This is a genomic window from Brevibacterium sp. 239c (assembly GCF_900169365.1).
GTDB lineage: Bacteria > Actinomycetota > Actinomycetes > Actinomycetales > Brevibacteriaceae > Brevibacterium.
This window is the reverse complement of sequence record NZ_FXZH01000013.1, coordinates 57,672-115,342: the sequence shown is the minus strand read 5'-3', so window position 1 is coordinate 115,342 and position 57,671 is coordinate 57,672. Positions and strand designations below refer to the sequence as shown.

General features: G+C 61.6%; 52 protein-coding genes (2 of these 52 cut by a window edge). 33 read left to right on the top strand and 19 right to left on the bottom strand.

Features of this window, described 5'->3' with window-relative positions; all coding sequences use genetic code 11:
• A protein-coding gene (locus BSP239C_RS21290; RefSeq protein WP_308298069.1) for a VOC family protein crosses the window boundary here: on the top strand, positions 1-648 show its 3' portion. It extends 153 nt beyond the left edge of the window; 648 of the gene's 801 nt are visible here — the last part of the coding sequence; its start codon lies beyond the left edge, outside the window; the stop codon is at positions 646-648.
• A 17-nt stretch (positions 649-665) separates the two neighbouring features.
• Here the strand turns inward: BSP239C_RS21290 and BSP239C_RS20765 are convergent, their stop codons facing one another.
• Positions 666-836: a hypothetical protein gene (locus BSP239C_RS20765; RefSeq protein ID WP_180959021.1), complete on the bottom strand. Its 171-nt coding sequence runs from the start codon at positions 834-836 to the stop codon at positions 666-668.
• A gap of 57 nt (positions 837-893) precedes the next feature.
• Positions 894-1,616 carry a haloacid dehalogenase type II gene (locus BSP239C_RS12980; protein ID WP_101573526.1) on the bottom strand — a complete coding sequence of 241 codons (723 nt, stop codon included), beginning with the start codon at positions 1,614-1,616 and terminating at the stop codon, positions 894-896.
• Between the two features lie 108 nt (positions 1,617-1,724).
• Here BSP239C_RS12980 and BSP239C_RS12975 point away from each other — a divergent pair, with 108 nt between their 5' ends.
• From BSP239C_RS12975 to BSP239C_RS12945, 7 genes are all read left to right on the top strand, one after another.
• Complete coding sequence (locus BSP239C_RS12975) at positions 1,725-2,546, top strand: MerR family transcriptional regulator (protein WP_180959020.1); 822 nt, start codon at positions 1,725-1,727, stop codon at positions 2,544-2,546.
• 126 nt (positions 2,547-2,672) lie between these two features.
• On the top strand, positions 2,673-3,320 hold the full coding sequence (locus BSP239C_RS12970; protein ID WP_101573522.1) for a small multidrug efflux protein: 648 nt from the start codon (positions 2,673-2,675) through the stop codon (positions 3,318-3,320).
• A gap of 47 nt (positions 3,321-3,367) precedes the next feature.
• Positions 3,368-3,790, top strand: a complete 423-nt coding sequence (locus BSP239C_RS12965) for a hypothetical protein (RefSeq protein ID WP_101573520.1) — start codon at positions 3,368-3,370, stop codon at positions 3,788-3,790.
• A gap of 10 nt (positions 3,791-3,800) precedes the next feature.
• On the top strand, positions 3,801-4,439 hold the full coding sequence (locus tag BSP239C_RS12960; RefSeq protein ID WP_257930202.1) for a homing endonuclease associated repeat-containing protein: 639 nt from the start codon (positions 3,801-3,803) through the stop codon (positions 4,437-4,439).
• Between the two features lie 230 nt (positions 4,440-4,669).
• Positions 4,670-6,109, top strand: coding sequence for an MFS transporter (locus tag BSP239C_RS12955; RefSeq protein ID WP_257930201.1), 1,440 nt, complete (start codon positions 4,670-4,672; stop codon positions 6,107-6,109).
• Positions 6,106-6,507 (top strand): RidA family protein, encoded by a 402-nt coding sequence (locus BSP239C_RS12950; RefSeq protein ID WP_101573516.1) that lies wholly within the window; start codon positions 6,106-6,108, stop codon positions 6,505-6,507. The genes BSP239C_RS12955 and BSP239C_RS12950 overlap by 4 nt, the downstream gene beginning before the upstream one ends.
• Entirely contained in the window at positions 6,504-7,133 is a 630-nt protein-coding gene (locus tag BSP239C_RS12945; RefSeq protein WP_101573512.1) for an RraA family protein, read from the top strand. The genes BSP239C_RS12950 and BSP239C_RS12945 overlap by 4 nt, the downstream gene beginning before the upstream one ends.
• 4 nt (positions 7,134-7,137) lie before the next feature.
• On the opposite strand, the gene BSP239C_RS12940 is transcribed toward BSP239C_RS12945, so the two are convergent.
• Entirely contained in the window at positions 7,138-7,986 is an 849-nt protein-coding gene (locus BSP239C_RS12940) for a MurR/RpiR family transcriptional regulator (RefSeq protein ID WP_101573510.1), read from the bottom strand.
• 78 nt (positions 7,987-8,064) lie between these two features.
• On the opposite strand from BSP239C_RS12940, the gene BSP239C_RS12935 reads away from it, so the two are divergent.
• The 4 genes from BSP239C_RS12935 (at position 8,065) to BSP239C_RS12920 (ending at position 11,847) form a co-directional block, all read left to right on the top strand.
• Positions 8,065-8,982 (top strand): ABC transporter substrate-binding protein, encoded by a 918-nt coding sequence (locus tag BSP239C_RS12935; RefSeq protein WP_180959019.1) that lies wholly within the window; start codon positions 8,065-8,067, stop codon positions 8,980-8,982.
• A gap of 6 nt (positions 8,983-8,988) precedes the next feature.
• Entirely contained in the window at positions 8,989-9,840 is an 852-nt protein-coding gene (locus tag BSP239C_RS12930; RefSeq protein WP_101573506.1) for an amino acid ABC transporter permease, read from the top strand.
• Entirely contained in the window at positions 9,833-10,624 is a 792-nt protein-coding gene (locus tag BSP239C_RS12925; RefSeq protein WP_101573504.1) for an amino acid ABC transporter ATP-binding protein, read from the top strand. Before BSP239C_RS12930 ends, BSP239C_RS12925 begins: the two co-directional genes overlap by 8 nt.
• Positions 10,625-10,710: 86 nt before the next feature.
• Positions 10,711-11,847: an FAD-binding oxidoreductase gene (locus BSP239C_RS12920; RefSeq protein ID WP_101573502.1), complete on the top strand. Its 1,137-nt coding sequence runs from the start codon at positions 10,711-10,713 to the stop codon at positions 11,845-11,847.
• A 38-nt stretch (positions 11,848-11,885) separates the two neighbouring features.
• Here the strand turns inward: BSP239C_RS12920 and BSP239C_RS12915 are convergent, their stop codons facing one another.
• The 10 genes from BSP239C_RS12915 to BSP239C_RS12870 form a co-directional block, all read right to left on the bottom strand.
• On the bottom strand, positions 11,886-13,031 hold the full coding sequence (locus BSP239C_RS12915) for an FAD-binding oxidoreductase (protein ID WP_101573500.1): 1,146 nt from the start codon (positions 13,029-13,031) through the stop codon (positions 11,886-11,888).
• Positions 13,028-14,461, bottom strand: a complete 1,434-nt coding sequence (locus tag BSP239C_RS12910) for a sodium:solute symporter (RefSeq protein ID WP_101573498.1) — start codon at positions 14,459-14,461, stop codon at positions 13,028-13,030. Before BSP239C_RS12910 ends, BSP239C_RS12915 begins: the two co-directional genes overlap by 4 nt.
• Positions 14,458-15,609, bottom strand: a complete 1,152-nt coding sequence (solA, locus tag BSP239C_RS12905) for an N-methyl-L-tryptophan oxidase (protein ID WP_257930200.1) — start codon at positions 15,607-15,609, stop codon at positions 14,458-14,460. The genes BSP239C_RS12910 and solA overlap by 4 nt, the downstream gene beginning before the upstream one ends.
• Entirely contained in the window at positions 15,596-16,306 is a 711-nt protein-coding gene (locus BSP239C_RS12900) for a GntR family transcriptional regulator (protein ID WP_101573496.1), read from the bottom strand. The genes solA and BSP239C_RS12900 overlap by 14 nt, the downstream gene beginning before the upstream one ends.
• 206 nt (positions 16,307-16,512) lie before the next feature.
• Positions 16,513-17,196, bottom strand: coding sequence for an SDR family oxidoreductase (locus tag BSP239C_RS12895; RefSeq protein ID WP_101573494.1), 684 nt, complete (start codon positions 17,194-17,196; stop codon positions 16,513-16,515).
• A 141-nt stretch (positions 17,197-17,337) separates the two neighbouring features.
• Positions 17,338-18,870, bottom strand: coding sequence for an AbgT family transporter (locus tag BSP239C_RS12890; protein WP_219618900.1), 1,533 nt, complete (start codon positions 18,868-18,870; stop codon positions 17,338-17,340).
• 102 nt (positions 18,871-18,972) lie between these two features.
• Positions 18,973-20,040 (bottom strand): DUF5937 family protein, encoded by a 1,068-nt coding sequence (locus BSP239C_RS12885; RefSeq protein ID WP_101573490.1) that lies wholly within the window; start codon positions 20,038-20,040, stop codon positions 18,973-18,975.
• Positions 20,041-20,052: 12 nt separating this feature from the next.
• Positions 20,053-21,906, bottom strand: a complete 1,854-nt coding sequence (locus tag BSP239C_RS12880; RefSeq protein WP_101573488.1) for a CocE/NonD family hydrolase — start codon at positions 21,904-21,906, stop codon at positions 20,053-20,055.
• A 191-nt stretch (positions 21,907-22,097) separates the two neighbouring features.
• Positions 22,098-23,267 (bottom strand): pyridoxal phosphate-dependent aminotransferase, encoded by a 1,170-nt coding sequence (locus BSP239C_RS12875; RefSeq protein ID WP_101573486.1) that lies wholly within the window; start codon positions 23,265-23,267, stop codon positions 22,098-22,100.
• Positions 23,264-24,262 carry a LysR family transcriptional regulator gene (locus BSP239C_RS12870; protein WP_101573485.1) on the bottom strand — a complete coding sequence of 333 codons (999 nt, stop codon included), beginning with the start codon at positions 24,260-24,262 and terminating at the stop codon, positions 23,264-23,266. The genes BSP239C_RS12875 and BSP239C_RS12870 overlap by 4 nt, the downstream gene beginning before the upstream one ends.
• Positions 24,263-24,420: 158 nt before the next feature.
• Here BSP239C_RS12870 and BSP239C_RS12865 point away from each other — a divergent pair, with 158 nt between their 5' ends.
• Complete coding sequence (locus tag BSP239C_RS12865; RefSeq protein ID WP_101573483.1) at positions 24,421-25,743, top strand: MFS transporter; 1,323 nt, start codon at positions 24,421-24,423, stop codon at positions 25,741-25,743.
• 51 nt (positions 25,744-25,794) lie between these two features.
• The gene (locus tag BSP239C_RS12860) at positions 25,795-27,420 is read left to right on the top strand and encodes an amidohydrolase (RefSeq protein ID WP_101573481.1); all 1,626 of its coding nucleotides are present in this window, start codon (positions 25,795-25,797) and stop codon (positions 27,418-27,420) included.
• 5 nt (positions 27,421-27,425) lie between these two features.
• On the opposite strand, the gene BSP239C_RS12855 is transcribed toward BSP239C_RS12860, so the two are convergent.
• Complete coding sequence (locus BSP239C_RS12855; RefSeq protein WP_101573478.1) at positions 27,426-28,880, bottom strand: FAD-binding oxidoreductase; 1,455 nt, start codon at positions 28,878-28,880, stop codon at positions 27,426-27,428.
• A 631-nt stretch (positions 28,881-29,511) separates the two neighbouring features.
• On the opposite strand from BSP239C_RS12855, the gene BSP239C_RS12850 reads away from it, so the two are divergent.
• The 10 genes from BSP239C_RS12850 (at position 29,512) to BSP239C_RS12805 (ending at position 43,335) form a co-directional block, all read left to right on the top strand.
• Positions 29,512-30,462, top strand: coding sequence for an ABC transporter permease (locus BSP239C_RS12850; RefSeq protein WP_101573476.1), 951 nt, complete (start codon positions 29,512-29,514; stop codon positions 30,460-30,462).
• Entirely contained in the window at positions 30,459-31,475 is a 1,017-nt protein-coding gene (locus BSP239C_RS12845; protein ID WP_101573474.1) for an ABC transporter permease, read from the top strand. Before BSP239C_RS12850 ends, BSP239C_RS12845 begins: the two co-directional genes overlap by 4 nt.
• Positions 31,472-33,049 carry an ABC transporter substrate-binding protein gene (locus tag BSP239C_RS12840; protein ID WP_101573472.1) on the top strand — a complete coding sequence of 526 codons (1,578 nt, stop codon included), beginning with the start codon at positions 31,472-31,474 and terminating at the stop codon, positions 33,047-33,049. Before BSP239C_RS12845 ends, BSP239C_RS12840 begins: the two co-directional genes overlap by 4 nt.
• Complete coding sequence (locus BSP239C_RS12835; RefSeq protein ID WP_101573470.1) at positions 33,046-33,918, top strand: ABC transporter ATP-binding protein; 873 nt, start codon at positions 33,046-33,048, stop codon at positions 33,916-33,918. Before BSP239C_RS12840 ends, BSP239C_RS12835 begins: the two co-directional genes overlap by 4 nt.
• Entirely contained in the window at positions 33,915-34,694 is a 780-nt protein-coding gene (locus tag BSP239C_RS12830; protein WP_101573468.1) for a dipeptide/oligopeptide/nickel ABC transporter ATP-binding protein, read from the top strand. The genes BSP239C_RS12835 and BSP239C_RS12830 overlap by 4 nt, the downstream gene beginning before the upstream one ends.
• A gap of 271 nt (positions 34,695-34,965) precedes the next feature.
• The gene (locus tag BSP239C_RS12825; RefSeq protein ID WP_101573466.1) at positions 34,966-37,053 is read left to right on the top strand and encodes a hydantoinase/oxoprolinase family protein; all 2,088 of its coding nucleotides are present in this window, start codon (positions 34,966-34,968) and stop codon (positions 37,051-37,053) included.
• Positions 37,050-39,245, top strand: coding sequence for a hydantoinase B/oxoprolinase family protein (locus BSP239C_RS12820; RefSeq protein ID WP_219618899.1), 2,196 nt, complete (start codon positions 37,050-37,052; stop codon positions 39,243-39,245). The genes BSP239C_RS12825 and BSP239C_RS12820 overlap by 4 nt, the downstream gene beginning before the upstream one ends.
• A complete protein-coding gene (locus tag BSP239C_RS12815) occupies positions 39,242-40,504 on the top strand; it encodes a CaiB/BaiF CoA-transferase family protein (RefSeq protein WP_101573464.1) in 1,263 nt (420 codons plus the stop codon). The genes BSP239C_RS12820 and BSP239C_RS12815 overlap by 4 nt, the downstream gene beginning before the upstream one ends.
• Positions 40,501-41,316 (top strand): enoyl-CoA hydratase/isomerase family protein, encoded by an 816-nt coding sequence (locus BSP239C_RS12810; RefSeq protein ID WP_101573462.1) that lies wholly within the window; start codon positions 40,501-40,503, stop codon positions 41,314-41,316. Before BSP239C_RS12815 ends, BSP239C_RS12810 begins: the two co-directional genes overlap by 4 nt.
• Before the next feature lie 54 nt (positions 41,317-41,370).
• Positions 41,371-43,335: a helix-turn-helix domain-containing protein gene (locus tag BSP239C_RS12805; RefSeq protein ID WP_180959018.1), complete on the top strand. Its 1,965-nt coding sequence runs from the start codon at positions 41,371-41,373 to the stop codon at positions 43,333-43,335.
• A gap of 2 nt (positions 43,336-43,337) precedes the next feature.
• Here BSP239C_RS12805 and BSP239C_RS12800 read toward each other — a convergent pair whose 3' ends face one another.
• Positions 43,338-44,666, bottom strand: coding sequence for an MFS transporter (locus tag BSP239C_RS12800; RefSeq protein WP_180959017.1), 1,329 nt, complete (start codon positions 44,664-44,666; stop codon positions 43,338-43,340).
• A 186-nt stretch (positions 44,667-44,852) separates the two neighbouring features.
• Between BSP239C_RS12800 and BSP239C_RS12795 the strand changes: the two genes are divergently transcribed.
• Positions 44,853-46,130, top strand: a complete 1,278-nt coding sequence (locus tag BSP239C_RS12795) for a hydroxymethylglutaryl-CoA reductase, degradative (RefSeq protein ID WP_101573456.1) — start codon at positions 44,853-44,855, stop codon at positions 46,128-46,130.
• Positions 46,127-47,053, top strand: coding sequence for a hydroxymethylglutaryl-CoA lyase (locus BSP239C_RS12790; protein WP_101573454.1), 927 nt, complete (start codon positions 46,127-46,129; stop codon positions 47,051-47,053). Before BSP239C_RS12795 ends, BSP239C_RS12790 begins: the two co-directional genes overlap by 4 nt.
• A 1-nt stretch (position 47,054) precedes the next feature.
• On the opposite strand, the gene BSP239C_RS12785 is transcribed toward BSP239C_RS12790, so the two are convergent.
• The gene (locus tag BSP239C_RS12785; RefSeq protein WP_101573452.1) at positions 47,055-48,395 is read right to left on the bottom strand and encodes an aminotransferase class I/II-fold pyridoxal phosphate-dependent enzyme; all 1,341 of its coding nucleotides are present in this window, start codon (positions 48,393-48,395) and stop codon (positions 47,055-47,057) included.
• 83 nt (positions 48,396-48,478) lie between these two features.
• Between BSP239C_RS12785 and BSP239C_RS12780 the strand changes: the two genes are divergently transcribed.
• From BSP239C_RS12780 to BSP239C_RS12765, 4 genes are read left to right on the top strand one after another with little or no spacing between them, the layout of a single operon-like run.
• Positions 48,479-49,162: an FMN-binding negative transcriptional regulator gene (locus tag BSP239C_RS12780; RefSeq protein ID WP_101573450.1), complete on the top strand. Its 684-nt coding sequence runs from the start codon at positions 48,479-48,481 to the stop codon at positions 49,160-49,162.
• Positions 49,162-50,760, top strand: coding sequence for an amidohydrolase (locus BSP239C_RS12775; protein ID WP_180959016.1), 1,599 nt, complete (start codon positions 49,162-49,164; stop codon positions 50,758-50,760). Before BSP239C_RS12780 ends, BSP239C_RS12775 begins: the two co-directional genes overlap by 1 nt.
• The gene (locus BSP239C_RS12770; RefSeq protein WP_101573446.1) at positions 50,757-52,409 is read left to right on the top strand and encodes a thiamine pyrophosphate-binding protein; all 1,653 of its coding nucleotides are present in this window, start codon (positions 50,757-50,759) and stop codon (positions 52,407-52,409) included. The genes BSP239C_RS12775 and BSP239C_RS12770 overlap by 4 nt, the downstream gene beginning before the upstream one ends.
• Positions 52,410-52,439: 30 nt before the next feature.
• Complete coding sequence (locus BSP239C_RS12765; protein WP_101573444.1) at positions 52,440-52,829, top strand: cupin domain-containing protein; 390 nt, start codon at positions 52,440-52,442, stop codon at positions 52,827-52,829.
• A 6-nt stretch (positions 52,830-52,835) separates the two neighbouring features.
• Here BSP239C_RS12765 and BSP239C_RS12760 read toward each other — a convergent pair whose 3' ends face one another.
• A complete protein-coding gene (locus BSP239C_RS12760; protein WP_101573442.1) occupies positions 52,836-53,576 on the bottom strand; it encodes an N-acetyltransferase in 741 nt (246 codons plus the stop codon).
• Positions 53,577-53,818: 242 nt separating this feature from the next.
• Here BSP239C_RS12760 and BSP239C_RS12755 point away from each other — a divergent pair, with 242 nt between their 5' ends.
• Together BSP239C_RS12755 and BSP239C_RS12750 are read left to right on the top strand one after the other, a co-directional pair.
• Positions 53,819-54,214 carry a hypothetical protein gene (locus tag BSP239C_RS12755; protein ID WP_101573440.1) on the top strand — a complete coding sequence of 132 codons (396 nt, stop codon included), beginning with the start codon at positions 53,819-53,821 and terminating at the stop codon, positions 54,212-54,214.
• A gap of 123 nt (positions 54,215-54,337) precedes the next feature.
• On the top strand, positions 54,338-55,534 hold the full coding sequence (locus BSP239C_RS12750) for a pyridoxal phosphate-dependent aminotransferase (RefSeq protein ID WP_101573438.1): 1,197 nt from the start codon (positions 54,338-54,340) through the stop codon (positions 55,532-55,534).
• Between the two features lie 58 nt (positions 55,535-55,592).
• Here the strand turns inward: BSP239C_RS12750 and BSP239C_RS12745 are convergent, their stop codons facing one another.
• Positions 55,593-56,135 (bottom strand): acyl-CoA thioesterase, encoded by a 543-nt coding sequence (locus BSP239C_RS12745; protein ID WP_101573436.1) that lies wholly within the window; start codon positions 56,133-56,135, stop codon positions 55,593-55,595.
• 79 nt (positions 56,136-56,214) lie between these two features.
• Entirely contained in the window at positions 56,215-57,138 is a 924-nt protein-coding gene (gene lgt / locus BSP239C_RS12740; protein WP_101573434.1) for a prolipoprotein diacylglyceryl transferase, read from the bottom strand.
• 78 nt (positions 57,139-57,216) lie between these two features.
• Between lgt and BSP239C_RS12735 the strand changes: the two genes are divergently transcribed.
• Positions 57,217-57,671, top strand: the 5' portion of a protein-coding gene (locus tag BSP239C_RS12735; RefSeq protein ID WP_101573432.1) for a LysR family transcriptional regulator. 466 nt of this gene lie beyond the right edge of the window; the window shows 455 of its 921 coding nt (coding positions 1-455); it begins with the start codon at positions 57,217-57,219; its stop codon lies beyond the right edge, outside the window.

The window sequence follows — 57,671 nt, the reverse complement described above, 5'->3', positions numbered from 1 at the left end:
ACCGAAGAGTTCTTCGCAGGGGCCTTCAGCCAGTACGCGGATGTCACCGAGGCTGAGGTCGCCGTCGAGGTGGTCGCCGAGGCTGGTCACAGTATCTGGGCCGACGTCGCCTGGCGGTATCACGGCGGTGCGCCGGACGAGCGGAACATGTACCAACTCGTGCGAGTCGGTGACGACTGGAAGATCGGTGTACTCACTCCGCTGAAGCTCGACGAGCAGGGGGAGAAGTCAGGCACCGGCGACCATCCTCAACTGCTGCACACCGTCATCGATTCCGCCGAACCACGCGAGCTCGCCGAGTTCTATCGGCAGCTGTTCGGCTATGTCTACCGCCTCGGTGACGAACCGCCTGAGGGCACTGACCCCGATGATGACGTCTGGTTGGTCCTCACAGACCAGGCGGGTCGGCGGATGATCACCTTCCAGAAGACCGAGAGACTCGAACGGAGTACGTGGCCTGATCCCACTGTGCCCATGCAGCTCCATCTTGATTTCACGGTCACGGATCGAAAAGCTCTCGAAAAGCAGCGAGAACGCGCCGAAAGGCTCGGCGCTCGACTGATCCTGGACCGAGTCGACGACGAAGAGGAGCCTCTCTACGTCTTCGCCGACCTCGCTGGGCACCCGTTCTGCATCTTCGTCGCCTGACGAAGGATTGCGCGGACTCAGGGGTTGAAGAGCTCGATTTCGTCGGGCGCGTAGTAGTCCTGCATCGAAGCACCGACGCGCACGAGGTACTTGCCCTGCTTCTCGTAGAAGTAGACAACGGTGCCGACGCTGTGCTCCATCGGACCTGTGGTGATCTGGACAGTGTCGCCGATGCTGAAGTCATTCATGCTTCAGTCTAAACACGGTCCCGGCCAGCCGCCGATCTGCGCGTCGCCGGTCACCTCTCACACGATCTGATCGGCGAGATCCTCGAAGTCATCGGCGACTGCGTCCCAGTCGCTCTCCGCTGCGAGGTCGGTCGTCTGGGCAGGCCCGTGTTCGGTGGGGCGGTGGACGAATGCTGTGCGCAGGCCCACCGCCCGAGCCGCCGAGAGATCACTGTTGTGGGCGGCGACCATGGCCACCTGGTGAGGCTCAAGGCCGAGGATCCCCACGGTGCGCAGGTACGCCGCGGGTTCGGGTTTGTAGGCGCCGGCAACCTCCGCGCCGAGGACGGCATCCCAAGGCAGGCGCGCCCGTTTGGCTACGTCGAGGGCCAAACGGACATTCGCGTTCGACAGCGGTGCGATGATGAACCGCTCCTTCAGCCGGCTCAGCCCTGCGACGGCATCGGGCCACGGATCCAGGCGGTGCCACGCGAGGTTGAGCTCATCGAGCTCCGCTTTCGGGATCGTCTCTGCGCCCACTCCAAGGCGCTCGAGAACGGTGTCGAGATTCTCCCGATGAAGCACGTCGAGTCGTTCGAAGCTCCGACTGCCGTTGCGGATGAGCTCCATCGACGGCTGATACTCGGCCCGCCACAGGTCGGCGAAGTCGTGCGCATCGACATGGGGCAGATGCGCACTCAGGCGGTCGGCCACCTCGGCGGCAATGCTTTCGCGCCAGTCAACGACGGTGCCGAACATGTCGAAGACCAAAGCCTGAACCTCACCGAAACCTGTACTCATGACTTCACACTAGTTCGCCTGAAGTCACCGACAAATACCCGATCCGCTGCCGAGCAATACACTGGTGAGTGTCCGATTCCGGCGCAGCAGCGACGAGGGGAATGTCCGGTGGGGTGGAGCACGAGCGAACTGGCGCGTCTGACCGGTACCACGGTCAACACGATCCGGCACTATCACAAGCTCGATCTGCTCGCCGAGCCCGAACGCATGAGCAACGGCTACAAACAGTACGGGGCGGCCCACCTGCTCAGACTCCTCCAGATTCGACGGATGCGTGATCTCGGGGTTCCCCTGACTGACATCGACTCCGTCGCCAGCGATCACGAACAGCAGCAGCTCGCGCTCAAGCAGCTCGACCGCGACCTCGGCGAACGCATCGCTGAGCTGAAGAAGGCGCGAACGGAGATCGCCGAGATGGTGACCTATGGCGCCCCGATCGACACGGCCTCGGGATTCATCGACATCGCCACACGAATGTCGGCCGCAGACCGCAGCCTGATGAGCCTGTATTCGAACCTCTACGACGAATCGGCGATGGCCGAGATGAAGTCGATCATGTCCGATTCCACGCCCTACGATCAGGAGGTCGACGAACTGCCCGAGGACGCCGACGAGGCCACCCGGGTACGGCTGGCCGAGCAGATCGTGCCGAGCATGAAGGCCAACCTGGAAGCCAAACCGTGGATGCTCGCGCCGACGCACCGGATGCACGGGGACGCGAAGATGGGGCAGGCGGCGATCATCGGCTCGATCACTGAGCTCTACAATCCGGCTCAGATCGACGTCATCCAGCGGGCCTTCCTCCAGGTCTTCCCGACGCTCGACATCCCCGACGAGGACCGAGCGCGGTTCATTGCCTTCATCACGGAGATGGCGCGTGACGAAGGAGTGGAAATCGACGGCAGCAGCGAGATTCCGGACGGTACCTGAAGATTTCCTGAGTTCGCCGACCACCGCTTGACCCTGTTCCGAGAACACAGTCTGTACTGAACGTAGACAGCAACCGGAGTCGACTCAACCGAGTCGGCGTCTGAGAATCTTCGTTCAAAGGACATCATGAATACGCTCATCGCATTCTTTCAGGACATGGCCTCCCACGTCCCCGACCTCCTCCAGCCCTTCATCATCGCGGCAGCCGGTGCCATTCCCTTCATCGAAGGTGAAGTCTCCTCGGTCATCGGCGTCTGGGCCGGCATGAACCCCGTCGTCGCGGGCATCGCCGGAGCCATCGGCAACTTCATCTGCGTGAGCGTCATCGTCCTCCTCGGAGCCAGGGCCCGACGGGCCGTCGTGGCTCGCCGGGCGCAGAAGCGTGAGACAGTACGCGTGGCCGTGGATTCCAATGGAACAGAGATCGCCGAGGCGGGAGTGACCGAGACCCACACCGACGAGAACGGCGTGGACCGGGGAGACATCGACCCCCACCTCGGCGAGGGGATGACGGCCGGAACAGGAACAGCCGCAGGCGGGAAGCCGGAGTCGAAGGGCCGGATCAAGTTCAAGCGGTTCCTCACGCGCTTCGGTGTTCCCGGCGCCAGCCTGCTGGGTCCCCTTGCCATCCCGACGCAGATCACATCCTCCATTCTCGTCGGAGCCGGAGTGAAGACCTCGTGGATCCTGCTGTGGCAGGGCATCGCCATCGCGGCATGGACAACACTGACCACACTCATCGCCACCGGAGCGCTCACGCTGTTCGCCGGCTGAGCACCCCGACTCTCTGAGCCGACTGCAGCGAACGGAAAGGAAGAACCATGAACACCTCATATCGACACAGAGCCGTCCTCACCTATTCGGCACTCACCGTGGTTGCCCTCCTGCTTCCGTTCCTCATTCCGTTCTCGGCCACGCTCATCGGCTGGGCACTGGAGCTGCCGATGCGATTAGCCATGTCCGAGTCGCTGCTGGCCACACTCGGTGTCTTCTTCGCCTGGTTCGTCGTCTCCCGCCTCATCGACGTCATCCTCGATGGCAGTGACATCGGCGGCACCCTCACCGGACGTTTGGTCTCGACCGGTGCCTCAATGGTGCTTTTGGGCGGCGGCTATTTCCTCATCGTCGACTCGTTCGTGGTGTCGCTGGTCATGTCGGTTGCGGTCTGCGGACTGCTGTTCGTGCTGGGTTCGCTGACGGAGCATCGGGACTGGTCGAGGACACTCCCCGAACATCCCGCGTAAGATGAAGCGGATGACTGACTCCGGCACCGAGAAATCCCATACCGCGTCCCCCGCGCTCATCGGGGCGCTGCTCCATCTGGCCGCCCGAGGTGCTGAACTCACTCCCGGCGCTTCGTCTGCAGCCGCGCTTCGCCCCGCTGACCAGGAGATCCTCGCCGAGGTTGAGGTCGCACTCCGTACGCAGATGCAGGCCGAGCGACAGGTGAAGAAGGCCCTCGCCGAGGTGGCCTCCTCCCTGGCGGGCGTGCGCACCTGCGCCGATGTGCCCTCCCTGACCGCGGCGAAATACGAGAAGCAGCGCACCGCAGTTCTTGCAGAACTCGGTGTCGCCTCGACCAAGGGAGCCAGCGTGTGGCCGCCGACCAGCCAGACCGCAGTACAGCGCTTCGGCTCCTGGAACGAGGCGCTCAAGGCCGCCGGGCTGGCCACGAGCACAGTCGGCCGCGCAAAGGGTCAGCTGCGCTTCGACGCCGCTGCCTATGAGAAGGCGATCGCCGAGTTCGCGAGCGACTGCGAATCCCGAGGCGTCGGCGCCACCTACAAGGCCTACGGCGAATACGCCGCCGAGCACAAGAACGAGGTGCCCTCGGCCGCGGCGGTACGGAAGTTCTACGGCAGTTGGAACAAGGCGCTCGCCGCCATCAGCTGAGCAGCCGGTCGCCATCGGCTACCCGAACCTGCAAAAGCGCGGTGCAGGTGGAGTGGTCCTGCAGGTTCGAGTAGCCGATGGCACAAGGGCGGCCCAACACCGCAAATGTGCAAATACACAATTTCGGCAACGACACTGGTGTGAAATTTCATTGTCGCCGAAGTGCGCACAGGGAAGAGTGATGACAGTCACTTTCAACCCTCTTCATCTGCACTTCTGGAGGCACCACCATGAGTTCGCCAACTCGCACCGACGACGGATCCGTCGACAGCCCGGGCGTCGGCACAGCCGCCAGCGCTCGCCTCGATCGCGCGAAGATGCGCAAGATCGCGACCGCCAGCGTCATCGGCACCACCGTGGAATGGTACGACCTGTTCCTCTTCGGCACCGCCTCGGCGCTGGTGTTCAATCAGGTGTTCTTTCCTGAGCTCTCACCGGCTTTGGGTACGATCCTCGCGTTCCTCACCTTCGCCGCAGCCTACCTGGCGCGCACGGTGGGAGCGGTCCTGTTCGGACACTTCGGCGACCGCCTCGGGCGCAAGTCGATGCTGCTCGTCTCCCTCCTCGTCATGGGTGGTGCGACCCTGGCCATCGGCTTGGTGCCCGACTTCAACACGATCGGCATCGCCGCACCCTTCATCCTGCTCACCCTGCGCATCATCCAAGGACTGGCACTCGGCGGCGAATGGGGCGGAGCGGTTCTCATGACCGTCGAACACGCACCCGAGGAGCGTCGAGGCTGGTACGGGTCGATGGTCCAGGTGGGAGTCCCCGTGGGGACGCTGCTGGCCAACCTCGCCTTCCTCATCGTCACCGGTCTCGTGTCCGAGGAAGCGCTCGTCTCCTGGGGCTGGAGGGTTCCGTTCATCGCCTCCGTCCTGCTAGTCGCCGTCGGCATCTACATCCGCCTCAACATCGAAGAGACCCCGAGCTTCCAGCAGGTCCGCGAACAGGGAGCGAAGGCCAAACTGCCTTTTGCTCACCTCATGCGCCACTACTGGAAGCCCGTTATCCTCGGCGGCATCGCCACCCTGTCGACCGGGTCGACCTTCACGCTCATGGTCGCCTCCGGCGTCAACTACGGCACCCAGGAGAAGGGGCTGTCGAGCAACTTCATGCTCTGGGTCGTCCTCGTCGCCTGCATCGTCGGACTCATCTTCATCCCGGTCTTCGGCCGTCTCTCCGACAAGGTCGGACGGCGCCCCATCATCGCCGCAGGAATCGCCGGCGAAGTGATCCTCGCCTTTCCGTTCTTCTGGCTCATCAACACCGGAAGCGCCGCCGCAGTCTTCCTCGCCTACGGGCTGATGATGATCGCATTCTGCGCGAACTACGGCCCGATCGCGACCTTCCTCGCCGAGCTCTTCGGCGCAAAGATCCGCTACTCCGGGCTGTCCGTGTCCTACATGCTCTCGGGCCTGCTGGGCTCGGCCATCACCCCCGCGATCACCGTGTGGCTGCTCGACGTCACCGGTCAGTCCGACTCGATGGCCTGGTACATCGCCGGCTCCGCCGTCCTGTCCCTCATCGCCCTGTTCCTGCTCACCGAAAACCGTCTGCAGAGCATCGACCAGGCGGATACCGCCGAGGCGAGAGTCGATAGCGGCACGTCCGTCGAGGTGGGGGCCAAGCCTGAGGCCGTCACCGAGGTGGGGGTGGAGAACAGATGATCCGTCGCATCGAGACCGCGCCAGGTCTGGCCCCGAGCATCGGTCCGTACTCACAGGCTGTGGTCGCCAATGGGTTCGTCTTCACCACAGGTCAGGTGCCCTTCGGCGCCGACGGTGTCACCCCAGAAGCGTTCGAAGACCAGGTGAGAACGTGTTTGAGCAACCTGCGATCGGTCCTGGAAACCGCTGGGAGCGGGATCGAGCAGGTCGTCAAGGTCAACGCATACCTGACCGCGCCTGAACAGCGGGAGCCATTCAACCGTGTCTATGCCGACTTCTTCGGAGAGGCGAAGCCGGCGCGGACAACTGTGTGCGTCTCCATCTGGGACATCTCCCTCGAGGTCGAATGCGTGGCGGTTGTGGGAGACATGTCCGAAGCCAAGGGTGGGGCTGCATGAGTGCTGCGATCCCAGCTGAATTGATCGAGGCGCTCCGGGAGGTCGAGTTGCCGACGCTCGGTCACTTCCTCGAGGAAGGGTTCTGCACGCCGCGCATGGTCCCGATCAACGCGGGAGCGCAGGTGGTCGGTCCGGCTCGAACTCTTGACCTGCGCGAACCCGATGCGCTCGCCGTCAATCGGGCACTGCACGGACTGAACCCAGGTGACGTCCTCGTCATTCGGGTCGCAAGCGGTATCCACGCCCCGGTCGGGGCGGTCACTGCGGCTGCAGCGATCGCGCAGGGTGCCGCAGGCATCGTCGTCGATGGTCCCGTCACCGACGTGTGTGCACTGCACGACGTGCAGGACCGGTTGCCGGTCTTCGCCACGGGGCTGATCGCACGGACGACGAAACGCACCGGTCGCCTCGGCGATGACGCCCTCGATTGTGTGGTCGAGATCGACGGCGTCATGGTCAGCCCAGGTGATCTGGTGCTCGGCGATCGTCAGGGTGTGCTGGTTCTTCCGCCGGCAGGGCCAGGGGACGAAATCCTTCAGGCGGCGTTGGCCTCCGATCGTGGCGAGTCGGCGCTGTTGGCGAGGATCGCGGCGGGCGAGGATCTGCGGGAGCTGCTGCCGGGATAGGCGTTCAGAGACGTTCGCGGCGTTCGACCATCTCGTTGTAGGCATCCATCGAGCTTGAGGAACTGCGGTTGGCGACATCGTGGGCAAGCGAATACGCAACGACCAGCGGTGCCATGATGTTCTCCGTGTCGGTGAGAACGGTGCTCGGTGTTGCCAGCACGAGCGAATCGTCGTTTGCGAACGAGGTGTCGACGATCTCCGTGACAAGGATCGTTCGAATGCTGCGGTCCTTCGCATAGGCGAAGATCTCCTTGATCTCCGGGAAGACACGCAGCGGCGCGAAGAGCACAATACAGTCGTCGGCCCCAAGAGAAGTCACGAACGGTGCCAAAGAGCGGCCCGTGTGCCGGTTGGCCTGAGCCTTGAAGCCGAATGTTCGCATGTGATGAGCGAAGATCTCGGCGAGATGTCCTGCTTCCTCGACGCCGTAGGTGAAGGTTTCGGACGCCCCTGCCAGCGCTCCCACCGCCTCATCCCAGACGGTCCGGTCGATCGTCGTGGTCGCTTCTTCCAGGGTGGTGATCGAATCCTCAATCACCGACATCAGACTGTTGCGTCCCGCTTGGCGAGCGCTGACCCGGCGCCCGATGAGCTTGCGAGGTTCCGTGCCGGTGTCGCTGAGCTCGTCGGCGAGGGCCTGCTTGAGCTCGGGAAAACCTGCATACCCCAAAGACTGGGCGGTTCGAATCACCGAGGCGGTGCTGACCCCGACCTTGCTCGCTATGAGACTCGTCGAGGAAGTAAGCGTCATAGTGGCGTTCTGCCGAAAATATCGGGCTGCCTTGAGCTGATTTGGCGTCAGCGCTCCGGCGAGCCGGGTGACCCGGGTCGAAAAGGATTCCGATGTAACCATTGATACACGCGCCGTTCTTGATGTATGTTCTACTACATTACCCGGTGAGCAACGGTGCCCACCAGCCGAGGAGGTACCTTGAAACTACCGTCGATTACCCTCAAGCGTCAGCTTTCGGTGGGATCGATCATTGTCCTCTCCGGTATTCTGCTCAGTTCCTGCGGCATCGGCGTGGAAGACAATCCGGTGCCGAAACAGACCTTCGACGTCAGTGCTGACAAAGAGCTCGTCCGAGACCTCCCTGATTCGATCGAGGACAAGGGGACACTGAACATTGCCGTTGCAGTGGGAAGCGCACCCGACGTATTTCAAGATGAATTCGGCAACCTGGTGGGATGGGAGGTCGATGTGGCCAAAGCTGCGACGGACAAGCTCGACCTGAACCCGGAATTCTCCGAGATCAGCTTCGATTCGATCATCCCTGGACTGCAGGCTCAGCGTTACGACATTGCCTTCGGCCAGATCGGTGTCACGAGCGAACGTATGAAGAAGATCGATCAGGTCGCGACGGGGCTGGGTAATCAGGCCTTCGCAGCTCCCAGCGATACCGACACGGTAGTTCCGGACATCAGTGCACTCTGCGGAATGAAGATCGGCATCACACGTGGCTCTCGGCAACAGGAATTCGCCGAAGAGCAGACGAAGAAATGCACCACCGAAGGCAAGGAGCCCATAGCAATCCAGGTCTACGACGATGGGACGAAGGCCAATCTCGCGATGCTCAGTGGCCGTGCCGACGTCAGCTGGAGCGGTTCGACGTCGATGAACTACTTCGTCAAGGTCAGCAAGGGCAAAGCCGACATCGTGGGCCACCATCTTCAGCCGTACCCATTGGGCGGGGCGCTGTCGAAGGACTCCGAATTCTCCCAGTCCTATGCTGACGCCGTGAACGCCCTCATCGAGGACGGAACCTACGAAAAGATCATGAACAAGTGGGGAATCCCCGACAGCATCATCGATGAGGCTGTCGTCAATCCCGAGGTAAAGGACCAATAGGCGGCCATGACTTCAGTTCAGACTCCACAGAAGACACTCCCGGAACCGCTGGCCATCCATCGTCGAAAAACACGACTGTCGTGGGTATTCGCCGGCCTCCTCGTGGTGATCGCGATGTTCGCTGCCGTTTCCGTATTCGGAAACGAAAACTTCGGATGGCCCGTCGTCGCACAGTACTTCTTCAACATTCAGATCTTGGAAGGACTGGGGAGGACGGTGCTGTTGACCGCGGTGGCTATGTCCATCGGCATCATCCTCGGTGTCGTTCTGGCAGTGATGAGGCTCTCCGACAACGTGGTCCTGCAGTCGGTGAGTTGGCTCTATACCTGGTTCTTCCGCAGCATTCCACAGCTCGTACAGCTGATCTTCTGGTTCAACTTCGCGGCGCTGTATCGCTCGATCGTCGTCGGCATTCCCTTCGGCCCGGAGCTCTTCGCTTGGAATACCAACGACATCATCACACCGTGGAGCGCAGCGATCTTGGGGTTCGGTCTCAGCCAGGCGGCCTACACCGGCGAGGTCATGCGAGCCGGAATCAACTCAGTGCCTGATGGCCAGCGGCGTGCGGCCAAGGCACAGGGCATGACCCCGATGCTCTCATTCTTCAGGATCATCTTCCCGCAGGCCATGCGCGTGATCATTCCACCGGTCGGCAATGAGCTGATTTCGATGGTGAAGAACACGGCATTGGTGTCAACGATCGCGCTGGCAGATCTCCTGTACTCGGCCCAACTCATCTACTCGCGAAACTTCGAGACCATTCCACTGCTCATAGTCGCAACCCTGTGGTACCTGGTCATTGTTTCATTACTCTCGATTGGACAGCATTACATTGAAAAACACTACAACCGTGGATGACGTCGGATCGAGCAGGAACGCCCACACTCCCCTCGTTGACATCAGCCGGGTATCGAAGTCATTCGGCTCAAACGAAGTGCTCAAGGATGTCTCACTTCAGGTCGAGAAGGGACAGGTTGTGTGCATCATCGGACCCTCGGGATCAGGCAAGAGCACACTGCTCAACTGTGTGAACCATCTTGAGCCCATCGATTCCGGCTCAATCAAAACGGCGGGACAGTACATCGGCTACCGGCGTGAGAAGGACGGACTCCATAAGCTATCCGAGTATGCGGCTGCGAAGCAGCGGCGTGCGGTGGGTATGGTCTTCCAGCAGTTCAACCTCTTTCCGCATATGACGGTGAGAGAGAACGTGACCTTCTCCCAGACTCACGTCCTCAAGCGCTCGCGCACCGAGGCCACGACTACCGCTGATGACCTCCTGGCCCGTGTCGGGTTGGGGGAGAAGGGCGATGCCTATCCGTCGTCGCTGTCCGGGGGCCAACAGCAGAGAGTGGCGATCGCCCGAGCGTTGGCGCTGGATCCACAAGTCATGCTCTTTGATGAGCCCACCTCGGCGCTCGACCCTGAGCTGGTCGATGACGTTCTTGTCGTCATGAAGAAACTCGCTGCATCAGGAATGACGATGCTGGTGGTCACCCACGAACTCAGCTTCGCACGAGAGGTCGCCGATGTCGTTGTATTCATGGCCGACGGAAAGATCGTCGAGACCGGCGACCCGACATCCGTGCTTGAGAACCCTGTCGAAGCACGCACCCGGCAGTTCATCTCGCGTATCCACTGATCCCAGCGGTCGTACGCAGTTCTCCGCGGCAGAGGGGCATAGTCGCAGCTCCTCACCAGCCAACCTTCAAAGAAAGAGAAACGAATATGGAATTCGACCACATTGTCATCGGTGCCGGCGTCCACGGAAGTGCGGCCAGCTACTACCTGGCCAAAACGGGTGCACGCGTCCTTCTTCTCGAACGGAAGCAGATCGCTTCCGGCGCCTCGGGCGGAGTCGGATTCCGAGGAGTACGCGCCAACAACCGCGATATTCGCGAACTCCCACTCATGGCCCTGGCATATGACCTGTGGCCGGATATCAATACTGAACTCTCGATCGACCCCGGTTACCAGCGCCTCGGCGGCCTCGAATTGTTGGATGAAGATGATCTGGGCGACCAGAGTCTGCGCGAGGAGATCGAAACCAGGATCGCAGTCCAGTCCTCGTTTGGAATCCCCACTGAACTCCTCGACCGGGCAGGCTTGGACGAACTTGAGCCGGGAGCCGCGTCCTCCGTGGCCGGGGCCATCCATTGCCCCAAAGATGGGGTGGGTGACCACACCCAGGTGACTCGCGGCTATGCTGCCGCAGCTGCGCGCCTCGGTGCAGCTGTGCGTGAGAACGAAGAAGTCGTCGCCATCGCCGCCGACGGTGACCGGTATGCGGTGACCATGGCGGGTGGGGACGTGCACCATGGTGCTCACGTCTTGGTCACTGCCAACAGCTACTCACGCACGCTGTTGCGCGAATCGTTCGGACTCGATCTGCCGGTCACCCGGTTCAATCCCCAGATGACTCCAGTGCGGACCAAGTCAGGGTTCACGTTCTCCCACCTTCTCTCCCACCATTCTCTGCCATTCGCTGCGAAGACGATCGGCGACGGTCAGGTCATGCTCTCCGGAGGGCGCACCGGGGAATGGGACTACGCCGCGGACGAAGGGCATCCCCGCGATGAGACAGCCCAGATGTCGGTTGACGATGCAGCGGATCTGTTCTCAGAATTCGCCGATGCACAGATCGTCATGACAGATGCGTCGCGGGCCGATTCGCTTTGTGTCGATGGAATACCAATCATCGACACCGTGCCCGGCAACCCCGGTGTCCTTTTCAGCACGGGATGGAGCGGCCACGGTTTCGCAATTTCGCCGGCAGTGGGAACTCTTGTAGCCCGGTGGCTGACCACCGGCGAGAAGCCAAGGGAGCTGGAACCGTTCTCGCTTCGACGATTCGAGCGTCCCTGACGTCAACGCCGCGCCGGAGGCGCTCTGCTGCTTCCTGACTACTGTTTCCCGATGAAGTCGTCTCTGTCCTCGTGAACGACCCCGTCGCGGAACCGGGACGGGCGGAACTCATCGAGCAGCTCTTCCTGCCCGCCGTTGAGCTCATTGGCGACCAACCGTCCCAGCAGTGGGCCCAAGGTCATGCCGCTGTGAGTGACCAGCGAATAGACCCGGTGAGCGTCATCGAGGTAGCCGACGATGCTCAGTCCATCCTCTGGGAAGCTGCGACCGCTGAAGATCACTTCATCCACGGGGACAGCGGTTCCGAAGAGCTCGTGCAGGGACGTCTCCATCACCGTGCGGATCTCGTCGAGCAGTTCCGGACTTTCGCCCTCCTGTGTCCGGTGCTCGACCGGAGGGATCTGGACGAACATGCTGCCGTCGCTTCGGGGACGAACATTGATGCGGTCGGAGATGACGACGCGACCGAGCTCCACCTCGGTGGGGGTGGTGATTCCGAGGAGACTGTGCGTGCGCGGCCCGGGGGAATCCAACGGAGCGACCGGCAGGGTCATGCCCGAACGCTGCGCGATGGGTCCGGACTCTGCACCTGCGGCTATGACCACTTGATCGAACGAATCGGTGCTTCCATCGACGAATGCCACCTGCGCGGCCGACGAAGTCGTGCCGACGCTTTCCACCTCACGAACGAGGATGTCGATGCCGGCCTGCGCAAGCAGATTGTGAATCACATCGCCGAATGTGAAGTTGTCCAAGTGCCCGTCTTTAGGGAAGAAGAGTGCCGAGCCCACCGGCCAATCGATCTTCGGCTCGAGCTCCTGGAGGCGGATACGATCGACGGTCTCGACCGGGTACCCGAACTCTTGTGATTCCTGAGCTCGGGCGGCGTAGTTCTCACCCGCGTCTTGCGTGGAATCGGACAGAATGCATCCGAGCTGGTGGAACCACGAGCCATGTTCCGCCAGCTCCTCCTGGAGTCGCTCGTGCGCCTCGACGCCTGCAGCGTTGAGGCGGTGATAGGACTCCGGGAGCTTGTGGTTCGCATTTATCCAAGCAAATGATCGATGGCTGGCTCCCGCGTACTTTCCGACCTTGTCGACGATGGTCACATCGTGACCGTCCTTCTGCAGGTTCCATGCAGTGACGAGCCCCAGGACTCCTGCACCGATGACGAGTGTTCTCATGAGGTGACTCCTTGAATATTGGCGGTTCTGGGTTGTGGTCTCCTGATGGCGAGCATGACGAGGTAGGCAACGAAGCTTCCCACGATGCCGAAGACGGCGTAGGGAATCGTGGTGGCTGCGATCTGCGAGATCGCACAGGCCAGGAGGCCGACGAGCATCGAGATATAGCCGACCGACACGTGGACAATCCAGCGACGGGCCAACACCATTCCGAAGAGGAATGGAACAGCCAACATGGCGGCGGAATACGCGTAGGTGGCGACAAGCCAGTTCAACGCGGTCGGATAAGCGATGGATAGGGCCGCGGCCAGGGCGGACACCGCCACTGTTGCCCACCGCGATACTTTCACGAGGTCTGATGCAGTGTCCTTCTTCTTCACAAATGCGGGCCTCAGATCGCTGACCAGATTGACGACGACGGAATGCAGCGCCGAACCAGTCGTCGACACGATCGTCGCCATGAGGAATGCACCATAGATCGCGATCAGCCACAGGGGAAGTTCGGACAGGAACCAGCCTGCAGCCTGCTCTCTGCCGTCGACGCCGAATTGGTCGGTCATGCTGCGCACCGACAGGCCGATGATGAGGGCATAGACGCCGGAGACTGCGATGAGAGCACTGCTGAGATAGATTCCCTGGCGCGCCTGCTTCACACTGTTCGCCGCGAAGATCCGCTGATAGTAGAGCTGATTCGTCAGCGTGCCGGGAAGAATAGCGAAAAGCCAGAGAAGAATCGTCATTCCGCCTGCCGCGGTCAGACCCGTGGGCATGGTGATCAGATCGGAAGGCAGGTTCTCCACAATGGTCGTGGGACCCCCGGCGCGGACGATGGCGTAGATACCGACCACAATCGAGGCGATGACCATGAACACGCCGAAGAAGAAGTCCGACCAGGCCACCGAGGTCAGTCCTCCAGGAAGGACGAAGGCGATGCTGACGATGGCCATGATGATGATCAGCGGCGTCATTCCGATGCCGGTCACCGCGTTGAAGAGGTTCGCGAACGCGATGAACTGGGTGGCGAGCCAACCGAACGGCACCACGATCACTGCGAGTGCGACGAGGGTGAGCATGAGTCGATGTTCGCCGTAGAGCTTGGTGAACACCTCGGGGATGGTGGAGAAGGTGCGACGGCGCAGCCATCCTGCAAACAGCGAAATGATGAGCATGCCCACGACGACGAACAATTCGTACCAGAAGACGGAGAAGCCCCAAGCGTAGGCGATTCCAACGTGGGCGACGAGGACACCGCCACCGACTGCCGTGGCATATTGCGTGAAAGCGATGACGTAGAGCGGGAGGTTCCGGCCTCCGACGACCCAGGAGTCATTGGACTTCGCCTTCTTCGCGACGCTGAAGGAGATGAACGCGCCGATGCCGATGACAAGGGCAGCGGTGAGAGAGATGAGGAGGGTAGTACCCAGGTTCATGATCGGCTCCCCTCGAATCGGTTCGCGTCCATGGCCGCGAGAGTGTCGGCCGATCTGCCCGATTCCACCATGTCGGTGACGATGGATCCCATCATGGGAGAGAACTTGAATCCCTGGCCGGACATGCCGACGGCAAGGATGATGCGGGGATCGGCATCGATCGGGCCGAGGATCGGTGTCTCATCGACGGTGAAGCCTTCGGTCCACGTCGAGACACGGATCGGAATCGGTTCGAGTCCCGGCATCAGGCGGGCCACAGCGTGTTCTGCGGCCCTGACGAAATCGGGTTCGATGAACCGGGGCAGATCCTCGACGGTGTCGAGTTCCGTCCAGGCCAGGTGATGGGGCAAGATTTTCACGGATAATCCGTCGAGGGTCGGGAAGCAGGAGAATCCGCCTTCGGCGTGGCGTCGGATGGAGACCGGCATGTTCTCGGGAGCGTGCAGCGGAACGTCCCTGGCCGGGAACCAGAGTGCGACCAAGCGTTGAGGTGTGAGGACCTTATGGTCAAAGCCCGTCAGTTCATTTGCCCATGGTCCTGTCGACACCACGACCTTGTCGAAGGCCTGGGCGCCGTTCTGAGTGTCGATCATGACAGCGGTGCTGTGGCTGCGAATGTTGAGCGCGCGAGTATACGGATGGAAAACGGCGCCGAGGCGTTCGGCTTCCTTGCGGGCGGACAGGACGGCGGCCTCTGGACGAAAGACACCTGAGGCTGGATCGAAGACCCCGACCTCATCGTCGTCGAGTCGGTACTGTGGGAACTCTGCTGACATTTCGGTGGCATTGAGGACCCGATGGTCGAGATCGGCTGCCTGTGCACATGAGATCACGGCGGCCACATCTGCCTGATCAGGGTGACCGACCATCAGCCCGCCGCACATCTGCAGCACCTGCGAGGACTGGTTGTGTTCCAACTCCTGCCACATGTCGCGTGACTTCTTGAGGATCGGAACGTACTGGGGTCCCTCTTTGTAGATGGTTCGGAAGATGCGGGATTCACCGGCGGAGGCTCCGCGGTCATTGGGAGAGTTCCATTGTTCGAACACGGTGACATCGAATCCCCGTTTGGCCAGTTGCCATGCCGACATCGTGCCAATGATCCCGGCTCCGATGACGGCGATCTTCTGCTTCTCAGCTGTTGTCAATTTGGCTGACCTCCAGTGTCATGTTGTGTGGATGGATGAGGAATTCGGCAACTTCGACGACGGACTCATCATTCAGATGCGTCGTTCGCTCCTGCCGAATCACTGGTTCCTTCATCGAAACGTCCAAGGACCCGGCATCAGCCGCATTCAGGTGGACAGCTGTGAGTACGGTGTTGGCGCGGCGCACCCGCAGACCCAGTGAGTTGTAATAGGCGATGGTCGTCAGCGCCTCAAGATTCTGTGAGAGCAGTTCGGGAACCTGCACCAAATCGATGACGCATCTCTCGAGGGCCAGAGGACGCCCATCGTTGCTCAACTTCAAACGAGTCAATAAAGCTGTGGGTTGTCCGTGATCGAACACGGACCGGCTCAGATCGAAGGACTCGGCAGAAGAGACCTGCACGTTGAGGACGCGATGATCGCCGTCCACTTCTGGGCTTGTGAGTGTGGGGTCCATCATTCGGAGCAGATTGCTCCTCAGGCCCGCGGAGGCGACGACCGTGCCTGCACCCCGGCGTCTGGTCACCAAGCCAGCTTCGACGAGCGCGCTCATTGCTTTCTGCACCGGGTTTCGACTGACGCCGAAGCGGTCCATGATCTCGCGTTCGGTGGGAAGCTTCTGACCGACTTCATAGATTCCGCGATGGATGTCGGATTCAATGCTCTCGCGGATTTCCACGTGCTTCGCTGCGGCCATACTGTGACCCTAATCACCGATCTATGTCATTGCAATAGATCGAATGTAATTACTTTAAAAGCAGGCGAGGATTCCTGGCTGTTGGTACTGGGGTGGGCCAAACGTGGGGATCGCGGCAATGGAGGAGGGACTCGATCGGACGTCGTCACACCGCTTGCCCTGTCACTGTGCGCTGATGTGGCAGGTGACCGGAGTGCTGTCAGAGCTCAGACTCCCTGAGTGACCGCCTCGGCGACCGGAGTGTCACCGTCGTGGAAATTGAGCGTCTTGCCGAAGCTCGCGGGCTCGGCAATGGCCGCGTCGATGACATAGGCGACGTTCTCCCGAGACGTCGAGGGCACTTCCAGATCGCGGGTTTCCTCGGAGCTGTCCACAGTGATCGTCTGCGTCGCGGGTTCCAGGGTCAGGACCGAGGGGCCGAGGACCGTCCAGTCGAGGTCGGTCTTCGTGCGCAGGTGCTCGTCTGCCTGCGACTTCGCGTTGTAGTAGGCATACATTCCATCGTCCTTCTCAACACCGGGAACCTCGCCGTCGACGAGGCGGGAATTGAAGTAGGACACCATCACGAATCGGCGGGTGCCTGATTTCTGGGCGGCGTCCATCACACGAATGGCAGCGTCGCGATCCATCGCCCAGGTGCGGTCCTCACCGCTTCCGCCCGCGCCCGCAGACCAGACGACAGCGTCACTGCCGGCCAGCACCTCGGCGATGGCATCGGTGTCGAGCTCTTCGACATCGGCGACGATCGGCGTCGCGTTCGCGGCCTCGATATCGGCCGACTGTTCGTCCTTGCGGATGACCGAACGAACCGTGTGGCCGGCCTTGCTGAGCAGCGGTGCCGCAAGGAACGCGATTTTTCCGTGGCCGCCGATGATGGTGATTGTCGACATGTCTGCCTCTCGAACAGTTGGGTGCGTGTCTGTGATCTCGAATATGCAGCCAGCCTATCGCCAGTGCACTTTCGCAACACCCATCACGGGAACAAGTGCGGCACGGCAAATATTCGTCCTCGGCACAACGACCTGATCGCGTCATCGCACCGGAGCGCCCGGCCCCAAGGGAATGCCGATCAGGTACCAGGCAATGAACAGCGCGAACCAGACAATCATCATCACAGTGGCGATGGGCAGGGTGAATGACACGAGGGTTCCGATGCCGGCCTTCTTATTCAGCGTCTGCAGGTAGCCGACGCAGAGGACGAACGAGCTGGACATCGGTGTGATCGAGTTCGTGACTGAATCGGAGATTCGATACAGGGCCATCGTCGTCTGTGGTTCGATCGCGACCAACATGAGCATCGGCACCAAGATCGGAGCGACGAGCGACCACAGTGCCTGCCCCGACGTGATGACCAGGTTCATCACCGCCACCAGCAGCAAGATGATCGGGAACAGTGCGATCGGGGGCAGACCGAGACGTCCGATGCCTTCGGCTCCCGACACCGCCGCAATCGTCGACATGTTCGTGTATTCGAAGACTGCGATGAATTGCGAGACAGCGAAGAAGAGAACGATGAGCGGTGTGATCGACCCCAGCCCTTCGGCCATGAAGCCGGGTATCGAAGCCGAGTCCTTGATCCGTCCGACGGAACGAGCATAGACGAAGCCGACGAGCAGGAAGAACACCAGAAAGACGAAAGCAATGCCGTTCATGAATGGCGAATCAAGGAACTCGCCTTCGGGTCCGCGCAACGGCGAACCGGACCAGACGAGCAAAGACACGAGGACAAGCGCGAAACCTAGCGCGGCAAGACCCGTGCGGCGCAAAGCTGTCGTCTCAACAGTCTCAGTGACACCAGTGGATACCTGAAGACTCTCCAGCGAGGAATCCGCATCGACCTCCAGCGTCGACTCCCGGCGGCGCAGCAGGAGCTCGACCACAAGCGTGATTGTGATGGCAAGGACGAATGCCGACACGGTGGTGAAGAACATGTTGTCCGTGGGGCGGACCGTCACGTTCGGGTCGATCAACTGTGCGGCTTCGGTCGCCAAGCGTGCGAAGACGATATCACCTGGAGCGATGAGCGGATTGGCGTCACCGGCTGCGTTGATGGAAACGAAGGCGACGATCATTCCCATGAGTGGTGAGCGGCCCACCGCTCTGAAGGCGATCGCACCGAGCGGAATGAGGACGACATAGGCCGAGTCCGATAGGAATTTGCCGAGCACACCACCAAGAGCGACCACGAGTGTGACGTACCTCGGGGACACGTTTGCCAGAGAACGTCGTGCGATCGCTTCGAACAGCCCCGACCGTTCCGAGACCGCAACGCCGAGCATCACGATCACGACGGTCGCGAACGGTCCGAATGACATGAACGAATCCTCGGCGCCGAGGAACATGTCGCGCAGAGAATTGATCGTGAGCGCGTTGCGGACGCCGACTGACTCGCCCGTGGCCGGGTCGACAACCTCGACACCCAGTTCCGACAGAACCGCTGAGAGCACCGCGACGATGACCAGTAGAATCCAGAACAGCCAGAACGGGTGCGGCAGCGCATTGCCTGCACGTTCGACGCCGGTCAGGAACCGATCGAGTTGTGTTGTGTGTTCGGGTCGTTTCACCGATTGTGTCACCATGAGTCTTTGAGTCCCTCCGTTGCGATCTGCGCACGATTCTTCACCATGCGATGCCGCTATCGGAGGTCATTGGCTCAAATGTGTCAATCAGCGCATGATCGTCGCAAGTACGTCGAGACCAAGGCGGCGGATGGCCTCAACATCTGCGTGATGGCTGATCACCCCACCAGTTCGCTCGGAGACGATTATGCCGCTCGATCTCAGTCGCGAAAGCGCGCGTGAGACCTGAGTGGCTTCGATGCCCAATCTCAGGGAAAGCTCGCTGCTCGAGAGCGGCTCGCCCAACAGGTGCCGCAGAATTCCCATGCGCAACGGTGACCCGAAGCACTGCAGGCGTTGGCGCAGCTGATCAAGGGAGAGCTCATCTTGGCCGGCTCCGCCGGGGAAGATGATGGCCAACTCGCCTTTGGGTGCGCGCTTGATCGTCAGATGCGGCGCGTGCATCACCGAAGGCACAAGTACCAGTGGCGCGTCGTGTACCGAGAAATTGATCGTGTCGAGCTTGTCGAACCGAATGCGCGAACTGTTGCCGATGACAGCGGCGGTCGGGCTGAGCCGGGCCACTGTCTGGATGACGTCATCATCAAGCTGGAGGCGAATGCGTTCGGCCGTCGCCGCCAAGGTCGGAGCCGAACGCGTCCACACATTGCGCACCGCCGCGTCCCATGCACGTTCGAGGAAGAGTAGCAGCTGCTCGCGGAAATCGGCGACATCCTCGACGAGGCGCTCGGCAAGTTCGGCACGAGCCGAGGACCGCCTGCGACAGGTGTTGACGAAGGCCTCGGGCTCAGCCAGCAGCTCCACGTGATCGACGGTGCGTCCCATGCCGAGGATGCCTTCGGCGGCAAGCTCGGCAAAGCCTTGATCGGACATTGCCCTGACGTCGGCGACCTGTGCTTCGAATGAGGCCAATCCAATACCTCGCACGAAGAACAACCGGCAGCGAAACCGAGACCACAGCGGCGAATAGTAGTGCGCTCGCTCGACCAATTCGTCACCAAGACCTGTCTGCAGCTGCGCGGCGACCGATTGATGTTCGGGGTGATGGTCGTGTTCAGTGAACGCATGCATGGCCGCCATGAACTCGAGCAGCGGCGATGGCTGCACGACGATGTCAGCTGGCGTCGTGTCCGTCAGATCGAGGGTGATGGGCATGGGCCTACGCTACTATGAGGCGCTTGTCTCGACGTCGACTGCAGACGATGCAGCATCGAGCGGGTATCCAACCGGCAACCCGTCAGAGCAGGGCACGGTGTCGATTTCGAGCCGGGTACGACCGTCGAGGACGACCGTGGATCGAGCGAACAGATGAGGCAGCTCCCACGGGGGTCCCCCGTGATTGGGGTTGATATCGAAATGTGGGAAGTTGCTGCCGGCGATGTCGACCCGGATTCTGTGGCCGGCGGCGAAGAGGTTGGCAGTATCGGGCAGATCGACGACGAGTTCCGTCTCCTCGCCGATATCAAGCGGCACCTTCTCCTCGTATCCTCTTCGATAGCGTGCGCGTAGGATGCCGTCACACACGTTGAGTGCGAAACCATGCGGCCATTCCTGGCTGGGGGGATGTTCGTCGATGAGCTTGACCGAAACGTCGAGGTCAGGTGTGGAGGCGACGAGGACGATGTGCAGTCTCACTCGACCGGCAACCGTGACGGCTTCATCGAGAGGCGTGCTGCGATACACCAGCACATCCTCGCGTTCGCCGATCTCGGACTGGTCGAATCCGCCACCAGTCATCACCGGAGCCCCCGAGGTGACCTGACCGCCGAGGGTCGGAACTGGGGCCACGGGGTCAGCCACCAGCTCGACCGAGCCCTTTGCCCTGGTCTCACGCGTGAGCGTTCCGTCGGCACCGAGCATCAGCGAGATCCGTTGAGCCGTGGCCGGCGGCCAGGCTGTCCACCGATGCCACTGCCCGCCGTGGAGGAGGCGTCCTTCTGCGTTTCTGCCTCCAGATCCGCCACCCATCACGAACGCCGTGACGGCGGGCTTATCATTTCGAGTGCCCTTGGCAGCTGCATGCATCCACGCGATCCGCGAGTGAGTGTAATCCTGGTTGAAAGCTTGATCCCAGGCGGCCACAGGACCAAACTCGACATCGCCAGATCGGGTCTGTGTGCGCATTCCGTGCAGCCATGGACCCATGATGAGGCGGGCATCGGCGCCCCGAGTGGACTGCTGCTGAAACAGCTCGATCATCGAGCGCACATATGGGTCATACCAGCTGCCGATGGCCATCGTTGGCACGGTTGGGAAACGGTCACCAGAATCGCGGGTATAGACGGCCTCACTGCGCCAACCGTCGTCGAGGACGTCACGACGCCACTGGTCGAACAAAGCGGACTCGTACTCCGGTGCGGCAGCGACCGGAGAATGACCTGGCCGCCACGGGTCGTTCGGCATGCGATCGAACCAGGCGCGAACATCGACGGCTTCAAGCTCCGCGCGTTGCTGCTCCGAACGTCGTTCGACGCTCTTGAGCGCATGACGAACCGCCCACGTAGCCTGTTTCAGCTCGAACGCTCCGCCGTAGCGAATGCCTGCTTCGAACGCACTCGTGAAACCGCCTGAGTCGAGAATCATCGCCATGAGCGCTTCGGGCCCACGCGCCGCAACCGCGGTCTGCACGTGCGCCGAGTAGGAGACTCCCATCATTCCCACACGTCCGTCGCACCACGGCTGAGAGGAAAGCCACCCGAGAGTGTCCTCACCATCATCCGACTCGTTGACGTACTTCTCGAATACGCCACCCGAATCGCCGCGCCCACGGGTGTCCTGACGCACAAGGATGAATCCGGATGCGACGAATCGGGCCGCGGTGGCCTCGGGCAGGGGCACCGGAGTGTTCAGGGCGATGGCATCGGAGGTCCGAATGGAGCGCCTCCCGTAAGGGGTGCGCTCGAGCACTACCGGCAGCGCGCGATCGTCGTCCGGGATACCGTACACGTCTGTTGCCAGAGTGATGCCGTCGCGCATCTGAACCTGGAACGCAATACATGGCACGGGAAGATCTTCAGTCATGCTCACATCGTAGAAATATCAGAGCGCCTGGCAGACAGCATTGACAACCTTCTGCCAACCAGAACCGGTGAAGATAGCTGGGAACCGACGACGGCAGGGACAGTGTGAGTGCCGGAGGAGACCCGCTCCAAGGCGAAGCGAACTGATCCTCACCGGCACCGTAGATCTGCAACCGCACCATACGGTCGAGATCACCGGGACGCGGCGAACTCCGCCAGCCGGTCGCATGCAATCTCAATGGTTTCCGGAGACACGGAGAACGTCAGCCGCAGGTACCCCTCGCCCTGCTCGCCGAACGCCGAACCGGGAATGGTCGCCAGCCCATGGTTCTCGAGCAGTGCGGTGGCCGCCTCCCACGAGGTCAGTCCCCAGTCCTTGATGTTGGCGAAGGCGTAGAACGTGGCCTCGGGGCGGAGCATGCTGATTCCGTCGATGGCCGCAATGCGTTCGGTGATCAGGTCGCGGCGCCGCGCATAGGACTGCACCATCATGTCGACGTCGGTCTGTGGACCTTCGATCGCAGCGAGTGCCGCCTCCTGCACGAATCCGGGCAGGCTCGAGGTGATTCCCTCCTGGAGAAAGGCCATCGGTGCGATGAGATCGACCGACCCGATGACGAAACCGCAGCGCCACCCGGTCATTGCATAGGTCTTCGAGAAGCTGTTGACGACGAGGAACCGATCGAAGCCGGGTCGCACCTCGGCGATGGAGGTGAACTGGGCATCGTCGAAGGTGATCTGGTCATAGACCTCGTCGGAGATGACCGTGAAGCCGAACTCCTCGGCCAGATCGGCGATGGTCTCCAACTCAGCCCGGTCCATGACCGACCCCAGGGGATTCGACGGGCTGTTGATGATGATCGCCGCGGTCTTATCGCTGATCGCGCCACGGATATCGTCGGCGCGAAGTTTGAACCCCGCGTCCTCACGAACCGGCACCGGGACCGCAGCTCCGCCGAGGCGGTGGATCTGTCCCACGTAGTTCGGAAAGCTGGGATCTGGGATAATCACCTCCTCACCAGGGGAGACGGCGACGTCGAGGGCGAAGATCAGCGCCTCCATCGCACCGAAGGAGACCATGACGTTGTCGGCGGTCACTTCACGATTCCACCGGCCCGCGTACTTCGCCGCGATCGCTGTGCGCAGCGGTGGGATCCCGGCGTTGGCCACGTACCGAGTCTGATTGTGCTCGATCCCGCGGATGCCGGCGGCTTTGATGTGGTCGGGAGTATTGAAGTCGGGCTCGCCGACCGTCAGCTTCACAGCATCGGGGTAGTCCAGTGCCAGATTGAACATCTTGCGGATATTCGAGGCCGGGTAGTTCGCGGCCATCGGGGCGATGCGGCGGTAGTCGTTGATCATTGGGTCACTCTTCCTTCTGCAGGCTTCGGTGCTTGCAACGGTATCTTGACCTCCGGGCGCTGGTCTCCCGCGTCCGATTCCTCACGATCCGGCTCGGCCCGGGCAGAAGGTGAGAAGTCCAAGTTGTCGAACAGCGGCCTGGTCTGCATCCAGTCAAGGAGCGCATCGATGAAATGGTTGATGGAGTCTTCCGCATAATGTTCAGACGGCCAAGCGGCCCACTCTTCCATCGACAGCGGGGAATCGCCGTCGGTGAGCGTGAGTGCGACAAGACCGTATTTGGGCGGATCGACCGTGATGACGACCCCTTTCCCGGCTTTGACCATAGCCTGGCCAATGTGAGCACGAGAGACATCCTGCAGCGGACGGTAGTTGACGTGTGCGCGAGACAGCTGTCGGTCGAGGTCGATCCGTGTGCCATTGGACTTGTCCGGCACGATCACCGGCAGAGAGTCGAGTTCGCGGATATCGAGCGAATCACGCTCGGCCAGCTGCGAGGACTCTGGGACCTGGACTGTGAAGGGGATCCGGTAGATCATTCGTGACGTGAATTCCGGAGGCGGGACTGCTGGGGCAAGAGCGAGATCGGCCTCGCGCCGAGCCAGAGCGTCGAAGATCGTGTTGGTGGAACGTTCGACGATATTGGCCACCTCGGTTCTCGAATCGGCGACAAAGGGAAGGATCACACCTTCGGCGACCATGGTCGGGCACACGATCGAGAGGGGAACCCGCTCCTGGCTGAAGGTCGAGATCGCCGACTCAGCTGTTCGCACCTCCTCGATAAGTCGTCGGAAGACCGGCTCGAGTTGGCGTGCCGCGTGGGTGGGTTTCATTCCGGTCTTCGAGCGGATGAACAAAGCGGTGCGACAGCGGTTCTCCAGCGCGTGGATCTGGCGGGAGAGCGCCGGTTGGGAAATGAACCGTTGCGTCGCGGCTGCGGTGGCGGTGCCGGTGTCGAAGACCGCGAGGAAACTGTCGCATGCAGCAATATCCATGCACGGAAGTTATCACAATCCTCAGTAATTAGTATTGGAGTGTATGGAAGGGTTGACCCTAGAGTGGGGCTGTCCAACGTGCATTGACTTAGCCATTCGCATGTTCACTCAGCCATTCGCATGTTCACTCAGCCATTCGTCAACGGAGACCACCACCCATGTCAGCGACAGCTCAGACTGCCCAGAGTGCCCAGCAGCGTCAGAAACGGTCGATCGCCGGCGCCTTCGTCGGCACCGCCATCGAATGGTATGACTTCTTTGCCTTCGGCACGGCCGCCGCCCTCGTCTTCAGCACCGTGTTCTACCCTGACCTGGCGCAAGGATCGGGGCTGCTCGCCTCCTTCGCCACCTTCTGGGTCGGGTTCCTCGCTCGCCCCATCGGCGGTCTGATCTTCAGCCACTTCGGTGACCGAATCGGACGCAAGAACACTCTCATCGTCACCTTGCTCATGATGGGCATCGCTACGACCTGCATAGGTCTCCTGCCCACCTACGGGCAGATCGGACTCGCCGCGCCCATCCTCCTCGTTGTCCTCCGCGCCGTCCAGGGACTCGCGGTGGGCGGCGAATGGGGAGGCGCGGTCGTCCTGGCGACCGAGAACTCGAGCTCGGACAAACGAGGATTCGCCGGAGCCTGGGTGCAGCAGGGCTCACCAGCCGGGTCGATCCTCTCGACGGTTGCGTTCATGCTCGTGGGTCTGCTCCCAGACGAGCAGTTCATGACCTGGGGATGGCGAATCCCGTTCCTGTTCTCCGCAGTTCTCGTCATCGTGGCCCTCCTGATCCGGTCTCGGGTCGAGGAATCTCAGGAATTCGCCGAGGTGAAGGCTGCCGGCGTGACCCCGAAGGTCCCCGTGGTCGAGGCCTTCAGCGTTGCCGGCCTCTTCATATTCTTCGGCGTCCTCGCCTCGATCGTGGGAATCGCTTCGGCGTACTTCAACAACACGTTCATGCTCTCGTGGACGACTGGGATCCTCGGCATGGATCGCACGGTCATCCTCAATCTCATCCTGCTCGCTGCAGTCGTTCAGTTCCTCTGGCAACCCGTGGCCGCGAAACTGTCGGAGAAGTATGGGATTCAGACGATTCTCATCTGTGGCCTCGTCCTCACCCTGATCGTCACCCCACCGTTCTTCATGGCGATCCAGTCGAAGAACGAACTGTTCCTGGCGATCACCCTTGTCATCAACACGATCGGTGCGACCGCGTACTATGCGATGCTTGCCACCGCCCTATCCGATGCCTTCCCGGCACGGATTCGCTATACGGGAGTCTCTTTGGCCTATCAGCTCTGCGCGACGATCTTCGGTGGGTCCACGCCGATCGTCGCGCAATGGCTTCTCAACTCGACCGGAAACAGTCCTTGGTCGGTGATGGCCTTCTACATCATCCAGGTTGTGCTCTCGATTGTCGGGGTCATCGGGCTGTATCGAACGAAGTCCCGGCAGCAGTCGACGACTGCACAGACCTCATCGGTCTGACTCACTCGAAATCTGCGCCATCAGTGCGTCAAGCGAAGAAAGCAGGCAGGAATGAAGATCGACAGCATCTGGCACGGACGTTTTTGGACTGGTGATCCCCAACGGCCAGAAGCGAAGACCGTCGCCGTCCACAACGGTCGAATCATCGCCATCGACGAGGTGGACGGTCTGAGCGCGAGGGAGGAGTTCAGCTTCGGAGACGCACGTGTCATCCCTGGTCTCCATGACGCCCACCACCACACGATGGGCACGGGTGAACAGCTCGCCAACATCGACCTGCGCTACCCAGCGGTCACGAACCTCGACGAACTCTATGCGGCATTGGCGAAGCAGGCGCAGTCACTGCCCGCCGGCGCCTGGGTGCGGGGCAGCGGCTACGATCAGAACCGCCTTGGCGGACATCCCACTGCCGAGGGTCTGGACAAGGTCACCGGTGGGCGCCCGGCGATCATCGAACATGTCTCGCATCACATGATCGTCGCGAACACAGCGGCGTTCGAACGCGTCGGCGCCACGGAGCGACGGAACTACGCGGACATCCCCGGCGGACGGGTCGTTCGCGACAGTGAGGGACGTGCCGAAGGTCTGCTGCAGGAGACCGCCGGTGAGCCGATCCAATTCGAAGCGGCAAAGGTCACCGAGGCGGAATCGCTCAATGCCCTGCGCCTGGCTTCCCAACAGTCGCTCGAGTACGGACTGACCAGTCTCACCGAGCCCGGGATCCTTGTCGGTGGAGCGACAGGCATCAATTCCCCGGTCCTCAACATCTACCAGAAGGCCATTGCCGAGAACGTGCTGCGACCGCGCATGACGGTCATGCCCTTCCACCAGGTCCTTCACGAACTCGAGCTCAATGCCGATGGCATGAAGACACTCGACCTGGGTATTCGTACCGGCTTCGGCGACGAACGACTGCGGTTCGGCCCGGTCAAGATCGTCTCCGACGGGTCACTCATCGGCCGGTCCGCTGCCGTGCACGAATGCTACTGCGGGGAGAACGCGAACCGAGGACTCATGGTCGTCGAACCCGAAGAGCTGCTGACGATCATCCCGGCCTACCACCGGGCCGGTTGGACTGTGGCCACTCATGCCATCGGTGACCGGGCGATCGACCATGCTCTCGACGGAATCGCCGCCGCGGTCGAGGACTCACCGAGGACGGTCAGACACCGCATCGAGCACTTTGCGATCGCCACCGATAAGCAGGTCGAACGCGCCGCCGATCTGGGTGTCATTCCCGTCCCGCAGGGCGTCTTCATCTCCGAATTCGGCGATGGGATCCTCTCCGCCATCGGTGCCGAACGCTCCCAGGGCACCTATCGCATGAGGTCCCTGCTCGATGCCGGAATCGTCGTGCCGGGTTCGACCGATTCGCCGGTCTCCGATGCGAACCCCTTCGCGTCCATGCACGACCTCGTCAACCGGAAGACCTCCTCGGGAGCGGACTTCGCACCCAGCGAGAAGGTGACGATTGCCGAGGCGCTTCGGGCCTACACCTATGGATCCGCCTATGCCGTCGATCGGGAGAACGAGGTCGGGGCTCTGCAGGTCGGACAGCTCGCCGACTTCGTCTCCCTGAGCCAGGACATCCTTTCCGTTGACTCTCCTGAGATCTCTACGATCACCTCCTCGGCGACCGTCATCGGCGGTGAACTGCTCCACGGCGAGGCTCAATGATGTCGCTATTCGTGAAGTCCGGCCAGCCTTGAGCCGAACTGTGCGAGCAGGCTCGTCTTCTTTGCGCCGGTGATGCGTTCCCAGTCGTCGGCGAAGTTGAGGATCTTGTACATCGAGCGAATTCCCAGCCATCGGATCGGCTCCGGTTCCCACTGCCCCGAATAGTGGTCGTTCCACGGCAGAGATGTCAGTGGAGTCGAGATGCCGGCGGCCCGGTCGATCAGGGTCTTCGCCGCCAGATGTGTCGCCGTGACACCGTGGCCGGCGTAGCCGCGAGCGACACCGATGCGCTGACTGTTGTCGAAGAAGATCCCGGCACACCAGTCCCGGGTGACTCCTAGCGCGCCCCGCCACGCATGGGACACCTCGAAGTCGAGCTCGGGGAACAGCGAACCCAAGCGGGTGCGCAGCAGTTCGACCACCTCGGTGGGAACCTGACCCTGACCGGGCAGGCCGGAGCCGAATTCGTACGGTGCTCCGCGCCCGCCCAGGGCAATTCGGTCGTCCTCAGTGCGCTGAGCGTAGATGAAGGTGTGCGCGGTATCGCCCAAACATTCCCTGCCGTGCCAACCGATGTCCTCCCACGCCGAGGCGGGGAGCGGGTTGGTCGCGATCATCGACGAGAACACGGGAATGACCTGGCGTCCCTGCAACCCCGGCAGGTCGCCGCGGACGGTGTCCGAGTAGCCCTCGAGGCACACGAAGATCGTGTGCCCGGTGACCGGGCCGCGATTCGTCGACACGACGCCTTTGCCGATGTGGCCGGCGGTCGTGTCTTCGCAGATCGTCACTCCCTGAGCACGGAGCACGCGGGCGAGTCCCTGGGCCAGAAGAGCCGGGTCAATGCGGGCCGTGCCCGGGACGAACACACTGCCCTGGGCGCCATCGACCCTGATGCGTGTCCGTGTCTCCTCCGCACCGAGGAGCTGCATGTCCTGCGGGCCATAGCCGTATTGCCGGTTGGCGGCGAAGAGTTCGTGGACTCTGGCCATTCCCGCTTCGGTCTGCGCGATGTCGATGTGGCCGCCGCGTATCTGGTGGGCGTCGATGGTCTCCCGGTCGAGCACCTCGAGGACTTCGTCGATCGAGTCGAACAGAGCCGACTGGAACGACTTCACCGATTCCACCCCGTCCTGGTCTGCCGAGCCAACCGGACCCGTGGAGTCTGTGGCTCGGGCACGGTCGACCGCCTCGGCGTACTTGGCCCGGTTGCCGGGTAACAGAGTCGAGAGCCACCCACCGTTGCGACCCGAGGCGCCGAAGCCGATGTGCTTGGCTTCGATGATGGTGATCTGCCAGTCGGGGTGGGCTTGCCGGGCATAGTAGGCGGACCACAGCCCGGTCATACCGCCGCCGACGATGACAAGATCCTGCTTCTCGGTGGGAAGCGGGGAGGAAGTATGAGGCTCGGCGGGTGACTGCGCGAGCCAGTGCGAGGCTTCGCCGTTGAAGTAGGACATGGACCAGTTCTATCCCACTCCGATGACGTGTGTAAATGGTGTGCACGCCGATGCCACCCCGAGTTTTCCACTGTGGCGCTGCTGACGGCGAGTGGTCGTCTTCCTATGAGCGGGCAGGCGTGTCTGTGGCTATTCCACATACCCATCGGTGTTCATTCGTCTTACGGTCGATCTTGCCGCATGACGATTCGCGTGTGGCCGACCCAACGCTCTCAAAGATGAGACAGGAATCCGATATGACACCTCTGGCAGCAAACGACGGCGACATTGCGCGCACTCGCGCCATCGCGGTCGACATGGGCGAGGACTCTCGCACGAATCCGCTCGCCCCGAGTTGACCCGGCTCGCTTCGGGATGACCAGGCTCAGCCCGAGTCGACCGGGTGAGCGTGATCCGTGCTCCGGTACGCCTCTTCCACATCCGTGTGCGGACGAAACACCGCAGAAATCTCAGTGTGTTACAGTTCACAATCAATGATTCAGTACAGAAAGAAAGTGTGATAGTACAGAATGTTCACTTTTCGTTTGTGCACGTCCGAGAAGTCCCCGGGCAGGGCCCGCGAGCGAGTGCTTGACCGTCGCGGCGACTCTGCCGCCCGGACTCTGCTCATGAGTCGAAGGAGAGACCAGTCGTGCTCCACTACCTGATCAAACGGGTTGGTTCCTCACTCTTCGTTCTCTTCCTCCTGTCGCTCATGGTGTTCGCGATGGTGCGAGCCATTCCGGGTGATCCCGTCGCTGCTTTGGTTGACCAGAACAACCCCGACCCAGCAGTGATCGCCTCTCTGCGCCACGAGCTGGGCCTGGACCGACCGTTCTGGATCCAGTACTTCTCGTGGATCGGCGGTGTCCTCCAAGGGGACTTCGGTCAGTCCCTGACAAAGCCCTACACTGTCATGCAGCTGGTGGCCGGTCGGATGCCAGTGAGCATTGAACTGGCTATCATGGCCACGGTCATCGGTCTGGTCATCGGCATCCCCGTCGGATTGTGGGCGGCTCGTCGAATCAACGGTGTGTTCGACACCAGCAGTCGATTCCTTAGCTTCGCGTTCCTGGCGATCCCACCATTCGCCCTCGGCACGGTGCTGCTTCTGCTCAACTCCCTGACCGTGCGGGCTCAGCTCTTCGGCTATGTTCCATTCGCACAGGATCCGGTGAGGAATCTGAGCGTCTTTCTCTTGCCGGCGCTGCTGCTGGGTGTCGTGATGGCAGCGGTGATCATGCGCTACCTGCGCGGAACACTCCTCGACACCTTCTCGCAGGACTTCGTGAAGACCGCTCGAGCTAAAGGGGCCCTCCCCGGGCGCATTATCACCCGGCATGCATTTCGGAATGCACTCATCCCGGTCACCACCGTGGTCGGGATCGAGCTCGGCACTCTCGTGGGAGGGACGGTGGTCGTTGAAACCGTGTTCTCACTGCCTGGCTTCGGTACGACGCTCGTCGATGCGATTCGATCCTCGGACTATCCGGTGATTCAGGCCTGTGTTCTTCTCATCGGCTGTGTGTACGTGCTCATCAACTTCGTCATCGATCTGATGTACCCGATCATCGATCCACGCGTAAGGAGCCTGGCGTCATGACCAATCCGAACACCGGCATTGCCCGGATACCGCGAGCACGCAAGCGGTCAGGCCTGCGCAAGGCGCCGTCTATGATTGCGGGTGCCGTCATCCTCGGACTGCTCGTCTGCTGGGCGCTGGTGATGCTTCTGACACCAACGTTTCCGATGAACGAAACCGTCGGCGACCCCCTGCTCCTGCCGTCGGGACAGCATCCGCTCGGCACCGACCACGTCGGCCGAGACCTGCTCGTGCGAATGGGCATCGCTGCTGGCCTGTCCCTCCTCATCTCTGCCGGTACCGCCGTGCTCGCCGGGGTCGTCGGCACAATTCTTGGCCTGATCGCCGGCTATGCCGGAGGGTGGGTCGACTCAGTGATCATGCGGATCGTCGACACTGTGCTCTCCATTCCAGCGATTCTGGTCGCCCTGATCGTGGGCGTGGCCTTTGGAACCGGGCCGCTGCCACTCGTCTTCGCCCTTGGCATCGTCTTCGCTCCGTCATTCGCCCGAGTAACGAGGGGGCCAGTGCTCGTCCTCAAAGAGCGTGACTTCGTTCGGGCCGCGGAGATGAACGGGGTGGGCCCGGTGCGCATCGCGCTCACCCACCTCCTTCCGAACGCCTTCACTCCGCTCGCCATCAATTTCGCCACGGTGGCCTCGACCGTCGTGCTCGTCGAGGCTGCGCTGAGCTACCTGGGACAGGGAGTGCCTGCTCCCAATCCATCGGCGGGAAGAATGATTAGCGAATCGACGAGATTCATGCAGATCGACCCCCTCCTCGTCATCTTGCCCACGTTGCTCATTGTCGTCCTCGCCATCGCGTGGAATCTGCTGGCCGACGGTGCTCAGGAATACCTTGCGCCCCGTGTCGATGTCGGTCTGCCCGGTTCACGAGGTGGGCCCACGATCCTTCGCAAGTCGAAGACTCCGTCGCCGGCGGGCACCGCGGACCACACAGATTCGACAGGAACAGAAACCGCGCATAAACCCGAATACGTCGTATCGACCGGATCTGAAAGGACACGACGATGAAGAGAAGCATTCGCTCGTCCATTGCCGTGGTGTCGGCCGCGGCCATGCTCATTGGTGTGACTGCCTGCGGGAACACCTCATCGACAAGTGCCGACGGCCCTCCTACCGACGGCGGCACATTGAAATATGCCATTGCTATCCAGCCCCCGGCAGGAGGCATCGACCCGGTGATCGCATCGTCCATCGCAGGCCAGCACCTCATGGACCAGGCGTACGAGCCTCTGCTGTCGAAGGACGAGGCGGGGAAGATCCAGCCAGAGCTGGCGGTGTCCTACTCTCAAGAAGACGAGACGACCTACCGCTTCCAGCTGCGAGAGGGAGTGAAGTTCGCAGACGGGTCTGCCTTCGATGCCGACGATGTCGTCTATTCGTTCGAGCAGTACATGAAGTCGACCTCAGGCAAAGCCGCATATCTGCCCAGTCTGAAATCGGCGAAGAAGCTCGATGAGTACAGCGTCGAGCTCACTCTCAATCAGGCAGACAGCACCTTCGTCAACGCTCTGGCCAACAGGGAGCTATTCCTTATGGTCAGCTCCGATGGATACGCGAAGGCGTCCAAAGAAGACCGTGAGAAGCGCAGCTACGGCACGGGTCCGTTCGTACTCACGGATTGGCAGGACGGAGTTTCGATGACGTTTGAGAAGAATGACGAGTATTGGGCGAAGGACCAGCCCAGATTGGACGGAATAGAGTTTCGCATCATTCCAGATGACAGCACGAGATTGGCAGCGGTCCAACAGGGCAGTGTCGACGCAGCGAGCTTCACCGATGGCGTCACAGCGAAGCAGGCCGCATTCGGCAACTGGACGCTGGGCAAGACCTATTCCACCCAGGCTCTGCCGATCTTCATCAACCCGACATCCGGCCCTTTGAAGGACAAGAAGGTCAGGCAGGCGGTGTCACTGGCACTTAACCGGGACGTGCTCATCAAGACCGCTCAGTACGGTGACGGTGAAGTCTCGTACGCGGCGCCCGCAGGCGACCCTGCTGCCCCAGCGGTCACGGACAGTACTCCCAACTACCAGCGCAATCTGGACAAGGCCAAACAGCTGCTCCAAGAGGCTGAGACACCCCACCCCACCATTGAGCTGTCGTACTTCGGAGACACCTCCCAATCACAGCACCCGATCTACGAGCTCATGCAGCAGCAACTCTCGGACGTCGGTATCAAAGTCAGCCTCAAAGCGAAATCAACGAGCGAGCTGAGTCCGATCTTCACGTCGGGACAGAGCTTTGACGGCCTGGTCTCACTGCCCTGGTCGTACAAGCCGGATCCGACCTTCTACTACGACTCGTTCCTGTCAGAGAATGGTGCGCTCAACCAGTGGAAGGACAATCCTGACGCTGCCAAGGCCATGGAGCTGCTGGCCGAAGCGAAGAAGGAAACCGATGAGGACAAGAAGGCGCGGCTCATCCAAGATCTCGCAGACAACGTCGCCGAGGAGGCACTTGTGATCGTTCCAATGGCTGTCCCGTCGGACTTCGAAGTATGGAATCAAGACGTCCTCAAGGACTACTCCACTGACTACAGCACGTCTCGAATTGCGCTGCGCACCGCTTGGATGTCGCAATGAACCGGGTACAGGCGGGAGGAAACGACGCCCTCGCCATCGAGGGGATGGACCTGCACTACGGTTCGGGAAACAACGTCGTCAGCGACGTCAGCCTGACTGTGGGCAGCTCAGAGATCGTCGGCCTCATCGGCGAGTCCGGCAGCGGAAAATCAAGCATCGCCCATGCTGCTCTCGGCCTCCTTCCGGATTCGGCAGTGGTCTCCGCTGAGAGACTCGAGGTGGCTGGTCGGGACATGATCGGAGCCAAAGAGACGGAATGGGCCGAGGTCCGAGGTCGGAATGCCGGCATGGTGTTCCAGGAACCGATGACAGCTCTCAACCCGTGCGTGAGGATCGGCGATCAGATTGCCGAGGCGCTCTACATACACGGCCATCCGACTAAGCAGGAGGCAGACGCGCGCGCTCTCGAACTACTCGAAGCGGTGAGAATGCCGGATGCCAAGCGACGTATCGGTGCATTCCCGCATGAGCTCTCGGGCGGTCAGCGACAAAGAGTGGTGATTGCGATGGCGATGGTGGCTGGACCACGGCTGCTGGTGGCCGACGAGGCAACAACGGCCTTGGACGTCACGGTCCAGGCACAGATCCTCAAGATCTTCCGTGATCTGCGAGACGAAACCGGAATCGGAATTCTTTTCATCAGCCATGACCTGGGAATAGTCAGCGAGGTGTGCGATCGGGTGGCTGTGATGTACCAGGGACGAATCGTCGAACGTGGTCGAGCTGCAGCAGTTCTCGATGCACCCGAGCACCCTTACACACGAGCTCTGCTGGAGAGCCTTCCGCGCAGAGCGTTATCGCCACGTTCGCCCCTGGCAACCATCGATGCCGTCAGACGGCAGACCATCCAGGAGTTGGAAGACGCATGAGTGAGAGTACGCCGAAGATCGCCGCAATCGACCTCGTCAAAGACTACGGCCACGGCAAGAACAAGTTCCGTGCCCTTGACGGAGTCTCTCTGGAGGTTCCCCAAGGTCAGACTTTTGGGCTAGTTGGAGAATCGGGGTGTGGGAAGAGCACCCTCGCTCGCGCCATCACACTAATGGATGCACCGACTCGGGGGTCCATCGTCATGGATGGGCAGGATGTCACCCACCTTCCGAAGAGACGCCGGAGGGCCTACCGGAGAACGGTGCGAATGGTCTTCCAAGACCCGAATGACTCGCTGGATCCGAGGTTCTCGGTGCGTCGAACACTTGTCGAACCTCTGCGATCCGCCAGGAGCCCGCGAGCCGAATGGGACCGAAGAGCCACCGATGCGTTGGAATCTGTGGGACTCGAACGAGACGTGCTCGACCGCCTGCCACACGAATTCTCCGGTGGACAGCGCCAGCGCATCGCGATCGCAAGGGCGATCATCACCGAGCCGGAGCTCATCGTCTTGGATGAGCCGACCTCGGCGCTCGACGTTTCGGTCCAGGCTCAGGTCCTCAACCTCCTCGGCGAGATCCAGAATGCCACTGGAATGACCTATCTGTTCATCTCGCACAACCTCGCAGTTGTCCGCCACCTGTCCCACCGCATCGCGGTGATGGAGCGGGGGAAGATCGTCGAGCAGGGTGCCGGTGACTCAATCATGGACACCCCAGAGAACGAATACACTCGGCAGCTGGTCTCCTCGATGCCCGGGCTCTATCGGAGCTGACCGGTCCGTGGCGGAGGAGCTGGGGACAGGTTCTCATGGGAGCCCAGATCTGGCATTGGGGTCATGCCCAGCGCACTGCCAGTCAGGAAGTCGGCGACGTCATCGAGTTGTGCACGGTGCGATAGTGGCGATTCGGCCATAGTTCCGCCTGCAGGTTTGTGCCTTCGTCATATGTTCGCCGCATCGTCCTCGTTCTAGCCTCGAGTGAACAGTTCGGCCGGTGACGGTCTGGTCATTTACAACACGCTCAACGGAGAGGCAGGAGCTCATTATGGCGCTGCATGTGGGAATAGACGTCGGCGGAACATTCACCGACGCCGTGGCAATTGAAGACGGACGAGCTTACACAGCGAAAGCATTCTCCACCAAGGATGTGACGACGGGGATTCTCAGCGCACTCGAGGTGCTTCGCGATCGCTTGGGGCGTAATGAAGAGGAGTTCGTGCCGAAGATCGAACGCTTCGTTCTGGGAAACACCATAGTGACGAATGCGGTCGATGAGCAGAAATACGCCCGCGTCTCGCTTCTCACGACAGCAGGATTTCGCGATACTTTGCGGATCGCCCGTTCGGCTCGCACGGATGAACGTGATCCCCATGCCATGGCTCCGCCACCTGATGTCGTCGAACGCAAGAGGATCTTCGAGGTGCCGGAACGGATCGACACGCATGGAAATGTGCTGCTTCAGCTTTCACCTGAAGGCATTGAGAGGGCCGTCGAGGCGGCCATTGCCTCGGACGCCGAATCTATCGCCATCTGTCTTCTGTGGTCATTCAGAAACTCTGCGCATGAAGAGGCTCTGGCCGAATACATCGATGAGCACTACCCGGGGGTGCCGTACACGCTTTCAAGCAGATTGACCCCCGTGTACAGAGAATATGAGCGGATGGTCACGACAACGCTGGACGCAGCGGTCAAACCCTTAGTCGTCGAGCATTTCCACGAACTCGATCGGAGGCTCAAAGCGTCTGGGCTGCGTACCCCCATCCAGATCATGCAGGTGCACGGCGGGTTTCTCTCGGTCGAAGAGACATCGAAGGCGCCGATCTCGATGTTCAACTCCGGGCCGGTCGGAGGGGTGACCGGGGCGAGAATGCTCGGAGAAGAACTTGGCCGGACCAAGATCCTGACTGCAGACATGGGAGGAACGAGCCTTGACTCGGCCGCAATTGTCGGCGGAGAGTTTCGTGTCCTTCCTCGAGCCGAAGTCGGCGGCATGCCGACAAGTCTGACCGCCGTCGACATCGAGACCATCGGTGCTGGTGGAGGCAGCCTCGCGTGGGTCGATGGTCGGGGACTGATGCGAGTCGGGCCGCACAGCGCTGGCTCGGTTCCCGGCCCTGCATGCTACGGGGAAGGTGGAGAACATCCTGCAGTCACAGATGCGGCATTGACTCTGGGGCTGATAAATCCCGAGTACTACCTCGCGGGAACAGTGCCCCTCTATCTTGAGCGCGCTCGACGCGCCATTGAGAAGCAGGTGGCAGAGCCGCTTGGACTCGATGCAGATGAGGCAGCTCAGGGAATCTACCGTTTGGCGGCTTCGCAGATGTCGAACGCGCTGAGAAAGATCACCGTCAATCGAGGTCACGACCCTCGAGAATTCACATTAGTAGGATTTGGGGGAGCCACCGGGCTCTTCGCAGCCGCTCTCGCACGCGAAGCCGGAGTGTCTGAGATCGTCATCCCCAGGAATGCGGCTGTGTTTTCCGCCTATGGTCTGATGCACGCAGACTCGGTCTATTCCGCCGTACGGACAAGCCCTTGGACCCTAACTTCAGCGGCGGACGATCTCGAGAAGGAGTTCGCTCAGCTCGAGGCTCGCGCTGAAGAGTGGTTCTCCTCCGAAAAGATTCCCGACTGTCGGCGCGAACTCACAAGAGAGGCAGACATGAAGTTCGTGGGACAGATCTTCGAAGTCACGACCACACTGCCTCCGGGGCCGTTCTCCGAAGCCGACAAGGAAGGGCTGCGCACACAGTTCGTGAAGGACTATGAGTCCGAATTCGGAACCGGAACTGCCTGGACTGAGGCCGAACTGCTGCTGGTCAACTCGCGAGTGAGGGCAGTGGGGTACAGCGAAGTGCAGAGTGCCAGCATGTCAGGCGACGGATCGTCGCACACTGCCTCAGACTTCCGCCGAACGATACTCGAACCACATGGAGATCGGGTCGAGGCGCGCGTCTATCGAGGCTTCAGCACAGAAGGCATGGTCGACGGCCCCTGCCTTCTGGAAGAGCCAGACACCACCATCTACGTTCCGTCCGGAGCTTCAGTCGAAACCACCTCACAGGGGCACTTCCTGATCAGACTCGATTCGCCGGCCAAATCTGTCCACCTGCAAGGAGATCAGTCATGAACGTGACGACATCTGATACGAGAATCGATCCGATCCGCCTCGAGGTCATCCGCATGCGGTTGGATTCCATCGTCGAAGAGATGGGTATCGCTATGATTCGCTCCTCCGGTTCTCCTGTCATCACAGAGGCAGGTGATTTCAACACGGCCCTCTTCGATCCAAATGGTCGCATATACGCCTACTCGGACTTCGTCCAATTCCACATCGGGTCCGGCAGCGTGGCGGTCCAAGAACTCGTTAAGACCATCGGCGACGAACCGGTTTACCCGGGCGACGCTTTCATCAGCAACGACCCGCACACGTCAGGAGCAAGCCACCCACCGGATACGAACATCATCTCGCCGATCTTTGCTGGCGACGAACTGGTCGGATGGGCGCAGTCGCAGGCTCACCTCGTCGACGTCGGCGGAATGACCGCTGGGGGTTTCGCGCCCGGGGCCTATGACTGTTACAGCGAAGCACTTCGATTGCCTCCGGGGGTCAAGATCTTCGATCGCGGTGAACCCGTAGAAGCCGTCAGGCGTCTGATACTAAATAATGTGCGGGTCCCAGCACTGTTTTGGAATGATGTGCGGTCACTCATCGCAAGCAATAACACGGGGATACGACGTCTGCTCGCCTCAATCGACGAGTTCGGGATCGACGAGTTCAAAGAGTGCACACGCATGAGTTTCGAGCTGGCGGAAAAGGTGGTGCGATCCCGCATCTCTCGCATTCCGGACGGTGTGTACCAAGCGGAAGAGTGGACGGAGCACAACGGCCACGTCGATGAGCTCTTTCGGGTCGCCTGCACGATGACGAAGACGGCTGATCGAATCGATTTCGACTTTACCGGGTCGAGTCCACAGACCGATGGATTCGTGAACTGCAGCTTCGGTGCTCTTGTCGGAAGTGTTGCCTCGGCGGTGGTGCCTATTCTCGCCTGGGACGTGCCGTTCAACGAGGGCGTGATGACCGCATTCGGAGTGGAGGCGGAAACCGGGTCGATCGTCAAACCGGTTCCGCCTGCGCCGATCAGCAACGGACATCTGACGACGGGTGCTCGGGTCAGCAGAGTCATCACCAAGCTGCTGAGCGAGGCCTGCAGCCGGAGTGCGGATGACGAGATCGTTGGCCGCGCTCAAGGCGTGTGGGCGGATTCCTGGACGGGAGGAATTTCGGCCGGCACGGACGATGACGGAGAGTTCTTCGTTCTGTTCAATATGGACGGCGGAGGAATGGGCTCAGGTGCGCAGCCGATGCGTGACGGTCTCGACTGTGCCGGAATGATGACCCAGGTCAACAATATGCTTCCGGACGTTGAGATGAACGAAATGCTCTACCCTGTCCTCTATCTGTGGAAACAGCTCAATGTGGATAGCGCCGGTCATGGGGCACATCGTGGTGGGCTCGGACTCCAATTCGCGTGGACACTGCATGGGGCACAGGAAGTGACGCAGACAGTCTTTGCCCCGAATTCGGCAGTTGTTGCGGACGGTTTCGCTGGAGGCCTGCCAGGCGGTGGCAGCGGCCATCGAGTCCTGAGGGAAACCGATGTTGCATTCGCACTGCTCAATGGCGTTGTTCCGACAGAGGACCGTCTCACCTTCGGCGATAATGAATTGCTGGGTATCAATCAGCAGTCGGTGACGATCCGTAACCAGGATGTGCTGGTGCAATGGATCGCCGGAGGTGGAGGCTTCGGTGATCCCCTATTGCGAGATCCTGAGGCGGTGTTGAGCGATGTCATCAACGGTTATGTCACCGCCACTGTCGCGCGCAAGGTGTATGGCGTCATCCTCCGACCAGACCCATCTGGAGAAGAGAAGGTCGACTCGTCGGCGACTGCTCGGGAGCGCAGGCGAATTCGCAGCGTCCGAGTTTCAGCGTCGGGTGAGGAACCGGGTGAGGAACCGGGTGTACTGACTACAGACGTTGATTCCCCTGCTCGAGATCTTGCGGCACCGAAGCGTGATGAGGAGGGTTGGTACTGCCCATCTTCCGGGGCGCGTCTCGGCGATGCCGACGATTGGAGAGACGCGGCGGTGCGCGTTCGCACTCCTGCCGCCCAGCGCCTTGGCGAACTCGGCGTCCGTGCCAGAGAACGCTGTTCAAAGAGCGAGCGCATCCTCATCGAAGAACTGTTCAGCCCCGAATGCGGCACACTGCTCTCGGCAAGGGTGCTCGTCGAACCGACAGAGGAGAGAGCATGACAGAAATTGATCGACTCCTGACCGCTCTGCGTCAGGAATCCGCAGCCCCTGGGGCGCTCAACGGAGTTGTGGTGCTCGACATCACTCGAGTTGTTGCCGGCCCTTACTGCTCGGAGGTACTGGCCGATCTGGGTGCGACAGTCATCAAGATCGAACATCCGGATGACCCTGACTACACCCGGGGCTTCCCCCCTGAGCTGAGGACCGGGGACGCCGGCGAGCCGGTGAGCGGCTTCTTCGCGCAGTACAACAGAAACAAGCTGGGTCTCACTCTCAACCTCCGCCATGAGGAGGGCAAGGAGGCGCTGCGCAGACTTGCCGAACGGGCAGACGTGTTGGTCGAGAACTTCCGCGCAGGCACGATGGACAAACTCGGCCTCGGTTGGGACAATCTGCGCACCGTCAATCCGAAGCTCATCTACACAGCGCTGTCCGGCTATGGGCAGACAGGCCCCTATCGGCGCAAACCCGCTTACGACAACAGCGCGCAGGCAACAGGCGGGCTGTGGTCGATGAACGGCGAGAAGGGCGGACCGCCGACTCGCGTCGGAACGATCATCGGGGATCTCTCGGCAAGCCTCTATGGGGTGATCGGGACGCTTGCCGCTCTTCGGCACGCTGAAGCGACTGGAGAAGGTCAGCTCGTCGACATCTCTCAGCAGGATTCAGTCCTCAGCCTCACCGAGAATGCGGTAGTCGCCTATGACGTCGGGGGCACGGTCCCACAGCCGCTTGGCAACCAGCATCCCTTTGTTCGGCCCTACGAGCTCTTTCCGTGCAAGGACGGATACGTGTTCTTCGGCGGATACACCGACAAATTCTGGCGTCTGAGCTGCGAAACCTTCGGAACAGCCGATCAGGCAGATGATCCCGAGCTTGCAACCATGGCCGCACGGTTCGACGACGAGGTCTACGAGCTCAAGGTGCGCCCGCTGATCAACCATTGGTTCGCCGACAGGACGAAGACGGAGCTCGAAGAGCTCGCCGGGGATTCCCTTCCGCTCAGCGCGGTCAAGGACATCGCCGAGGTTGTCGACGATCCGCAGATCGCCGCTCGAGACATGGTCGTCGAAGTCGACTATCCCGACCACGGCCCGCTGCGGATGTTCGGTTCGCCGATCAAGCTCAGCCGCACGCCACCGCTGACTCGGGCGCTGGCCCCATTGACGGGAGAGCACACCGATGCTGTCCTGCGAGAGCTGGCGGGATATGACGATGAAGGTATCGCGGCAATGCGAGCGGAGGGCACTGTCCGATGAGCGGGATCATTCTCGAACGTTCCGACGGCGTGGGAGTCATCACGATCGACCGCCCGGAAAAGCTCAACGCGCTCACGCTGGCCATGTATGACGAGCTGTCCGATGTCTTTGACGAGATACGCGACGATCCCGCGATCGGAGTCGCCATCCTCACTGGCGCCGGGGATCGGGCGTTCTGCGTGGGTGCCGACCTGAAAGAATCGATTCCTGCTCTGGCCGAGGAACGCTTCGACATTTCTGAGTGGGACGGCGCCCACCAGAAGCACTCGCGCCTGTTCAAGCCGGTCATCGCGGCGGTGAACGGGCTCTGCCTGGGCGGTGGCTTTGAGATCATGCTCTCTACGGATCTTCGGATTGCTGCAGATACCGCACGCTTCGGGTTGCCGGAGGCGGGAGTGGGGGTCGTTCCTGCGGGAGGAACTCTGGCCCGCCTCACCCGGCAGATTCCCTATCCTTGGGCGATGGAGCTGCTGCTTACAGGGCAGCCAGTTGATGCAGTGACCGCTGAACGTCGAGGCCTCGTCAACAGAGTGGTACCGGCAGGCGACCTTCTCGACGAGGCGTTCGCACTTGCCCACCGGCTGCTCGAATGCAGTGGGACCTCGCTCTCCGTCATCAAATCTGCGACGGCTCAATTGTCCGAGATGCCGTTGAATGCCGCTTTTCACGCCGAGGCCCTCTACGGTCAACAAGCGTTCGCGAGTCCAGATGCGAAGGAGGGGCTGGCAGCCTTCTCCGAGGGGCGAACTCCTCGGTTCCCCAGCAGGACAGAGGCAACGAAGCAACCGCCGGAGGGGCATGAGAGGGGCTGACCTGAAGGGACTGCGGCGACGATGATGTCGGTGCACGAGAACTATGATGAGCTTATGGAGCAACTGGGTTCGTATGACGGGTCATCTGAGGTCGATCGACTCTCGACTGACACGGTTGTCGAACTCCTCAGAGCTGCGAATTCGGAGCAGCAGGATGCCCTCAGAACCCTCGACGATCGAGTCCGGTCCGAGGGGATCAGCCCCGAGAGATCGAGACAGGTCACCGATGCAGTCGGGCAACTGCAGAGCACCAGATCCCATCTTCGTCGCCGCTCACAGGAGCTGACCGGGCTGCTTGCGACGGCGCGTGAACTCGTCCAGCTCCATGACGTCGGCACAGTGCTCAGCAGGCTGGTGCAGAGAGCCCATGAGCTCATCGGCACCGATGTCACCTATCTCGCCGAGACGGAAGCCGGTGCAGACGGCATGCGAGTCAGACATTCCGTCGGCACAGTCACCGAGATCTTCAGGGATCTCTTCGTCCCAGCCGGAAAAGGACTGGCGAACAAGGTGGTGAAGGCGCGGGCTCCGGTGTGGGTCGCACGATACGAAGAGATGATCGCGGCACCGCGGGATCCGAGCATCGATGCGGCAGTTGAGGCAGAGGGCCTAGTTTCATTCCTCGGGGTTCCGATGATGGTCGGTGACGAGATCATCGGTGCACTGTTCGCCTGCAATCGCTTCGACCACGAATACACCCCTGAGCAGATCGCTCTTCTGTCGGCCTTTGCCGACCACGCCGCGCTGGCGCTCAATTCTGCGCGTCTACTCGGCAACAGCGAACTTGCGGCCCAGAGAGCAGAACAGGCTTATCGTGAGCTTGCGGATCACGTCACCGACATGGAACGCGCGAATCGAGTTCACGAGACCCTCACAGCAGCTGTCGTAGCGGGTGGCTCGATCGGGGAGATCACTGCCACGCTCTCCCAGGCGCTGAACCGACCGGTCATCGCGCTCGATGCCCGCCTGCGGAGAGTGTCGTCGTCGCCGAGCGACTGCGGGTCGGCTCCTCCACCACGTCTCCTTGCCTCTGCGGTCGCTGAGAGTCGCGACAGTGGACGGTGCACCACGGTCAATGCCGGAGGCACAGAGTGGATCGTCGTCGCTATCGTCGGTGCAGATTCCGTGACCGGCGCGATCGTAGTGCCTGTGACTTCCGGACAGCGACGGGACGTCGAGGGTAGATTGCTCGAACGCGCGGCGCATGTGGCCGCTCTGCTGTCGTTGAAACAGGAGGCGGTCGACAGCGCCCGTGCGAGCCGGCGGTCTCGTATCCTCAACGACATCCTCGACGGCACCGAACTTGCTCGGGCCGACCCTGCCGACGAGCTCGATTCGCTCGCGGGCCCCCTCCAATCGGCGTCAGCCCTGTGGTCGCCCGGCGGTGAGCTCAGTCGCCGATCTCGACGCCTCGTTCAGCTCATCGGAGATTCTGGCCTGTTCGCGATGCGCGGCGAGCACCTGATAGTTCTGTGGGCAGCGGCGGATGGAGGGAAGCGCACTGAGGCCCTGCGCGAGCACCTCGAAGCTGAGAACCGCAACCGCACGACCGCCGTTCACTCCGAAGTGACTTCTTCAGGCATTCTCAAAGCCGTCGAGAGGGTCACAGGATGCCTGGAGCTCCTTCCTTCCTTTGGTGTCGAGGGTGTGAGCGTGCCTGCCGTCTCCTTTGCTCCGTATCAGGCCTTGGTGTCATCCGACCCCGGTTCAGCTGAGCAGTTCATCGCCGAGATGCTCGGACCGATCGTCGCCTGGGACGAACGCAGGGGGACAGACCTCTTCGGCACCCTGAGCGCGTACTTCGACAACGGGGAGAGCGGCAGCGGATCGGCACGAGAACTCCACGTCCACAAAAACACCATCCAACAGCGACTGGAGCGGATCGGCGAACTCACCGGCGGTGCCTTCGCCGATCCCGAGTATCGTTTTCGGATGCATGCGGCGGTACGACTGCGCAGGCTCAGAAGCGGACTCATCGAGTCTGCGCAGAATCTGTCGGGCCCGGCAACCGCGACTTGATCTCAGCGTCGGCGAAGCAGTGCCGAGGCTGCCAACGAGATCGCACCGGCGACGATCATATAGACGCTGATCGCCCACGATCCGCCGAACGTCGACAGCAGTTCCAGATAGATGATGGGGACGAAGGCCGAACCGAGAATGGTGCCGAGCCCCAGAGCAAGAGAGATACCCGTGTATCGGACTCGAGCGTCGAAGGCGTCCGCATAGAGGACTCCGAGGGTGCCATAGGCGGCACAGAACGCAATTGTGGCGAGAAGATAGCCGAGGAAGGCCAGCCCGGCATTGCCGATGTCGATGAGCCAGAACGACGGGAGGGCTGTGCCGGCAATGGCCGCGGATCCGACTCCGAATACCTTCCGGGCCCCGTATGCGTCCGCCAGCCGTCCGGCGATCGGCAGCCCGACGATAGAGAGCAGCGAGCAGACCGTTGCCATCATGAGCATCAGACCTCGATCGAAGCCGATGTACTCGGTCCCATACGTGAGGCTGAAGGTGAAGAGCATATAGAAGACCGCGCCGATGCCCGCGAAGCTCAGTGCGGCAAGAATGATCTCACGCCAATGTGTTCTCAGCGCATCCACGATCGGCATGCGTGAGCTGCGTCCTTCTGCTTGCAGAGCCTGGAACTCCGGAGTCTCGGAGATCCGCATCCTGATGAGCAGTCCGACGATGACCAGTGCAGCGCTGGCGAGGAAGGGCACGCGCCAGCCCCACGACGCGAATTCCGCGTCAGGAAGCTGGTCTAGGCCGAGGTAGATCAACGTTGCCAGAGTCAGACCGAGTGCGAGGCCGATCTGAGGCACGCTCCCATACAGTCCTCTGCGTCTGGCCGGTGCGTGCTCGACGACGATGAGGACGGCCCCGCCCCATTCGCCGCCCAGAGCGAAGCCCTGGACGAAGCGCAATGACATGAGCAGCAGCGGTGCCGCAACTCCGATCTGTGAGTAAGTCGGGAGGAGTCCGATGGCGAACGTTGCACCTCCCATGAGCATGAGCGAAAGGACCAGCATGGTCTTGCGACCGATGCGGTCGCCGAAATGCCCGAAGACGATCGATCCGAGTGGGCGTCCGAAGTAGCCGACTGCGATACCGCCGAAGGCGAGGATCGTACCGACGATGGGGTCGTAATCGGGGAAGAACAGCGAATTGATGATGAGTGCCGCGGCAGTCGAATAGGCGAAGAAGTCAAACCATTCGACCGTCGTGCCCATCAGGCTCGAGAAGGCGATGGTCCGCATGCTCGGTTCAGGTGCGTGTCTCCCACCCTCGTTCACCGGGGCGGGCTCGGGCCCGGAGATCTCTGGGGGCGCATCGGAATTGGGCGTGAACATTGTTCTCCTCATCGAGAGCAGCGGACGTGACAGCCATATCGTGTCCCATGCGCGCTGAAGCAGGTATGGCAGGCTGCCCATGATGAGGAGAGCGCGCATGGACTTTCGGCCATACCGCGGCACTGGGCATGGCACTTACAGTGACCACGTCAGACAATCGATGAGAGCCATAAGTGGAGGAACAGCGTGAGCAGTGACGCGGCGCGGAGCAGTAGGATTTCGGGATTCCGAAAGTACTCAGTCAGCCAGAGACGGGCCGAAGTAGCCGAGGTCTCGGGCCTTTCAGAGTCTCGTTTCGAGACGTGGAACCCTGAGTCGGGGTTGCTGCTCGACCAGGCCGACCGCATGATCGAGAACGTTGTGGGTGTACTCGGCACACCGATCGGGATCGCGACGAACTTCCTCGTCGATGGAAGAGATGTGCTCGTTCCGATGGCGACGGAGGAACCTTCTGTCGTTGCAGCGGCGAGCAATCTCGCGAGGATGACACGTGGGACCGGCGGATTCACCACGTCGCAGACAGATCCCCTGATTCAGGCGCAGATTCAACTCCTCGACGTCACTGACCCCGAAGCCGCTCGCCTGCGGCTGCTCGAATCGACGGAAGAGATCAGCGCCCTCGCCGACAGCCAAGATCCCCGACTGGTCGAGGTCGGCGGCGGCGTTCGTGACATCATCGTTCGCCTCGTGCCGAGCAGGCGAGGGACCTATGTCGTTGTTCACCTCGTCGTCGATGTGCGCGACGCCATGGGCGCCAATGCCGTGAACACGATGGCAGAGGCCGTGGCTCCGAGGCTGGGCGAGATTGCTGGTGGGCGTCCGCTGCTGCGTATTCTCACGAACAAGGCGGACCGGCGCCTCACCCGGGTGCGCGGTGTCTTCGACGCAGAACTCCTCGGCGGTGCCGATGTCGTCGAAGATATGCTCGACGCGGCCGAGCTTGCGGTCGCTGACTCCTATCGGGCCGCGACCCACAACAAGGGGATCATGAACGGAATCACTGCGGTGGTGTCGGCAACCGGAAATGACACGCGAGCAGTCGAGGCCGGAGCCCATTCCCATGCGGCGGCGCAGGGCCTCTATTCTGCGATGTCGCATTACGAAGTCGACGGTGAGGGCAATCTCGTCGGCACGATGGAGCTCCCGATGCCGGTTGGGCTCGTGGGCGGGGCAACAAGTGTCCACCCGGCCGCGAAGACCGCGGTGTCGGTGCTTGGGGTAGCGACAGCGGCCGAGCTCGCCTCCGTGATCATGGCGGTCGGACTTGCGCAGAACGCTGCCGCATTGAGGGCACTTGCGACTGAAGGGATTCAACGCGGCCATATGTCCCTGCACGCACGTAATGTTGCCGTCACTGCAGGTGCGCAGCCGCACGAGGTCGACCAGATCGTCGAACGGTTGGTCTCCGATGGCGCGGTCCGCGTCGAACATGCCGTCGAGCTGCTCAACGAGTTACGGGCATGACACCGGCATTCCCTGATCCTCACCCCACGACGTCGACCACCCCCGAGGTGGCGATCTGCGAGGTGGGACCGCGTGACGGGCTGCAGGCCGAAGATCAGATCATCGCAACCGAGGACAAGGTCGCGTTCATCGAACGACTTGCGAATGCCGGACTCGACACGGTCGAGGCAACGAGTTTTGTGTCCCCGAAATGGGTTCCGCAACTGGCGGATTCCGCCGAGGTGTGCGCAGGGGTTCGTCACCTCAAGAGAGTGCATCTGCCCGTCCTCGTTCCGAACGAGCGCGGCCTCGACCGGGCGCTGGCCGCGGGCGTCGAATCCATCGCAGTCTTCGTCAGCGCAACGGAGAGCTTCGCCCGAAACAACCTCAACACCGGATGGCAGGAGGCTCTGGCCACCGCCGAGAAGGTGACTTCCGCGGCGCTGGCCGCAGGGCTGCAGGTCCGTGGATATGTTTCGATGTGCTTCGGTGATCCGTGGGAAGGGCGGGTGCCGAGCGACGATGTTCTCACCGTCGCTCGTCGTCTTTTCGCGGCGGGGTGCAGCGAAGTCAGCCTCGGCGACACGATCGGGGTCGCCACCGCAGGGCACGTTCGTGAACTCCTCGGCAGGTTCACCCCAGAGGAGCGGACGCGCCTCGCGCTGCATGCTCATGATACTTACGGGCAGGCGCTCGCCAACGTCCTTGCGGGCCTTGACAGCGGCATTCGCATCTTCGACTCGGCTGCTGGCGGTCTTGGCGGATGCCCGTTCGCCGGCAGTGCGACGGGCAATCTCGCCACCGAAGATCTGGTCTGGATGCTTGAGGGCATGGGCATCCGCACAGGGGTGGACCTGCAGTCCGTGGTCGAGGCGAGCAGGCGGATGGCCGAGCTTCTCGGCCGAGCTTCTCCATCATCCGTTTTGCGCGCACTCTCGGTGTGAGTCAGTACCTCGAGCTGCGGCTGCTGTGCATGATCTCGACCAGGGTGTCCGCAAACCGTTCGACGTCCTCCGGAGATATTTGAGAGACGCTGACACGGAGGAATGGAGGAGATTCAAGACGGAAGGGTGCGCCGGAGCGCACGCTCCATCCTGCCACCAGCAGGTGAGAGCTGATTGCGGTTTCGTCGTCGACGGAGATGAGGACGTTCATTCCGCTCGTTCCATGAGCCTCGATGCCGTGAGCGGCCAGGGCACCGATGAGCTGATCGCGTCGAGCCGTGTATTCGCTCTCGGCCTCTCGCATTCGCGCGGCGACTGCGTCATCGTTCAGTGCTCGGGCTACCAGTCGCTGCAGGAAGTGGCTCACCCAGCCGGGGCCGACTATGAAACGGCCCTGGACCTGTTCCGCTGTCTGGGGATCACTGGCGGTCACGGCGAGCCTGAGGTCCGGGCCGAGGGCTTTGTTGACAGACCGAGTGATGGACCATCGTTCGCGACCGGTCGTGACTGTCTGCATGGGGCTTCCGGCAACGAGGCTAGCGTGATCGTCTTCGATGATGAACAGCGAGGGATCCTTGTCCAGCACGGCACGCAGTGCGGCCGCGCGATCGGCATTTAGGGCCGAGCCGTATGGATTCTGCGCGCGCGGAGTCAGGATCACCGCAGAGCACTTGCGAGCTTTGAGTGCTCTTTCGAGCGCCTCCGGCTTCATGCCATGGTCGTCGACCGCCACCGGGACCGTTTCTAGGCCGAGGACGCGAACGAGCGAGAGCATCGAGCTCCACAGAGGGTCCTCCACGGCAACCGCATCGCCTGGGTGGGTGATGGCAGAGAGGATTCTCTCTATCGCATCGAGCGACCCGTTGGTCGGAGTGAGTTCGCCCTCAACTCCGTCGGCGAGGAATGCCTCGCTCATCGCTCGGTGAAGTGCAGGATCCCAGATGTCTGTGCTGTAGGCGGTGGGCTGCCAGAGGTCGTCGCTGAGCAGTCTGCCCAGATCTGGCAGAAGAGCCGCGTCGGGAGAAGCCGAAGAGACGTCCTTGGCGCCGGGTGGAAGAGGCATTGACCGGGTGACCGGCAGTGCTGGCTTCGAGGTGACTCTCGCGCGTCGTCGTTGCGCCGTGGTGATGACGTTGCGGCGGCGAAGGATGGCAAACGCCGAGCTGACCGTGGCCGGGCTGACGCCGCTGGTCATCGCGAGACTGCGGATGGAGGGAAGTGCAGTTCCGGGCTGGAGCTCGCCCGAGCTCACTGCCGAGGCGACTGCGTTGGCGATGTCGCGGGCAGTCTGTGAGCGGCGTAACTCATCATCCAGCACGCGTTCGAATCTATCAGACTGCATGAGCTTCCTAGACAACGAAGGGACGGTATGCAAAAGTGGACACGATTAGTTATAACACAGAATCTAACTGTACTAGGACAAATATGTGGATCAACCCATTGTTCGAAGTCGATGCGCTCGACGAGCTCCGTCAACTCCTTGCGGAGAACTCGCTGGCGACCTTGGTTGTCGAGAGTCCGCTGCGAGCTGCGCACGTACCGATACTCCTTGAAGACTCTGCGGAGGGGATTCTGCTCAGTGGGCACATCACCCGATCTGACCCTGTCGAGCAGAGAATTCGAGAAGAGGGTGATGCGTTGGCAATCTTCCACGGCCCTCGGGCCTACGTGAGTGCGGGTTGGTACGACGATCCTGGACTGCCGACCTACAACTTCTCCGTCGTGCATCTGGCCGGCACCACGACAATGATGGACGAGGACGCGCTGCGCGAGCATCTCACCGACCTGGTCAGGCGGGAAGAAATTCAAAAGGACCCGAAATCCGAGGGTGCATGGGAGATGGGCGCGACTGCGCGAGACCGCCTGGAGAAGCTGCTGCCCTTGGTAAGCGGGTTCTGGATCCAGGTGGAGATAGCGCAGGCGAAGGCGAAAATGGGGCAGAATCGCAGCGCAGACGATCGCGATCGCACCCGAGCGCACCTCGACGGTGCGGCAGGGCTGGAGCCGCGCGAAGTTTCGGCCAGAATGGGCGCGATGGACGATGGTACCGGCGGACGATGTGGTGTCACCCCGACGATCGCGGAAACCCAGCGTCAGAAGGAGCAGTGATGGAACTCGATCTCAGAATTTCGGCCGATGTGATCCACACCATGGATCCGGGGCGACCCACTGCCCACACAGTCGGCATCTGGCACAACCGGATCGTCGGCGTCGACGAGCAGATCGAAGGCTTGTCCGCACGGCGCGAAATCACGCATTCCGGCGCGATTCTTCCGGGTTTCATCGATGCCCACACCCACCTCCAGCTCACTGGGCAGACCCTCAACGCCCTCGACATCTCCGGAACTGACTCCGTCGACGAGGTGATCAAGCTGATCGCCGACTATGCCGCCGGCCTGTCCACTGGAGCATGGGTTGAAATATCTGGATATGACCAGCGGGCATTCGGCCGAGACCTCACGGCAGACGATCTCGATGCAGCCGTCGGTGAGAGGAAAGCCTGGGCCCGGCACACCTCGAGCCACTCGTCAGTCATCTCGTCGGCTGTCATTCGCGACATAGAGGACCCGAATCTGCGGCAACATGCCATTGACGCTCGAGGCGTTCTCCACGAGGAAGAGCAGGCCGTGGTGCAGCAGCAGCGACTGCCCTACCCGGTCGGGGAGGTAAAGGGTGCAGTGGCCACAGCGGCCAGATTGGCCGCACAGGATGGTGTCACGATGAGCATCGAGGCGGGAGCCGGCGGGAGCATCGGCAGCCTCAACCCGCTGGACCTCATAGGTTTCCAAGAGCTCATCGACGAGGGACGAATGCCGATGCGCATCCAGATGATGCCCAGTCACGATGCTCTGCACGCGGTGACAGGCGGCATGGATGCATTCTCGCGGGGACTCGACCTCGGGCTTCGCACCGGCATAGGTTCTGACATGCTTAGCATCGGTCCCATGAAGTTCGTGCTCGACGGTGGAATGGCGGTGAGGACAGCACTGCTGACCGAGCCGTACATCGGAACCGACAGCTGCGGGGTGCTGCGAGAGGACCTCAATGTCTTCCGCAGGAATATGATCGATGCCATCGCCGGAGGGTGGACGCTTGCAGTGCATGCGATCGGCGATGCCGCACTCGACATCGCGCTCGACATATTCGACGAATCTTTCCGCCTCACTCCTGACCATGTCGGTGGTCACAGGATCGAACACGGCGGGCTCATTCGTGACGATCAGATTCCGCGCCTGGCCGCCCTCGGCCTCACCGTCGTTGGTCAGTCAGGCTTCCTCTGGGTCTCCGGTGACGATTATGCCAAACAGCTGGGACAGGACCGAGTCTCCGGACTCTATCGCGGTCAATCGCTCGTCGACGCGGGCGTACCCCTGGTCGGCAGCACGGACCGTCCACTCCCCGGCAGACCGCTGCAGGGGATACGCACCTCAGTCGAGAGGCTTACTGATCAAGGCACGTTGCTCGCTCCAGCGGAACGGATCTCGGTCTACGACGCAGTCGCCGGGTGGACGACGGCAGCTGCCGCATCGGCGGGGATGGGCGACCGCCTCGGCGCGATCCGCGAGGGATACCTCGCCGATCTTGTGCTGCTCAGCGCCGACCCGCACACGGTCCCTGTCAGTGAGATCACTGACATCTCGATTGTCGACACAATGGTCGACGGACAACTGATCAGCGACGCCGACGGGCACGAGGACCGATCATGAAGCTACACGAAGCGATTGCGAAATTCTTGGCAGACGAGCGCGGCACTCAGCCCGTGTTCGGCCTCATGGGAGATGCCAATCTGGCGTTCCTCGGAGACTATATCGAGCGCGAGGGAGGCACCTACATTCCAGCCGTCGGCGAGAACGGCGCCGTCCTCATGGCATACGGGTATTCACGAGCCAGCTGCGGGATGGGAGTCGCCACTGTCACGCACGGCCCTGCGCTGACGAACACCCTGACGGGCTTGACGGAGGCGGTACGGGCGCAGGCTCCACTGGTTCTCCTCACGGGCGACACTCCCGATGTGCACGAGTTCTTCCAGCACACCGACATCCAGGGGTTCGCTCAGCATGCGGGGGCGCAGTTCGAGCGAGTCAGATCCGCGGGTACAGCTCTGTCGACATTGGTCAAGGCATTCACCAGGGCACGGTTCGAATCGCGACCAGTGGTCGTCGACATTCCGCTCCCCCTAATGTCGGCAGACGTTGACTACGCGGTACCGACCTGGCCGCCGTTTGCGCCTCAGCGCATTCGCCCTGATTCGGACAGCGTCGAAGGCGCCGCGGCGATGCTGCTGGCGGCGAAGCGCCCGCTAGTCGTCGCGGGCCGTGGCGCTGTCAGGTCAGGTGCGGGTGACGCTGTGCTTGAATTGGCCCGGCTCATCGACGCTCCTGTAATGACCAGCCTGCTCGGGCGCGAGCTGTTCTCCGGTCAGCCTGAGAATCTCGGGATCTTCGGAACTCTTTCGAGCAGACTCGGTGCCGACCACATTGGGCAGGCCGACGTTGTACTGGCGCTGGGGGCATCGCTCAACAACTGGCAGACGGACACCTATCGACTCCTGGCCGACAAGCGCGTGATTCAGGTCGACTCGGACCCCGTGGCCCTGGCGAAATACGGGCCGATCTCACTCGGAGTGGTCGCCGATGCCGGTGCTGCTGCGGAGGATCTGCTGGAGATCCTCCGTGAAGTGGGGCAGGAGCCGAGCGGGGGTCGTCGTCTGGCCGACATTGCGGAGGCTAATGCAGGAGAGGATCGCGCACATTTCAACTCGACAACCGGCGGCGGGTATGTCGACGCGCGCGAGGCAACTGTCGAAATAGACAGAGTGCTGCCACCGGGAACTCGCCAGTTGACCGATGTCGGCCGATTCACGGTTTCCGTGTGGCCACACATCACGCCGTCTCCCGGCACAATGGACTATCCGGGATACTTCGGCTCGATTGGGCTGGGCATCGGCGCAGGAGTCGGAGTCGCATCAGTCGACCAGACACTGCCGACAGTTGTCTGGGTCGGCGATGGCGGTGCGATGCAGGGCCTCGTGGAGATCACCACTGCCGTCCGGCAGTCGCTGCCGCTGATCATCGTCGTCATCAATGACGGCTGCTACGGCGCCGAGTACCTCAAACTCATCGATGTCGGAGCGAAACCCGAAAATGCGTTCATGACATGGCCCTCGATCTCACGAGCGGCCGAGGGCTTGGGTGCTGAGGGTATTCGGGTGACTGATCGGGAACAGCTCACTGCTGCTGTCGCGCGCATAGAAGAATACAGTGCAGAAGCGGCAGGCGACGGCGTGACCTGCCCTCTTGTCATCGAAGTCATCGCCGATCCGCACCAAATGGCGAATGAAGCCTCGGTGGGGTGATATCGCACTATCCCTGGCTACACTGATCGCATGAGCACAACGAAGTGGATCGACACCGACGAATATCCTCTCGATCACGAGCCGATAGAGGACTGGCAGCGGGTGGATGGCTCTGCCGCAGCAGGCGACGAAGACTCGGCGGCACGCGGCGAGCCGACCACTGCGTTCGCCCAGCTCGGTACGATCGCCGGAGCCGACTATGGGCTCTGGGAGATGAAGGCCGGGACGATGCGCGACGTTGAAGGTGAGGAAGTCTTCCTCGTCATCAGGGGCACCGGCCGGATCGATTTCGACGAACCCGCATTGGCTCCGATCGAATTGGCACCGGGGTCGCTGGTCCGGCTTGAGGACGGGATGAAGACCCGCTGGTATGTCGACGAGGCGCCGCTGCGGAAGTTGTTCATCGCCCCGAGCGACTAGGTAGCTTCACACTCCAGTTCGGTGCCGCACCCACACATTCGGCTCGATGTAGACGGCAGTGCCGTGCTCGACGTTGCAGAGCACGGGCGTCAGCGCCTGCGGGACGTTGACCGGCCCCGAAATATCCATGGGCAGATCAGTCCAGAGGCGCCATTCAGCAAGTGTCCCGGCGATGACCATCGAGCGATGCGCCACGCTGTCGATCATTCCACCTGCGCGTATATGGGTGCGCAGCCAGGGGTCGACAGGCAGGCCGTCCTCCCTTGTGCGATCAGCGTAGGAAGTCATCGGCTCGTGGATGTCGTGCTTGCCATTGGGGCGGACCGGAACGACCACCTCGGCGAATCCCTGATCCTTCGCATGCTCTCGCAGCGCGGTGAGGATCTTTCCGGACAACCCCAGCCCTTGCTTGTCAGAACGCACGAAGATCTCGAGGGCGGCCAACATGTTCGGCACCTCACCCAGGACCCTTGCCTGGATGCCGCGTCGGATTGCCCAGTCCCATCCGTCTTCGGGCAGGCGCTCGCCCTGGAACCGCAAGGGAATCGCATGTGCCTTGCCCACGATCCCGTCCGCGGAGGTGTGGGCGATGAGCAGGTGATCGGCGAACTGGGCGAGAACGTCCCGCTGATAGTAGAGGTCGCCGAGCGGATCGTTCCGGATGAATTCCGGCCACGTATTCTCCAGGTCGAGGAGCTCGTCCTGGAGGTCCGGGCGCTGCGCCAATGTGAAAATCGCGAGGTCCATGGCCGCCAGTCTAGGCATCCTGCGGTTGTGAACCGACTGTGGATAGACTCGAGGCGCGGCCGATTACTGCGAAAGGGTCAACGATGATCGACCAGTCCTTTCCGCGCGACCTCGTGATGATCAGCGCGGTGTTCTCTATTGCAGCTTCCGTGTGGTCCGGGTGGGCTCAGGAAGAGCCGCCCAGCCACTTTTCGTAACGATTCATCCTCGGTGGGCTCGGGGCAGCAGGACTGGCGCTGGCAGTGCCCAGCATTCTCATAGCGATCCGCAATTGGGGCGAACCGAGCGCGATCAGCACCGGTACCACTGCGTTCACTGTCTACATCGTCGTCTGGGCGGAGGTCATCGCCGGCGGGGTGCTGGGCTTCCTCGCAATTCGTTCTGGCCATTCCGAATGGGTCGCCCCGCTGATTCTCGCGATCGTCGGAATCCATTTCTTCGCACTGGCCTTCGTCTTCGCCCAGCCTGTTCTCCACCTTTCCGGTGTGCTCATCACACTGATCGCGATCGTGGCGTTCTTCCTGCCGCGAGGCCCCGCGGCTCCGAGTTTCTGGTGCGGTCTGCTCGGCGCTCCAGTGTTCTTGGTCATCGGCTTATGGTGCCTGTTGGTCGGGCGCAGCGCGATGGCCGCGAACTGACTGCCCGGTCACCGCTGACATTCGAGGTTGCGGTGATCTATCGTGAGGGAAGCGACGGTTCTCGGGCGGTGCGAGTACACCGTCCGACATTACTGTCATCCCGCCTGAACGAAGGAGCCGACAATGAAGACTGCTCAACGCCTGGACAACCTGGGCACCGAGACCGCGTTCCGGGTCGCCCAGGCCGCCGCCGATTGGAAGGCTCAGGGCAACCAGGTCTATCCCTTCCACCTCGGCGATCTCAATTTCCCGATGGCCGGCCACATCGTCGAGGCCATGGATCAGGCCATCAAAGACGGCAAAACCGGGTACTGCCCAGGCCCCGGAATTCCGGAGCTGCGTGCGGCACTGGCAGCAGACATCGGATCCCGGCGAGGCATGAGCATCGACCCAGCCGAGGTGATCGTCACCACCGGTGGCAAGCCGGTGATCACGAAGTTCCTCCAGGCGGTCATGGATCCCGGCGAGGGCGTGCTCTACCCCAACCCAGGGTTCCCGATCTATGAATCCCAGATCGAGTACTTGGGCGGGACCGCGCTTCCGTACAGGTATGTGCCCACTGGCGACGGGTTCGCTATCGACCTCGACCATCTGAGGGCCTCCATCGATGACAAGACAGTTGCCATCATCTACAACGACCTGCAGAACCCGATCTCGGCCGAGTCCACCGATGCCGAACGTGAGGCCATCGCCTCTATCGCGCAGGAATTCGACCTGTGGGTTCTGTCCGACGAAGCCTATTTCGAGATGCGCTACAAGGGCCGTTCGACGTCCATCGCCTCACTCGACGGTATGCGCGAGCGCACCGTCATCCTCTACACATTCAGCAAGAAGTTCGCGATGACGGGATCCCGGCTAGGCTGTGCCGTCGCGCCACCGGAGGTCGCCGAGGCGATTTCGACGATGAATACCAACGACGAATCCTGCACCACCCAATACGTTCAGTGGGCGGGCATCGCCGCGCTCCAAGGTCCTCAGGATTCTGTAGGACGGATGCTCGAGGTGCTGCGCAAACGCCGTGATGCCACATGCTCGATCATCAACTCGATCCCGGGAATGGGCGTCGCTACTCCCGGGTCGACATTCTACGTCTTCCCCGATGTCACCGAGGCGATGGAAGCCAAGGGGATTGCCACCCTCGCCGACTTCTCGACTGAGGCGTTGCATCAAACCGGAGTCTCGTTCTGCACCCGCGAGCACTTCGGGTCGCTACAGCCGGGGGAGGACCAGTCCTACATTCGCCTGGCCTATTCAGGCATCGGCCTCGACGAGATCACGGAAGGACTGAACAAACTGCGCGACTGGATCACACAGGGGTGAAGTCTGCCGCTGGTTCTGCTGTGCACGAGTAAGTCGTGCGGCTAGGCCCAACTAGCGGCTAGGCCCAACTATGTGAGGCCGGCCGCCTGGAACTGGGCAGTGAATTGTGCAGTCGCCAGTCGTGGATCCATTCGGGCAGTTCCAGGCCGGCCGGTGGCGGCCCGAAGACCTCGATGGCTTCGTCCTTGGAGACCGTGCCGTTCTCAGAGAGCAGCCGTGTGGCAACGAAGGCGCGGGCATAGATCTCACCGTCGACCACGATGCGGTGCTCAAAGTACACCGCACGTTCATCGATCCCGATGATCTTGGTTTCCACACTGTAGCGCTGGCCGAGCTTGAGCGACTTGCGGAAGCTGATGGTCTCGGCGCTGACGACGCCGCTCCACCCCTTGTCGCGGAGGGCGTTCCAGACTCCGCTGCGGACCATCAGGTCAATCCGACCCAGATCCATGATCGAGAAGTACATGCCGTTGTTGACGTGCATGAAGATGTCGATCTCGGTCGGCAGGACCCGCAGAGGGAGGGAGTAGTCATCCCAAATGTCCTGCGCGGGACGGCGGCGGGATCTGAGCAGGTGCAAGAGCATTCGCGTGAAGTGCATAACAATTATGTTACTGACTGGTACCTTCAAGCGTGGTGTGGGGCTTGGCAGCGCGAGCTGAGTCCATCAGTGGTGCAGTTCAGTCGGCGGTTTCGGCCTCGGGTTTCCGGTCATTGATGAAGGGTGACTCTTCGGATTCGGGGTGGCGCAGTCGCTGCACACCGATGATGAGGACACCGAGGGCCACCGCGCCGATCGCTGCCCACACGTTGGTGCGCAGGCCGAGGACGACGAAGCTCGGGTCGAGGCGGATGGACTCCCACACGATGCGGCCCGCGCCATACCAGACGAGGTACATGCCGAAGAGGCGTCCCCACTGGAAGAACAGGTGGCGTCCCAGCCACAGCAGGACCAGGGCGCCGAGGCTGTTCCAGATCACTTCGTAGAGGAACGTGGGGTGGAACAGGGTGTCCACCGGCAAGCCTGCTGGAAAGTTCGGGTTGCTCGGGTCGATCTCCAGGCCCCAGGGCAGAGTGGTCGGCTGGCCGAAGAGCTCCTGGTTGAACCAGTTGCCGAAGCGCCCGCAGGCCTGGGCCAGAATGAGTCCCGGTGCGATGGCGTCGAGGAGTGCTGAGAGCTTGATGTTGAGACGGCGGCACATGATCAGTGCGCCCAGGGTGCCGCCTATCAGCGATCCGAAGATGGCGATTCCACCCTCCCAGATCGCCCACACAGAGCCCGGCTCAAACGGGTTCCACGGGTTGCGGCCAGGGCCGAAATAGTCGGTGTAATGGGTGATGACGTGATAGATGCGCGCGCCGATGATGGCCATCGGGACGGCCAGGGTCGCAATATCGAGGACCTGCCATTCCTCGACCCCGCGCTTGGTCAGACGGTGGTTGGTCAACACGATGGCGATGACGATTCCGGCGAGGATGCACAGCGCATAGAAGTGGATCGTCAGGGGGCCCAGCGAGAAGCTGGAGACGCTGGGGCTCGGAATCGAGGCCAGAACATCGTGGGGCAGCGTGGGCAGGTCATCGACCGCTGAAAAGGCAAGCACGGGTTCAGTCTATTTCCATCTCCACAAGACCGACAGTTGAGCGAGGGGCAGAAGCCGGCACATGGGAAGATGAGAGGCATGGCCCTCGACTTCACTCTCGTTCAACTGCGGTACTTCCAGGAGGTTGCCCGCAGGGAAAACATGACGGAGGCGGCCAAGCAGCTCAACGTCACCCAATCAGCGATCTCAACGGCCATGGCACAGCTCGAGCGAACCCTGGGCATCGACCTGTTCGTCCGTCAGAAGAACCGCTCGGTGGTGCTCTCACCCGCTGGCCGACGCTTCCTCTCCGAAGTCAGCCCGTTCCTCGAATCCTCCGATGCCCTCGGCGAGACCGCCCACGGATTGGCAAGCTCACTCAGCGGCGAACTCAGCGTCGGAGTGTTCTCACCGATCGCTCCGACACGGCTGCCTCTCATCCACGCCGAATTCGAGAAGCGCTACCCCGGCGTGCGGGTGAACTACCTCGAAGCCGACCTCTTCGACCTGCAGCGTCTGGTCATCGCCGGCGAATGCGACATCGTTCTGACCTA

What these genes read in the sequence shown, in the direction of transcription:
- BSP239C_RS20765 (WP_180959021.1), bottom strand. Translation starts at nt 836, where the DNA reads ATGAATGACTTCAGCATCGGCGACACTGTCCAGATCACCACAGGTCCG.
- BSP239C_RS12980 (WP_101573526.1), bottom strand. Translation starts at nt 1,616, where the DNA reads ATGAGTACAGGTTTCGGTGAGGTTCAGGCTTTGGTCTTCGACATGTTC.
- BSP239C_RS12970 (WP_101573522.1), top strand. Translation starts at nt 2,673, where the DNA reads ATGAATACGCTCATCGCATTCTTTCAGGACATGGCCTCCCACGTCCCC.
- BSP239C_RS12965 (WP_101573520.1), top strand. Translation starts at nt 3,368, where the DNA reads ATGAACACCTCATATCGACACAGAGCCGTCCTCACCTATTCGGCACTC.
- BSP239C_RS12960 (WP_257930202.1), top strand. Translation starts at nt 3,801, where the DNA reads ATGACTGACTCCGGCACCGAGAAATCCCATACCGCGTCCCCCGCGCTC.
- BSP239C_RS12955 (WP_257930201.1), top strand. Translation starts at nt 4,670, where the DNA reads ATGAGTTCGCCAACTCGCACCGACGACGGATCCGTCGACAGCCCGGGC.
- BSP239C_RS12950 (WP_101573516.1), top strand. Translation starts at nt 6,106, where the DNA reads ATGATCCGTCGCATCGAGACCGCGCCAGGTCTGGCCCCGAGCATCGGT.
- BSP239C_RS12945 (WP_101573512.1), top strand. Translation starts at nt 6,504, where the DNA reads ATGAGTGCTGCGATCCCAGCTGAATTGATCGAGGCGCTCCGGGAGGTC.
- BSP239C_RS12940 (WP_101573510.1), bottom strand. Translation starts at nt 7,986, where the DNA reads ATGGTTACATCGGAATCCTTTTCGACCCGGGTCACCCGGCTCGCCGGA.
- BSP239C_RS12930 (WP_101573506.1), top strand. Translation starts at nt 8,989, where the DNA reads ATGACTTCAGTTCAGACTCCACAGAAGACACTCCCGGAACCGCTGGCC.
- BSP239C_RS12920 (WP_101573502.1), top strand. Translation starts at nt 10,711, where the DNA reads ATGGAATTCGACCACATTGTCATCGGTGCCGGCGTCCACGGAAGTGCG.
- BSP239C_RS12915 (WP_101573500.1), bottom strand. Translation starts at nt 13,031, where the DNA reads ATGAGAACACTCGTCATCGGTGCAGGAGTCCTGGGGCTCGTCACTGCA.
- BSP239C_RS12910 (WP_101573498.1), bottom strand. Translation starts at nt 14,461, where the DNA reads ATGAACCTGGGTACTACCCTCCTCATCTCTCTCACCGCTGCCCTTGTC.
- BSP239C_RS12900 (WP_101573496.1), bottom strand. Translation starts at nt 16,306, where the DNA reads ATGGCCGCAGCGAAGCACGTGGAAATCCGCGAGAGCATTGAATCCGAC.
- BSP239C_RS12895 (WP_101573494.1), bottom strand. Translation starts at nt 17,196, where the DNA reads ATGTCGACAATCACCATCATCGGCGGCCACGGAAAAATCGCGTTCCTT.
- BSP239C_RS12885 (WP_101573490.1), bottom strand. Translation starts at nt 20,040, where the DNA reads ATGCCCATCACCCTCGATCTGACGGACACGACGCCAGCTGACATCGTC.
- BSP239C_RS12880 (WP_101573488.1), bottom strand. Translation starts at nt 21,906, where the DNA reads ATGACTGAAGATCTTCCCGTGCCATGTATTGCGTTCCAGGTTCAGATG.
- BSP239C_RS12875 (WP_101573486.1), bottom strand. Translation starts at nt 23,267, where the DNA reads ATGATCAACGACTACCGCCGCATCGCCCCGATGGCCGCGAACTACCCG.
- BSP239C_RS12870 (WP_101573485.1), bottom strand. Translation starts at nt 24,262, where the DNA reads ATGGATATTGCTGCATGCGACAGTTTCCTCGCGGTCTTCGACACCGGC.
- BSP239C_RS12865 (WP_101573483.1), top strand. Translation starts at nt 24,421, where the DNA reads ATGTCAGCGACAGCTCAGACTGCCCAGAGTGCCCAGCAGCGTCAGAAA.
- BSP239C_RS12860 (WP_101573481.1), top strand. Translation starts at nt 25,795, where the DNA reads ATGAAGATCGACAGCATCTGGCACGGACGTTTTTGGACTGGTGATCCC.
- BSP239C_RS12855 (WP_101573478.1), bottom strand. Translation starts at nt 28,880, where the DNA reads ATGTCCTACTTCAACGGCGAAGCCTCGCACTGGCTCGCGCAGTCACCC.
- BSP239C_RS12845 (WP_101573474.1), top strand. Translation starts at nt 30,459, where the DNA reads ATGACCAATCCGAACACCGGCATTGCCCGGATACCGCGAGCACGCAAG.
- BSP239C_RS12840 (WP_101573472.1), top strand. Translation starts at nt 31,472, where the DNA reads ATGAAGAGAAGCATTCGCTCGTCCATTGCCGTGGTGTCGGCCGCGGCC.
- BSP239C_RS12835 (WP_101573470.1), top strand. Translation starts at nt 33,046, where the DNA reads ATGAACCGGGTACAGGCGGGAGGAAACGACGCCCTCGCCATCGAGGGG.
- BSP239C_RS12830 (WP_101573468.1), top strand. Translation starts at nt 33,915, where the DNA reads ATGAGTGAGAGTACGCCGAAGATCGCCGCAATCGACCTCGTCAAAGAC.
- BSP239C_RS12825 (WP_101573466.1), top strand. Translation starts at nt 34,966, where the DNA reads ATGGCGCTGCATGTGGGAATAGACGTCGGCGGAACATTCACCGACGCC.
- BSP239C_RS12820 (WP_219618899.1), top strand. Translation starts at nt 37,050, where the DNA reads ATGAACGTGACGACATCTGATACGAGAATCGATCCGATCCGCCTCGAG.
- BSP239C_RS12815 (WP_101573464.1), top strand. Translation starts at nt 39,242, where the DNA reads ATGACAGAAATTGATCGACTCCTGACCGCTCTGCGTCAGGAATCCGCA.
- BSP239C_RS12810 (WP_101573462.1), top strand. Translation starts at nt 40,501, where the DNA reads ATGAGCGGGATCATTCTCGAACGTTCCGACGGCGTGGGAGTCATCACG.
- BSP239C_RS12805 (WP_180959018.1), top strand. Translation starts at nt 41,371, where the DNA reads ATGGAGCAACTGGGTTCGTATGACGGGTCATCTGAGGTCGATCGACTC.
- BSP239C_RS12800 (WP_180959017.1), bottom strand. Translation starts at nt 44,666, where the DNA reads ATGTTCACGCCCAATTCCGATGCGCCCCCAGAGATCTCCGGGCCCGAG.
- BSP239C_RS12790 (WP_101573454.1), top strand. Translation starts at nt 46,127, where the DNA reads ATGACACCGGCATTCCCTGATCCTCACCCCACGACGTCGACCACCCCC.
- BSP239C_RS12785 (WP_101573452.1), bottom strand. Translation starts at nt 48,395, where the DNA reads ATGCAGTCTGATAGATTCGAACGCGTGCTGGATGATGAGTTACGCCGC.
- BSP239C_RS12780 (WP_101573450.1), top strand. Translation starts at nt 48,479, where the DNA reads ATGTGGATCAACCCATTGTTCGAAGTCGATGCGCTCGACGAGCTCCGT.
- BSP239C_RS12775 (WP_180959016.1), top strand. Translation starts at nt 49,162, where the DNA reads ATGGAACTCGATCTCAGAATTTCGGCCGATGTGATCCACACCATGGAT.
- BSP239C_RS12770 (WP_101573446.1), top strand. Translation starts at nt 50,757, where the DNA reads ATGAAGCTACACGAAGCGATTGCGAAATTCTTGGCAGACGAGCGCGGC.
- BSP239C_RS12765 (WP_101573444.1), top strand. Translation starts at nt 52,440, where the DNA reads ATGAGCACAACGAAGTGGATCGACACCGACGAATATCCTCTCGATCAC.
- BSP239C_RS12760 (WP_101573442.1), bottom strand. Translation starts at nt 53,576, where the DNA reads ATGGACCTCGCGATTTTCACATTGGCGCAGCGCCCGGACCTCCAGGAC.
- BSP239C_RS12750 (WP_101573438.1), top strand. Translation starts at nt 54,338, where the DNA reads ATGAAGACTGCTCAACGCCTGGACAACCTGGGCACCGAGACCGCGTTC.
- BSP239C_RS12745 (WP_101573436.1), bottom strand. Translation starts at nt 56,135, where the DNA reads ATGCACTTCACGCGAATGCTCTTGCACCTGCTCAGATCCCGCCGCCGT.